This window comes from Parabacteroides provencensis (assembly GCF_900232875.1).
Classification (GTDB): domain Bacteria; phylum Bacteroidota; class Bacteroidia; order Bacteroidales; family Tannerellaceae; genus Parabacteroides; species Parabacteroides chinchillae.
The window spans coordinates 346,029-403,699 of the sequence record NZ_LT960489.1; the positions used below are offsets into that span (position 1 = coordinate 346,029).

The 57,671-nt window shown below is 41.0% G+C and carries 44 protein-coding genes, 4 tRNA genes and 1 pseudogene (1 of these 49 only partly in view); 17 read left to right on the top strand and 32 right to left on the bottom strand.

Annotation, left to right across the window (positions count from 1 at the left end):
• The 23 genes and pseudogenes from CTY47_RS08435 to CTY47_RS08550 form a co-directional block, all read right to left on the bottom strand.
• A protein-coding gene (locus tag CTY47_RS08435; RefSeq protein WP_099464333.1) for a Gfo/Idh/MocA family protein crosses the window boundary here: on the bottom strand, nt 1–360 show its 5' portion. 981 nt of this gene lie to the left of the window's left edge; only the first 360 of its 1,341 coding nucleotides appear in the window; its start codon is at nt 358–360; its stop codon lies beyond the left edge, outside the window.
• Nucleotides 361–377: 17 nt separating this feature from the next.
• Entirely contained in the window at nt 378–1,691 is a 1,314-nt protein-coding gene (locus CTY47_RS08440) for an amidohydrolase (protein WP_099464334.1), read from the bottom strand.
• Nucleotides 1,692–2,001: 310 nt separating this feature from the next.
• Nucleotides 2,002–3,210, bottom strand: coding sequence for an Nramp family divalent metal transporter (locus tag CTY47_RS08445; protein ID WP_099464855.1), 1,209 nt, complete (start codon nt 3,208–3,210; stop codon nt 2,002–2,004).
• An 8-nt stretch (nt 3,211–3,218) separates the two neighbouring features.
• On the bottom strand, nt 3,219–4,280 hold the full coding sequence (locus tag CTY47_RS08450) for a dihydrodipicolinate synthase family protein (protein WP_099464335.1): 1,062 nt from the start codon (nt 4,278–4,280) through the stop codon (nt 3,219–3,221).
• 5 nt (nt 4,281–4,285) lie between these two features.
• The gene (locus CTY47_RS08455) at nt 4,286–5,311 is read right to left on the bottom strand and encodes an NAD-dependent epimerase/dehydratase family protein (RefSeq protein WP_099464336.1); all 1,026 of its coding nucleotides are present in this window, start codon (nt 5,309–5,311) and stop codon (nt 4,286–4,288) included.
• 245 nt (nt 5,312–5,556) lie between these two features.
• Nucleotides 5,557–6,927 carry a Gfo/Idh/MocA family oxidoreductase gene (locus CTY47_RS08460; RefSeq protein WP_099464337.1) on the bottom strand — a complete coding sequence of 457 codons (1,371 nt, stop codon included), beginning with the start codon at nt 6,925–6,927 and terminating at the stop codon, nt 5,557–5,559.
• 489 nt (nt 6,928–7,416) lie between these two features.
• Nucleotides 7,417–8,709, bottom strand: a pseudogene (locus tag CTY47_RS08470) (Gfo/Idh/MocA family protein); the annotation flags it as partial.
• A gap of 34 nt (nt 8,710–8,743) precedes the next feature.
• Nucleotides 8,744–9,241, bottom strand: a complete 498-nt coding sequence (locus CTY47_RS08475; RefSeq protein ID WP_143813357.1) for a hypothetical protein — start codon at nt 9,239–9,241, stop codon at nt 8,744–8,746.
• A 27-nt stretch (nt 9,242–9,268) separates the two neighbouring features.
• Nucleotides 9,269–10,732 carry a RagB/SusD family nutrient uptake outer membrane protein gene (locus CTY47_RS08480; protein WP_099464341.1) on the bottom strand — a complete coding sequence of 488 codons (1,464 nt, stop codon included), beginning with the start codon at nt 10,730–10,732 and terminating at the stop codon, nt 9,269–9,271.
• Nucleotides 10,733–10,751: 19 nt separating this feature from the next.
• A complete protein-coding gene (locus CTY47_RS08485; RefSeq protein WP_158228514.1) occupies nt 10,752–14,243 on the bottom strand; it encodes a TonB-dependent receptor in 3,492 nt (1,163 codons plus the stop codon).
• A 248-nt stretch (nt 14,244–14,491) separates the two neighbouring features.
• Nucleotides 14,492–15,526 (bottom strand): FecR family protein, encoded by a 1,035-nt coding sequence (locus CTY47_RS08490; protein WP_143813358.1) that lies wholly within the window; start codon nt 15,524–15,526, stop codon nt 14,492–14,494.
• Nucleotides 15,527–15,624: 98 nt separating this feature from the next.
• A complete protein-coding gene (locus tag CTY47_RS08495; RefSeq protein ID WP_099464344.1) occupies nt 15,625–16,209 on the bottom strand; it encodes an RNA polymerase sigma-70 factor in 585 nt (194 codons plus the stop codon).
• 153 nt (nt 16,210–16,362) lie between these two features.
• Nucleotides 16,363–17,184 (bottom strand): FAD:protein FMN transferase, encoded by an 822-nt coding sequence (locus tag CTY47_RS08500; protein WP_158228515.1) that lies wholly within the window; start codon nt 17,182–17,184, stop codon nt 16,363–16,365.
• Between the two features lie 73 nt (nt 17,185–17,257).
• Entirely contained in the window at nt 17,258–18,730 is a 1,473-nt protein-coding gene (gltA, locus tag CTY47_RS08505; protein ID WP_099464346.1) for an NADPH-dependent glutamate synthase, read from the bottom strand.
• Nucleotides 18,731–18,752: 22 nt separating this feature from the next.
• Nucleotides 18,753–19,550, bottom strand: coding sequence for a sulfide/dihydroorotate dehydrogenase-like FAD/NAD-binding protein (locus tag CTY47_RS08510; RefSeq protein WP_099464347.1), 798 nt, complete (start codon nt 19,548–19,550; stop codon nt 18,753–18,755).
• Between the two features lie 95 nt (nt 19,551–19,645).
• The gene (locus CTY47_RS08515; protein ID WP_099464348.1) at nt 19,646–20,032 is read right to left on the bottom strand and encodes a co-chaperone GroES; all 387 of its coding nucleotides are present in this window, start codon (nt 20,030–20,032) and stop codon (nt 19,646–19,648) included.
• 86 nt (nt 20,033–20,118) lie between these two features.
• Complete coding sequence (locus CTY47_RS08520) at nt 20,119–20,691, bottom strand: DUF4251 domain-containing protein (protein WP_099464349.1); 573 nt, start codon at nt 20,689–20,691, stop codon at nt 20,119–20,121.
• An 88-nt stretch (nt 20,692–20,779) separates the two neighbouring features.
• On the bottom strand, nt 20,780–22,120 hold the full coding sequence (locus CTY47_RS08525; RefSeq protein ID WP_099464350.1) for an MATE family efflux transporter: 1,341 nt from the start codon (nt 22,118–22,120) through the stop codon (nt 20,780–20,782).
• Nucleotides 22,121–22,132: 12 nt separating this feature from the next.
• A complete protein-coding gene (locus CTY47_RS08530; protein WP_099464351.1) occupies nt 22,133–23,134 on the bottom strand; it encodes an ABC transporter ATP-binding protein in 1,002 nt (333 codons plus the stop codon).
• A gap of 2 nt (nt 23,135–23,136) precedes the next feature.
• Complete coding sequence (locus CTY47_RS08535) at nt 23,137–24,171, bottom strand: iron ABC transporter permease (protein ID WP_099464856.1); 1,035 nt, start codon at nt 24,169–24,171, stop codon at nt 23,137–23,139.
• A 38-nt stretch (nt 24,172–24,209) separates the two neighbouring features.
• On the bottom strand, nt 24,210–26,297 hold the full coding sequence (locus tag CTY47_RS08540; protein WP_099464352.1) for a DUF4906 domain-containing protein: 2,088 nt from the start codon (nt 26,295–26,297) through the stop codon (nt 24,210–24,212).
• A 226-nt stretch (nt 26,298–26,523) separates the two neighbouring features.
• A complete protein-coding gene (locus CTY47_RS08545; RefSeq protein WP_099464353.1) occupies nt 26,524–28,530 on the bottom strand; it encodes a fructose-1,6-bisphosphatase in 2,007 nt (668 codons plus the stop codon).
• A 117-nt stretch (nt 28,531–28,647) separates the two neighbouring features.
• Nucleotides 28,648–31,188, bottom strand: a complete 2,541-nt coding sequence (locus CTY47_RS08550; protein ID WP_099464354.1) for an outer membrane beta-barrel family protein — start codon at nt 31,186–31,188, stop codon at nt 28,648–28,650.
• Nucleotides 31,189–31,531: 343 nt separating this feature from the next.
• Here CTY47_RS08550 and CTY47_RS08555 point away from each other — a divergent pair, with 343 nt between their 5' ends.
• On the top strand, nt 31,532–32,623 hold the full coding sequence (locus CTY47_RS08555; RefSeq protein ID WP_099464355.1) for a metallophosphoesterase: 1,092 nt from the start codon (nt 31,532–31,534) through the stop codon (nt 32,621–32,623).
• Nucleotides 32,624–32,630: 7 nt separating this feature from the next.
• Nucleotides 32,631–33,770, top strand: coding sequence for a metallophosphoesterase (locus CTY47_RS08560; RefSeq protein ID WP_099464356.1), 1,140 nt, complete (start codon nt 32,631–32,633; stop codon nt 33,768–33,770).
• Between the two features lie 263 nt (nt 33,771–34,033).
• On the opposite strand, the gene CTY47_RS08565 is transcribed toward CTY47_RS08560, so the two are convergent.
• Entirely contained in the window at nt 34,034–35,737 is a 1,704-nt protein-coding gene (locus CTY47_RS08565; RefSeq protein ID WP_099464357.1) for a S41 family peptidase, read from the bottom strand.
• 49 nt (nt 35,738–35,786) lie between these two features.
• Complete coding sequence (locus CTY47_RS08570) at nt 35,787–36,764, bottom strand: adenosine kinase (protein WP_099464358.1); 978 nt, start codon at nt 36,762–36,764, stop codon at nt 35,787–35,789.
• A 108-nt stretch (nt 36,765–36,872) separates the two neighbouring features.
• Here CTY47_RS08570 and CTY47_RS08575 point away from each other — a divergent pair.
• The 6 genes from CTY47_RS08575 to CTY47_RS08600 all read left to right on the top strand — a co-directional run bounded on the left by CTY47_RS08575 (nt 36,873) and on the right by CTY47_RS08600 (nt 40,674).
• Nucleotides 36,873–36,946: transfer RNA gene (locus CTY47_RS08575), tRNA-Asn, on the top strand.
• 35 nt (nt 36,947–36,981) lie between these two features.
• A tRNA-Asn gene (locus CTY47_RS08580) sits at nt 36,982–37,055 on the top strand.
• Nucleotides 37,056–37,092: 37 nt separating this feature from the next.
• Nucleotides 37,093–37,166: transfer RNA gene (locus CTY47_RS08585), tRNA-Asn, on the top strand.
• Between the two features lie 140 nt (nt 37,167–37,306).
• Nucleotides 37,307–38,656: a PepSY-like domain-containing protein gene (locus CTY47_RS08590; protein WP_099464359.1), complete on the top strand. Its 1,350-nt coding sequence runs from the start codon at nt 37,307–37,309 to the stop codon at nt 38,654–38,656.
• A 98-nt stretch (nt 38,657–38,754) separates the two neighbouring features.
• Nucleotides 38,755–39,513, top strand: a complete 759-nt coding sequence (gene trmB / locus CTY47_RS08595; RefSeq protein WP_099464360.1) for a tRNA (guanosine(46)-N7)-methyltransferase TrmB — start codon at nt 38,755–38,757, stop codon at nt 39,511–39,513.
• A gap of 51 nt (nt 39,514–39,564) precedes the next feature.
• Nucleotides 39,565–40,674, top strand: a complete 1,110-nt coding sequence (locus CTY47_RS08600; RefSeq protein WP_099464361.1) for an Mrp/NBP35 family ATP-binding protein — start codon at nt 39,565–39,567, stop codon at nt 40,672–40,674.
• 166 nt (nt 40,675–40,840) lie between these two features.
• Here the strand turns inward: CTY47_RS08600 and hutH are convergent, their stop codons facing one another.
• From hutH to CTY47_RS08625, 5 genes are all read right to left on the bottom strand, one after another.
• Entirely contained in the window at nt 40,841–42,337 is a 1,497-nt protein-coding gene (gene hutH / locus CTY47_RS08605) for a histidine ammonia-lyase (protein WP_099464362.1), read from the bottom strand.
• 1 nt (nt 42,338) lies between these two features.
• Complete coding sequence (locus CTY47_RS08610) at nt 42,339–42,962, bottom strand: cyclodeaminase/cyclohydrolase family protein (RefSeq protein ID WP_099464363.1); 624 nt, start codon at nt 42,960–42,962, stop codon at nt 42,339–42,341.
• 88 nt (nt 42,963–43,050) lie between these two features.
• Nucleotides 43,051–44,307: an imidazolonepropionase gene (gene hutI / locus CTY47_RS08615; RefSeq protein WP_099464364.1), complete on the bottom strand. Its 1,257-nt coding sequence runs from the start codon at nt 44,305–44,307 to the stop codon at nt 43,051–43,053.
• A complete protein-coding gene (gene ftcD / locus CTY47_RS08620; RefSeq protein ID WP_099464365.1) occupies nt 44,304–45,209 on the bottom strand; it encodes a glutamate formimidoyltransferase in 906 nt (301 codons plus the stop codon). The genes hutI and ftcD overlap by 4 nt, the downstream gene beginning before the upstream one ends.
• Entirely contained in the window at nt 45,206–47,209 is a 2,004-nt protein-coding gene (locus tag CTY47_RS08625) for a urocanate hydratase (RefSeq protein WP_099464366.1), read from the bottom strand. Before CTY47_RS08625 ends, ftcD begins: the two co-directional genes overlap by 4 nt.
• A gap of 505 nt (nt 47,210–47,714) precedes the next feature.
• Here CTY47_RS08625 and CTY47_RS08630 point away from each other — a divergent pair.
• The 7 genes from CTY47_RS08630 to CTY47_RS08660 all read left to right on the top strand — a co-directional run bounded on the left by CTY47_RS08630 (nt 47,715) and on the right by CTY47_RS08660 (nt 54,597).
• On the top strand, nt 47,715–47,993 hold the full coding sequence (locus tag CTY47_RS08630) for a hypothetical protein (RefSeq protein ID WP_143813359.1): 279 nt from the start codon (nt 47,715–47,717) through the stop codon (nt 47,991–47,993).
• 284 nt (nt 47,994–48,277) lie between these two features.
• Nucleotides 48,278–49,732: a glycosyltransferase family 2 protein gene (locus CTY47_RS08635; RefSeq protein ID WP_099464368.1), complete on the top strand. Its 1,455-nt coding sequence runs from the start codon at nt 48,278–48,280 to the stop codon at nt 49,730–49,732.
• A complete protein-coding gene (locus CTY47_RS08640; protein ID WP_099464369.1) occupies nt 49,732–50,703 on the top strand; it encodes a DUF4922 domain-containing protein in 972 nt (323 codons plus the stop codon). Before CTY47_RS08635 ends, CTY47_RS08640 begins: the two co-directional genes overlap by 1 nt.
• Before the next feature lie 76 nt (nt 50,704–50,779).
• On the top strand, nt 50,780–51,886 hold the full coding sequence (gene lpxK / locus CTY47_RS08645; RefSeq protein ID WP_099464370.1) for a tetraacyldisaccharide 4'-kinase: 1,107 nt from the start codon (nt 50,780–50,782) through the stop codon (nt 51,884–51,886).
• A gap of 9 nt (nt 51,887–51,895) precedes the next feature.
• Nucleotides 51,896–52,924, top strand: coding sequence for a thiamine-phosphate kinase (gene thiL, locus CTY47_RS08650; protein WP_099464371.1), 1,029 nt, complete (start codon nt 51,896–51,898; stop codon nt 52,922–52,924).
• A gap of 144 nt (nt 52,925–53,068) precedes the next feature.
• Nucleotides 53,069–53,141: transfer RNA gene (locus CTY47_RS08655), tRNA-Phe, on the top strand.
• A 241-nt stretch (nt 53,142–53,382) separates the two neighbouring features.
• Entirely contained in the window at nt 53,383–54,597 is a 1,215-nt protein-coding gene (locus tag CTY47_RS08660; RefSeq protein ID WP_099464372.1) for a site-specific integrase, read from the top strand.
• A gap of 72 nt (nt 54,598–54,669) precedes the next feature.
• Here CTY47_RS08660 and CTY47_RS08665 read toward each other — a convergent pair whose 3' ends face one another.
• Complete coding sequence (locus CTY47_RS08665) at nt 54,670–54,963, bottom strand: helix-turn-helix domain-containing protein (RefSeq protein WP_099464373.1); 294 nt, start codon at nt 54,961–54,963, stop codon at nt 54,670–54,672.
• A gap of 7 nt (nt 54,964–54,970) precedes the next feature.
• A complete protein-coding gene (locus CTY47_RS08670; protein ID WP_099464374.1) occupies nt 54,971–55,255 on the bottom strand; it encodes a helix-turn-helix domain-containing protein in 285 nt (94 codons plus the stop codon).
• A gap of 379 nt (nt 55,256–55,634) precedes the next feature.
• On the opposite strand from CTY47_RS08670, the gene CTY47_RS08675 reads away from it, so the two are divergent.
• Complete coding sequence (locus CTY47_RS08675) at nt 55,635–56,954, top strand: MATE family efflux transporter (RefSeq protein WP_099464375.1); 1,320 nt, start codon at nt 55,635–55,637, stop codon at nt 56,952–56,954.
• A 19-nt stretch (nt 56,955–56,973) separates the two neighbouring features.
• Nucleotides 56,974–57,606, top strand: a complete 633-nt coding sequence (locus CTY47_RS08680; protein ID WP_099464376.1) for an RteC domain-containing protein — start codon at nt 56,974–56,976, stop codon at nt 57,604–57,606.
• The last annotated feature ends 65 nt before the right edge of the window (nt 57,607–57,671 follow it).

Consider the following 57,671-nt stretch of genomic DNA (forward strand, 5'->3'; position numbering starts at 1 on the left):
CCAATGGTCGGGGGTAGCAATCATTACGGCATCTACGTCCTGAGCTTCTATCATTTTACGGATATCACCTTCCGGTTTGGGAGCATTGCCTGTTATCTTTTCGATGGATGCAATACTTTTTTCAATAGCTCTTTTGTCTACATCACATACATAGATAACTTCACAGTTCTTCTGTTTACAGAAGTTATTGGCCAGTGCAAAACCACGTGCATTTACGCCGGCAGCTCCCACACGAATCCTGTCGTTTGCTCCTACGATCCGTGCATAGCTCTTTGCACTAAACCCGGGTAGCACACCTCCCACAGAAACTAATGCCGTACCCATCATTGCTTTTTTCAAAAAATTACGTCTTGTTGTCATGATATTTATATTTTGTATTATTCGGATATAAATGAATTTAATAAATTAAGATACTCACTCTTAGATAAAACCGGCACATAGTCTTTTAATATATCGGACAAATTGGCGGGGTTCTCGGTTAATAAATCGACTAATGTTTGCGCTACAATCTTTGCCGGAGTAACGACTGCCGATTCATAATCGGTTACTTCAAAGTTTGCCGCATGCAGGAATCCTTTTGTTCCCCCGGCTGTAGCATGTATACCCGGCATTAAATGAGAAATATCACCCATGTCGGTAGAAGCCTTGAAATGTCCCATTCTTATGATCTGTTTCTCCGGCATAAACTGTCGGGCATTTGCAGCAAAACAATCATTTATAGCGGAGTTACAAATTAAAGGAAGATAGCCGGGCAAAGTCTTTATACGGGTTGTTGCTCCCACAGCCTCACCTCCTGATTTAAAAGCCCTGTCGAATTTCAGCGATACATCCCGAATCCCATCTACAGTAGATGAGCGGACATAAGCTTCCAGCCTGACATCGGCAGGAACACTGTTCACACTTTCTCCACCTTTTGTTATGATAAAATGAACCCTGCTATGTTCTTCATCCTTAAAGGTCTCGCGCATGGCGTTAATCGCATTAATACCGGACACGGCAGCATTCAAGGCATTGATGCCCTCGTGGGGATAGGCAGCCGCGTGTGCAGCCTTTCCAATATATTGCACCTGCTTACTGTTAAATCCACAGCCAGTATCATATATACCAATGGCCGGCCCTGGCAAGTCGGATTCGGCATGTACCATCAAGGCAGCATCTATATCATCAAACTCGCCCAGACGTACCAGTTCCTGCTTACCACCGAAGTATTTTATCTTTCTTTCCTTCTTCAATGTCTCCCTGTATCCCAACTCTATATATTCTTCTGCAGGTACGGCAAAAAATGTGACATTACCATTCAAAGAATCTGCTACTCCCGACAATTTCATAGCCTTGGCAACCAGCATAAGAATTCCGAGTTGTAAATTATGCCCGCAGGTATGGGTAGCGCCCGATACAGCGTCGGCATGCGGGCTTTCACGGCAAACAATTCCATCTAATTCACCCAGTACAGCTATATTATGTACTGGTTCATCCGTATCTTTCAACTTAGCTTTTACGCCAGTCAAAGCCAGATTCTCTTTCACTTCATATCCGCATGAACGCAGATAATCGGCCACTAAACCGGAAGTACGTACCTCCTTAAATCCTAATTCGGGATGATATCCAATATCCTTCACCAATTCTAAAACTTCTTCAGAACAGCGGTCTATTTCATTTATAAGTATTCTTTTTAATTCTTCTGCGTTCATTGATTTATGCCATCAAAAAAACTTTTGTATAAAAACTGGTATGCAGAACTAGCTTATAAGGCTATAGGCTAATCTGTTTCCTTATTTATATTAAATTTTTCTTCCTGATTTTTTAAGTTTAATATACTGTACTTTTATTCTTTTAACCTAGGACGAAATTAATTTTGAGCTTGGTAGTAATCAATTTTCAGCTAGGTCAAAAGAATAAAAGTACCTGTATTTACTATTAGATTGTGCTTCTTTCAAAGCCAGTATATAGCTATATTACCATTCAGGCTTCCAAATCTCACAATCTGCACATTCTATCCTTCTACACCAACGACAGTAATTGTTTGGATGATAGAAAAATAACCCAGAGAGTTGCAATATTGAGTATAATATTTTCGGACAGTGTATTTTTATGTACTCCCATTATCTTTTTATTATTGGAGAGGAAACATAACACAACTGCCACCAATGGTGCCCCAAGAACAGTCATTGCCTGCGCAAAAATTATGAGTTGTATCGGGTTAGAATCAAAGAACACAGCAACCAGCGTGCTCAATGCCAATACGACAGAAGCAAATATCTTCACCCATTTATCATTAACGGACTGGCCTAAATGCAGAGCATCTGCCAGAAAGATTCCGCTCATTACAGCATTGGCTACATAAGAAGAAAATGAAGCGGCAAACAACCCGATCAGGAACAACCATTTAGCTAACGGGCCTAACAAGGGTTCCAACTGTAATGCCATATCAATAGCGCTGTTCACCTGAATGCCTTTAGGTGCCAGTACCGCAGCCGAAGTTACAATAATGATGGCACTTAACAAGCCAAGTGTTACTATCCCGATAACGGCATCCCGCAATCCTTTTTTTAAATCGGAAAGATGCCAATTCTTGCCCTGTACCATATAAACCTGACCTGCTGCCGCTGCAACACTAAATGATGTAGAAGCAATAGCTATCAGAATACTTACATCAGAAGGGACAGAGGGAATAAAGCCTTTCAATAATTCAACGCCATCTATCCTGGCCCTGAATAAGTTTCCGGCAAACGCAACAATCATCAGAATTACAAGGAACACCATTACCTTCTCCAGCAAGTTATAAAAGTTGGAAGAAGTCCATATAAACAATAATGTAACTATCAGGAATAAGACAGCCCATATAGCAATGCCACCTCCAAACAGAGTATCCATAGACAAACCTACACCTATTGTGTTGCCTGTTTGAAAACCGGCACAACTGAAACATACGCTTAAGCCCATGAGTATGGAGAGCGTCCGTCCATAGTTTTGTTCAACAATAGACAATAATGATTTGGAAGAAATACACCCCACCCTGGCAGCCATCCGGGTAAAATAAATCATGAAGAAGACAGAAACCACAATTACCCATAGAGTAGAATACTGCATTGTAGCACCGGCCTTACTGCAAACAGTAAGAGTACCCGGCCCTAAAACCATTGCAGCCGTTATGAGCCCGGGACCCAGTACCTCGAATATTTTCTTAAAGCTAAACTTTCCTATATCCATACCTGTAGTTATTTCAACCATTCGGACAAATGCTCACTTACAAAAGCATCGTCATTCAAATGAGGATAAGCCTTATATATCCGGGTTATTTCATCGTATTGTCCGGGAGACAACACTTCCTGAAGGTTCAGACACCATGTGCCTTTAAACAATCCCTGGCGTCTTAGCACTTCATGCAAACCGGGAATACATCCGGCAAAGTTATTAGCCGTATCAAAGAATGCTGCATTCGTGTCCGTTATCTGAATACCTCTGGTAAGCAGTTCATGAGGAATATCTTTGCCGGAATCGAGCAGAGCATGTATCTCATCCAGCAATTCTACAGCTTTACGGGTCCAAACACACCAATGCCCTAAAAGACCGCCTTTTATCCGCACCTTTTTCACCTCATTTCCGGAAGAGACAGCATATTCCGTCAACAAGTCCGGAACAATATTATCGTCGTTGCCGGTGTAAAGCGTTATTTCGTTTTCCTTATTGGCATCACATACGGCGCGAACAACATCAAATGTTCTGTAACGGTTAAACGGGGCCATCTTTATACCAAGCACATTCGGTATCGTTGCAAATTCTCTCCAAAATTCATAAGGTAACACCATACCACCAACCGATGCCTGAAGATAAAAACCTATCACCGGCATAACAGCCGCAACTTGCCGGCAATGAGAAAGAAGATCTTCCACCGAAGACTCCTTCAATGCTGCCAGGCTCAATAAACAGGCATGGTATCCGGCAGATACGGCAAAGCTAGCCTCACGCACGGCTTGTTCTGTTTTTCCGCAAACGCCTGCTACTTTCAGTATTTTCCGTCCCGAAGCCCACGAATCAATCTCGGCAGAAACGGTAGACAAAACCTGTTCGAACATTCCGTGTTCGCGTATTTCAAATTGGGTAGAATGTACTCCCACAGCCAAACCACCCACACCTGCATCTATATAATAACGAATCAAAGCTTTCTGGTGTTTTTCATCAAACTTCCGTTTCTCATCCAGCGCTAACGGCACGGCCGGTATTACACATCCTTTTCTAAACGAGCTTAGTATATCTTTATCAATGTCTTGTATCTTCATAGCTTTTAGTATTTTCCGTTATTTACTTCAAAATGTGTAGGTTTATTCAATTCACGTCCGCCTTGCATAATCCATTCGGCCTGCATACGTATAAGTTCTTTTGCCTGTATAGACGGCGTTCCGAAATAGCCAAAAGCTTTTCCGGAGTTATTCAAATAAGATGTATCGGCCGAAGGAATCTGCAAATCCAGCTTTTTCCCCATTATCAGGGCCATTTCTTCGGCAACATCTTTTACAGACAGTATCTCTGTGCCGGTAATATTCAAATAGTTTGCAGGAGAAGTACAGTGGTCTAACGCCAGAAGCGTATAATTATTAGCGTCGCCTTGCCACAAAATATTAAAGTATTCTACTCCGGAAACAACCGTCTCTTCCTGCCATATCTTCCTGCCAATGTCTGATAATACGCCATATCTAAGGTCTGTAGAATAATTCAGACGCAATAGTAATACCGGGGTATTATTCTTTTGAGAGAAATATTCAAAAACTCTTTCTCTGCCAAGGCACGACTGGGCATATTCGCCCACTGGTTCCGGATGATCCGTTTCCACAGATCCACCCGAAAGTTTAGACACTAGCGGATATACACAACCCGTTGAGAAAGCTACAATTCTGGAATTTTTATAATACTCTGCACAATAAGAGGGCATCAGCACGTTCATTGCCCAAGTCAGAGCTTCCGAGCCGTCGGTTCCGAATTTTCGCCCCGCCATAAACACAACGTTCTCTGTAAGTGGCAATCGCTGAAGTTGTTCCCTGTCGTTCAAGTCACAGGCTATTGTTTCGATTCCCCATTCTTCCAGTTTATTCCGCCCGGCCGGGTCCGAAAAACGCGATACCGCATAAATCTTTTTATTTACTCCTGCCTTCTCAACGGCCCTTTTAGCCATCAAGGATAAAGACAAACCAATTTTACCATTGGCGCCTAGTATGGACAAATCGCCTGGTAACCTTTTAAAAAACTCTACCAATCGCCCGGAAGGCTGGGCAATCAACTCATCTAACTCTAATTCATTTAATGGTGTTCTCATATATATGTAATTTATTCATTGATCAAAGACCTCCGTCCCTGATCAAGTATTAGCCATTAGTCATCTGCCCGATAGTCGGGGCATACTTCGTTTTTACTCTGCTACAAAACAATAACTATATTCACAGTGGTATCAATATTCAATTGATACGGTAAAGATAGTATTAAATTTTTTAGCGAACACTCTCATAGCCCGACTATATCTCCAATTAGTAGGAAAGAATTAAATTTGTCCTTCCGGTTCATTCATAAAGACCAGGGTTTCCTATACTCATAATGCAAGAGTTTATTAGCCTCATCACAGTTTGTAACCCTCTCATTTATAGAATCCCATATGATTCTTTGTTTTACTTCCAACGCTATATTAGCCAGTAATGCAAACGATGAAGAGCGGAAACTTTGCTCGATAGAAGAAACCGGTGTTTGCCTTGACTTTACACAATCAATAAAATTGCTTACATGTTTAAATGCAAGGTCTTCTTTCGGACTGTCATACTCCTCTGCCTCATAAGGTTTATCCCAACTTTGAAACTGGCCGGATCTGGCCGGATATAAACGGTATCCTGTGTCGCTTATATATAAACTGCCTTTTGTACCTATTATTTCTATATTTCCATATTTTAGCCCGGGAACCGTAGTTGTTTCACAAACCCTGAAGTTAAATAATTTACCGGAAGCAAATTCGTATGTTATTTCCATATTCTCAGGAATATCGCGGTCGTCTTTTATTATATGATTCGAACCGACAGCCGTAATTGCAGAAGGTGCATTCTCTCCAATCAGCCATTGTACAACATCAATATAATGAGACCCGTTGTTTGCTATCTGAGAAGAATAATCCTTCCACCACCTAAACATATAAGGTGCTATATTATACTGATATTCCCGATAAGCACGCGGTCCCAACCACATATCCCAATTAAAATCTTCCGGGGGAATTTCCGGTTTCATCCTTCCAATGCCATCCGGAGTCATATTACTATAATAATGAGACGAAATCATCGATATTTCTCCAAGTTTCCCACTTCTTATAATTTCCGGTATCTTATTATATAGAGCAGAACAACGTCTTATATATCCAACACTCACTATCCGGTTCGTTCTTTTTACAGCATCTACAATTTTACGTCCTTCATGTATAGTCATAGACACCGGCTTTTCCAGATATACATCTTTTCCCGCATTTACCGAATCTATTGCCTGCAACGCGTGCCAATGGTCGGGAGTAGCAATACATACTGCATCCACATTCTTATCATCAAGCAATCTCCGATAGTCTTCATACCGGGCAACATCAGAGCCCAATTGTTCCTTCATTTGCGGAACCGGACGGCCTTTGGGTAAAAAATAGCGAGGATCAACCTGGCTATAGTTGCGGTACAAATAAGGTTTATACAAATCGCACAATGCCGTAACCTTTACGCCGGGCACTTTTAAGAATGCCTCCAGCAATTGACTTCCCCGGTTACCAACACCAATAAAGCCCATTCGAATCCGCTCATTAGCACCGATGATACTTCCCTTTACATCAATAGTCGGAAATCCCATCCCCACTGTCAAACCAGCAGCAGCCAACGATGATTTTTTTATGAAATCACGACGTGTAGTATTAATCATAATTTTTATTTTATTGGAAGTTAACTTTCAGGGAGCTGTACTATTTCTGACATAATACAGCTCCTTTCTTATCAACTGGCTTTTATCTCTTAGGTGCAATTATTCTTCGTATTCCGTAATAAAGCATGCGGAACACCAAAACAATAAAATAATAAAGGATACTAATTGCCAGGACCCAGAGTAATTGAGTACATAATTCTATCCACCTCGTATCAAATACTGCAATAGAAACAATATTCGTCACAAATGCCAGTACAAAACAAACACCAAAGATCAATAATTCAGTGCGTTGCCTTTTTGTTGTTATTGTTATATTTAAGTCTCTCATAATTATGCGTCAAATGAATATGGTATTTTGTATTCTTCAGGAAACTCTATCACCGAACGTTCTTCCATTGCCTTATTGCCCAGCAAAGCCAGAACGGACGAATAATACGCCTCCTCAACCAGATTTGGTATCGGATCGCCGGTGATGACTGATGAACANGGTATTTTGTATTCTTCAGGAAACTCTATCACCGAACGTTCTTCCATTGCCTTATTGCCCAGCAAAGCCAGAACGGACGAATAATACGCCTCCTCAACCAGATTTGGTATCGGATCGCCGGTGATGACTGATGAACAATAAGCCGATACAAGGCCCTTTGAACCGTCATCTACTGTAGCGCCGGTAGTATTAGAGCCATCATGAGTCTGGATATGATCCATTATAGGTTCACCCTTTGTAGAGGAGGCCGTTTCCGGTACCCAACTCGGACCCGCGAACGAGATATTGTCGAACACCTTATGCTCTATCTGATTTATCAACTGCTGGATACCAGGAGCCGGTTTCGGGTTTTCCGTATACAACAAACCCTGAGCCAACTCCAATGTTCCTTCATGACCCAGAACCTGTTCATCCATACCGTAACGCTTATTCGAAATGATTGATTCGAAGGTCATACGCAAACCGTTTGGATAATGGTAGATCACGCTTACGCTATCATAAACCTCCCGGCCGTCTTTCCAATAAATGATATCGCCGAAGCCGGTGAGGTAATCAGGCAACGAATGGTTGACCCAGGTTCCCATCTGCAATTGATGAGCGGCCAACTCCGTCATCAAACCTCCGGAAGATTCTTTATACAACCGCCAGTTTATCAGTTTTTCCAAGGATGGATCAGGAACAGGTCTGCGCCAATCATTATTTCTATACCAGAAGTTACGAAGACCGACGATTTGGCCGATTGTACCATTCTTTATTAATTCGATAGCCTTCAAATACTTCGGATCAAACAAACGCTGGATGCCGATATAAAGAACCTTACCCGATTCTTTATAAACATCATACATCTCCTTACACTGATCCATTGTCCGGGCCATAGACTTTTCGCAAAAGACATGTTTTCCGGCTTTCAATCCTGCAATTGAAATAGGTGCATGCATGTTCAATGGCGTAGCTATTAAGATTCCATCCACATTCGGATCGGCTATGGCCTGGTGGTAATCCTTATACAATTTTGCCTTAGGGTACTGTTTTGCAGCATTATCCAAATGAGGCTGATAAATATCACACAAAGCAACTACCTCTGCATGAGGTATCTGTAGCAGATGGTTTATATGATACATACCTCTGGAGCCTGTTCCGATTACGGCGAGTCGTGCCTTTTGGCCCTTCACCTGTTTCTCTCTTTCCTGAGCGAAGAGATGCAACTGAGGCAATGAAGACAACAATAGGCCGCTACCGCCGATTGTACCCATACTTTTAATAAAATCTCGTCTACCAATATTTTTTATTCCCATTTGTGTATACTTTAATATCCTATCAATTAATTTATCATCTGATTTTCACCGTAAACGGAACAGCGACCTGTTTGTATTCGGGAGAATCATAGCCATGGTTTGTCACGACAACTGTAAATTCAAAATCTCCTGATTTAGGATACTGATAAGTAGTAGTCCAGCCAATAGAAGAATTCAAAGAAGTCTTCAATCCCTGAGCTTTCAATAGTCCATAGTCCTGATAACAGTCGCTTTTAGACAATACTACATTTCCATTTATATCGGTAGAGTCGACATCCGAACCAACTTTCTTTACTATCTGCCGGATTCCGCCGGGCCACACAGAACAAATATCCGCATCTGTTTCTACCCCGATTGTGTATGTTACCCCTTTTACAGGCTCTCCAACTTCAACAAATTCTTTATTCTCATTTATTGTATAGAATTTCAAACTGTAGACCTTTGGATTCTTAACATCATCTTCATTCAGGCAAGAAGACATAAGCACAGTCGTCAAAAACACAAACACTAAAAAATATGCAGTCCTTTTCATCTTTAGTATATTTATTGATTTAACATATTAGTAACCTTTATTTTGAACCAATGTCTGGTCTATCTCTATCTGAGCTGTCGGTATAGGAAGGAGCAACTGATATTCCTGTATAGGTTCCAAAGTAGGTTTATCGTCCAAATCGCAAACTGTCATCAGGTCTTTTGATATTATCTCAATGGCTTTACCCGTACGAACCAAATCAAAATAACGATGTCCTTCAAAAGTCAGTTCCATTCTCCTCTCATGCAATATCCAATAGATATCCAGAGGATGATCGTTTGGCAACGACTCCATTTCCGAACGATTCCTAACCATGTTGATATACTTTATAGCTTCCACTTTATTGCCGGATTTCATCAGGCATTCTGCATACATAAGCAAAGCATCTGCATAACGATATACCATAAAATTATTGTCCGTACCTGTATTTTTCACAGCAGCCCTCATACTACCTTCAGGAGCAAACTTTACAGGGAAAGCCTGGATGTAAGGGGATGCATTAGGTACATAGCCGGAATCCAAAGTAGATTTATAACGTACGTCTTCATTATACTTTACAAACTCACGCATCAAGTTATGCTCCGCTTGGTATGCGCTATTATAAGTAGTACCATAACGTATGGCTATGTCATTAATCATAATCTGGAAATAATAACAGGCTTGTCCTCCGGATACATTGAAATTGACCTCAAAGATAGATTCCTTATTAAATTTGTTCTCGGGCTGGAATACGTCATGCATAGTTGGCATTAACCCATATTCTCCACCTTCTTTATTAATGATTAATCTTTGCAGCACCTTTTCTGCTTCCGCATAATTATTCATAGTCATGTAAACTTTACCCAACATCATTAAAGCACTGCCTTTTGTAGCTCTGGCTTCAGAACCGATAAGTTCTTTAGCCCCTTTCGGATAACAGTTAGCTATTGCATTTTCCAAATCAGGAATAACCACTTTCGTGTAAATCTCATTTACAGGTGTACGGCCTATTCCAAAAGCATCAGTCGGGTTAGCAAACAATTCCGTAACCATAGGTACATCTCCATAGATACGAACTAAATTAAAATAAGCCAAAGCTCTCAAAAAGTGGCACTCTCCCTCTATTGCCTGTGCTTCACGACGATCGGTTTCTGTCGCTCCATTATATGTAGCAAGTATATTCAAAAGGGCATTACAATTATATATCATTTTGTAATTATGTGTCCAGATGTTTGTTTGAGAATTAGCATTTGTTTTCCGGAAAACATGGAAAACATCCGTATTACGAGGGTCTTTAGCATCGTCGGACATCAGTTCAAGCACCTTCGTCATTTCGACTGGGCTATAAATATTCTGAAGCAACTTATAGCATCCTGACAATCCAGTCATTAGCTCCTTCGTATCATTATAATATGCATCGGGCGACAAGGTGTCTTCCGGTAATTGATTAAGGAAATCTTCACATCCTGTCAATGTATAAGCTAATAATAGTATATATAGAATCTTCTTCATAACATTAAGTTTTTATTCGTTAGATACCCAGATTTATACCAAAAGAGATCGTTCTTGCCAATGGATAAGATGCTGTTTGATCTATGCCCTGAGATAAAGCCGAATCTCCTTGATAATTTGTTTCAGGATTATAGCCGGGGAACTTAGTAATCATAAACGCATTATTGATATTAAGGTAAACGCGTATTGAACCGACATCAAATTTCCGTGTCAATTTACCGGGTATGGTATATCCCAGCGTTATGTCATCCATCTTTACATAGGAAGCGCTATAAGTCAAACCTCCATCCAATACCGAACCGTCATAGTTCTTACGGGAAGGTGCCGGATATTTTGCATCTGTATTATCCGGTCTCCAATAATTATCAAAATAATCCTGGGTAATATTCTTCATACCCGAAGCGCGGAAAGCCATATCTTGGAATCCGAACATAGATATTTCGCCACCTACAACACCTGATAGCTGGAATGAAAGGTCAAAGCCTTTATAGGCAAAGTTATTTGTCATACTCCAGATAAAATCAGGAATTGCATTTCCCAGAATCGTTTTATCGGAAGCATCCAGGATACCATCACCATTAACATCCGCTGCTTTCGGAGTTCCCGGATTCGAACGTTCTCTCCACACTGTTCTGTTTGCATTGAATATCGGAGAAGACTTTACGTCTGCCCAATCTTTATACGGGCCCAGGCTAACCATACCATAAATGCCCGCCAGAGGTTTACCTTCTGTAGTATAACAGTTATAACTGATTAACGGGCGCTTGTCATTACCAATATCCGTTACCCTATTACGGTAATAAGATAATGTAACAGAAGTGTTCCAGTTAAATTCACCAATAAAGTTTTGTGTATTCAAGGCATACTCAAAACCACGGTTTCTCATCGAACCGATATTCTGCATTACATTAGCAAACCCTGTTATAGATGGCAATGGCAGATTAAATAGCATATCAGACGTTTTACGGTCAAAATAATCGACAGACAAACCAATACGGTTGTGCAAAAATGAAACATCCGTACCAACACTTATATCGGAAGTCGTCTCCCATCCCAACAATCTGTTAGCAATACGATTATCCGAATATGCTGCCGTAACATCCGAACCACTACCAAATACATAGGAACTGGAACCTAATGTTGCCAAATGAAGATAATTCGTAATTCCTGAATTACCGATACGTCCCCAACCGCCACGTAGTTTCCAATCATTTATATATGGCCTGAACATATCAAAGAACTTTTCGTCAGAAACGCGCCAAGCCAAAGAAAAAGAGGGGAATATAGCCCAACGGTTATCGACTCCAAATTTAGAAGACCCGTCTCGTCTGACAGATGCTGTCAAATAGTATTTGCTGTTGTAATTATACATCACACGGGCAAATGTTCCGATCATACTCTCTGCCGAGCGGTTCGTACGCGCATCCGTCAGCTGATTTGCGACTGTCGTTGCCTGATTCAATGTTGTAATCAAATCCTGAGGAAAATCATATTTCTTTATATAGGCACTTCTATTATTTACCTTTTCAAATGAAATACCAACCATTGCAGTCAGTGAATGTTCTTTTATCCTCTTATTATAAGTCAATACAGACTGTACATCCCAATAAATCCGGTTTGCATTTTGATAAGTTCCTGTCGAACGTGAAGTTGGCAATGCTGTAGTAGGTATATAGCTAGGCATATAGTAATTTTTTTCCCACATACGGTATTCATTATGGAAGTCTGTTTTCCATGTCAAATCTTTATAGAACTTAACCTCGGCATATAATGCACTTACCACTTTAGCAGTCCGTCTTTTATCGGTAATTTTTACTGTCTGAAGAGGATTCACAAACGGTGCAAAGTTCCAGTCCCACGGATTATCCAGTTCAGTTCCATAATAAATAGGATTACCGTCGGCATCTGTCGGAGTTAAAATAGGAGGCAATGATAATGCATTGAAGAATGGATTGTTGCTAGCACTTCCCGAAACATTCGTATTAGATAACACACTTGTATTTTCGAGAGAAGGAGCAATATTTAAACCTACTTTAAGCCAATTATTTACCTTACCCTCTACATTCGCACGTAAAGAATAACGTTCATAATCCGTATTCTTCACAACACCTTGATTGTTGTAATAACCGCCGGAAATCATATAATTCATATTATCCGTTCCTCCGTTCATCGATAATTGAACATCAACGACACTACCATCTCCCAGCAATACATCTTGCCAATCCGTATCATACGGAGAGTTATAACATGTATCCATCACCGTTATCCAGCGTTCCTGCTTTGCTCCTGGAACCATTGAAGCTGAATGTTGGGAATATTTCCGCCAGTTTTCTATTCTTGTATTAAAATCATCATAATATGACCATTGAGGCAGGTTGGGATTATCCGTTCCAAAATTCGGGTCTTCCACAAGATAAGCATTCGCCCTCGATTCATTCATGAACGTCAAAAAGTCTTCCCGTCCTAATACTTTCATTTTACGCATTGCATTCTGTACGCCACCGCTCACATTCACATTAATTTTCGGTTTTCCCTGTTTACCTTTCTTTGTAGTAATCAAAACGACACCATTAGCAGCACGTGTACCATAAATTGCACTTGAAGAAGCATCTTTTAGTACCTCTATGGACTCGATATCCGCAGGATTAATCGAGTTCAATGGTGATTCAGCTGAATTAAATCCATCCTGCATAGGGAAACCATCTATCACATAGAGCGGAGAATTACTGGCGTTTACAGAACCTGTACCACGTATCACTATATTTTGTCCTCCTCCAGGAGCCGAATTTGTATTTGAGACGCGTACACCAGCCATTTTTCCGGCAATACCTTGGGCAAAGTTTGCAATCGGTTTATCCTGAAGTGCCTCCGAGCCCACAGATGAAATTGCAGAAGACACATCTCTTTTCTTCTGTACGCCATATCCGATAACGACTACTTCATCCAAATTCTCAACATTTTCTGCCAATGTTACATTTATTACAGATTGGTTACCCGTATGCTTCTCTATGGGAACATAACCAACTGAAGAAAATTGAAGGATTGCATTATCACCCGTGATTGTAATCGAATAATTTCCATCTATATCCGTAACAGTACCGTTGCTTGTACCTTTTTCAATTACGTTCGCCCCGATAACAGCCAAGCCTAAAGGATCTAATATCCGGCCTGTAATCTTCTTGGATTGTTGTTGAATAGCAGCTACAACTTCCGAAGGAGCCAGAATAATCTGCCGGTCAATAATTTGGTAACTAACATTCGTATTTCCAAACAGGACAGAAAGAACATCTTTAATACTTGCATCTTTCTCTTTTACAGATATTTTACGCGACACATCAACTAGTTTGCCATTGTACATAAAATAATATTCACTTTTTTGTTCAATCGCGTTAAGACATTCTTCCACTGACACATTACTCAAATCCAAGGAAATTCTGGCGGACTGAGAATATGCGCTTTCTCCCCAAACAGGAAGCAAAAAAACAAATAGAAAGAACAGTGTAAGCTTCATAATAGTCAACAATTTTCGGTCAAGAGAAAAAAAACATCTTTTTCCTCGTGGTTTTCCATGTTTGTTCATATTTTTGTACTGAATTAAAGTTTTAAACTACATTCTTCTTTTTGCTTCTTGCCGGTTGCGCTTAGAAGAATGTTATTCCTAAAATACTTTGGTTTTGGGTAAAGGTATCTAATACTTTTACCCACTTTTTTTACTGTTTTCTTTTACTCCATATACATATTCTTTTTTGTGGTTTTACATTACTTACGCTTAGATATCACAAAGGTTTTCTGATTTATATTTCCGGTCTTTTCATCTATACTACGTGGTAACTCCTTATACATAATAGGAGAAGTAGCTTTTATAAGAAATAAAATGTCATTAATGGTTTCATCTTCAAACGTGGCTCTCAAGGTATATTTCTTAATTTCCGGATCGCTGATTATTATTCTCACATTGTATATCCGGCTCAAACGCTCCATAACCTCATCCAGGGGGTCATTACGGAATACTATTTTAGCATCTTTCCATGCATAACGTTTATAAACATCCTCCGTTATAACCACCGATGCATCCTGTATGGAATTATATTTAAGTGTTTGGTTTGGTTTCAATTGGGCTAAATTGCTATCATCCGGCCGTTTCACAGTCACAACCCCTTCGCCCAATGATACGATCATATTCTCCGGATTATAGGCTTGTACCGAAAATTTCGTTCCTGTTGCAACTATTTTTTGAGAATTACAGGTTACAATAAAAGGAGAATTTTTATCTGCATGAACTTCAAAATAACCTTCACCTTTTAACTCCACTTCACGCCGAGAATCTTTAAATTTAAGCGGATATATCAACGAACTCTTCGAATTCAGCCATATTTTTGAACTGTCGGGCAATATTACGGCAGAGCGTGTAAATGAATCAGCAAAAACTTCATTATACACAACTTGTTCATTCTCCTCTTTGTCTGTCGCACTATACATATATCCAAGAGTTAACAACAAAGGAATAAACAATATAGCCGCCACCGTACGAAATATATGAACCACTACATTTATTTTACTTCTCCGTTTGCGAATTGTTTGCAACACACGTCGTTTTGCTTTTTCCACATCTATTTCATCTCTGGGAAACGCAGGATTCGCATTTCCCCATATTAACCGTAGCTCATTATAATAGTATCTGTTTTCTTCGGACATACTAAACCATTCATCGATGAACAGTTTTTCATCAGAAGTAAGTTCTTCATTTGCAAAAAGCCTACTTAAAAGCAACTCTATATCTTTATTTTGTTCCATCAGATTCCGTTTTACATATATAATACGTTTGGGCACATTTTTATCGCAGTAAAAATGTACACTTTTTTCAAAAAAAATATATGATTACGAAAAACAGGTTATATGAGACCCAAAAGCAGGCAAAATATAAAATATTCTTTCAGATACATCCGGATCAATTTAAGTGCCCTGGAAATACGAAATTCAATAGTACGCAAGGGAAGTCCTAATTCATCAGATATTTCCTGATACTTCTTTCCATCGAAACGATTCATTTTAAAAGGGATTAACAACTCTGCCGGCAATTTAGCAAATGCCTCTTTTAACCGATATTGTAAATCGGATAAAAAAACGGAAGACTCCACATCATACGGATTCTCTGTATCCTCTTTAATGATATATTCCACATAATTCTGTTTTATCTGATCATGCCGGAGAGCATCCATGCATTTATTATGAATTATGGTCAGTAAATATGATCTTAAAGAGCGATCGCGTTTTAACCGGTTTCTTGATTCCCATAATTCAACAAATACTTCTTGTACAATTTCTTCAGAATCTTCTCTTTTTCCCAAAAATGAACCGGCAAATACTACAAAATCGGCATAATATTCTGAGAACAATGAAGAAAAGGCTTCTTCATCGTTATCGGCAATTCGATCCAACAAGAACGCATCTATGTCATTATGCCTGATTTTACTCATAAAATATTACATAGTGGTATTACTGCCACAAAGTAAAACCTTTTTTTATATAAACCATAAAAAAACAATAAAAGTATCATTCTCTTTTCCGGTTCATCGTTATGGTTTTAAAATATCATACTTATGATTCAAAAAAATCATAAGGACAAATAATTATCCAGGCAAAATAAATATCCGGCTATAATCTATAGTAAATCTTTGTTTTATTCGTTCGGCTTGTTCGGTATCCGTAGCCATTAAAACGGTAGAAAGGACTTCAGCATCCACGGCATCGGATGCAATAATTGTGACCAACTTATGTTCGGTGATATATTCATGCGTCATAGGGTTTACAATATGCTGCGGATGACTCGGCATATTTCCCGAAGTAGACATAGCACTGTCTTTTAGCTGCACTTCACCTAATATTTCACCCGGACAATACGGATTATCAATTCCCACAGACCAACAGTCTCCATACGGATGGCTTCCTATGCCAAGAACAGAACTGTTACCAAAATTAATCAGCGCTTGCGTTATGCCTTCTTGTTGCAATATTTCACGCATTTTATTCAGTGCATACCCTTTGGCATACCCACCCAAATCCAAATAAATATCCGGTATATCAAATAAAACTGTTTGAGTTGCTTGCTCCAGCACAACACGCGAATAATCTTTCAAGCTAATATCAAAATAGCCCTCGGTCAAAGTGTAGTACTGCTTACAATGAAGCAGAATATGCCATAATTCATCATTAACTTTGGCTGGATTATGTGAGGCGGTTTGGTTCAAGACGTAAATTTCACTCTCCGGATCGAAACGGTTGAGCATCTTGTCAAGCCTTATTACTTCTTCTTGCACTCGATTCCAGGCAGCTTCCAACCGATATTTCTCCTGCCCCAAAAGAATAACATCCAATCTCGTCCCCATAATAATGGACATATTTCCATGAAACATGTGTGACGATTCATAGTAGTTGGTGCTTATGTTTATCATATACGTGGTTTTACTCAAAAAAATGCTTTCCTTAACATGAAAGTTTAAGGAAAGCATTCATATATTATATAAATTACAGCGACTGTAAATCAGCGTCCATTGCTGCAGCGGCTCTTCGTCCGTCACCCATAGCCAATATTACGGTAGCACCGCCTCTTACAATATCTCCACCTGCATAGACATCGCCTAAAGCAGATTTCATGGATTCTTCATTCACCACAATAGTTCCCTTACGGCTAACCTCTAAACCTTCAAAGGCACGAGGAACAAGTGGATTAGGTGAAACACCAACGCTTACAATTACTTCATCCACATCAATAGTCTCTATAGCCCCTTCTACAGGAACCGGACTACGGCGTCCGGAAGCATCCGGTTCGCCAAGTTGCATCCTCTGTAATTTCATCTGCTTAACGCATCCTTTATCATCTCCGATATATTCAACCGGATTATGCAAAGTCATAAACTCTACGCCTTCTTCCTTGGCATGCTTTACTTCTTCCAAACGTGCCGGCATCTCATCTTCACTTCGACGATATACAATTATAGCGCGTTCGGCACCCAAGCGGCGGGCTGTACGGACAGAGTCCATTGCAGTATTACCTCCACCTATAACAGCAACCTTCTTCCCTTGCAACACAGGCGTATCACTTTCCGGGTTAGCTGCATCCATAAGGTTTACGCGAGTAAGATATTCATTTGAAGACATAACACCAACTAAATTCTCGCCCGGAATATTCATAAAATTAGGAAGTCCTGCTCCACTGGCAACAAAAACACCTTTGAAACCTTCGGCATGCAGATCTTCATAACTGATTGTTTTGCCAACAATACAATTAGAGAAAAAATGAACCCCCATCTTACGAAGGCCGTCAATCTCGACATCTACAATTTTATTTGGCAACCGAAATTCAGGAATACCATATTTCAATACGCCTCCTATTTCATGCAATGCTTCAAACACGGTGACATCATATCCCCTCTTTGCCATATCTCCGGCAAAAGAAAGACCGGCAGGGCCAGAACCGATAACAGCAATCTTAATATCCTTCTTCTCCGCAATCTCCGGAACCGATATATTACCGCTCTCACGTTCATAATCTGCCGCAAAACGTTCCAAATAACCAATAGCAACAGCTTCTTTGCCCATTTTTAAATGAATACATTTGCTTTCACATTGTTTTTCCTGTGGACAAACACGTCCGCAAACTGCAGGAAGGGCACTCGTTTCTTTCAAAACTTTAGCAGCCTCAAGAAATTCGCCACGTTCTACATTTTTTATAAATGTCGGGATATTAATGCTCACCGGGCAACCCTGCATACATGTAGGATTCGGGCAGTCTAAACAACGCTGAGCCTCCTGCATTGCCTGTTCTTTTGTCAAACCCAGATTAACTTCTTCCAACCGGGTATGGCTGCGGTATTCAGGATCCAGCTCATTCATTTTTACGCGGGGAATATCCGCACGCTCTTTATTTTTTTTGCTTTTACGCAATGCTTCTCTCCAAGGCTCAGCACGACGGGCTGCAATCATTTCTTCTGTTGTCATGATTCTATATAAAACCGTTTTGTTACTTCTTTTCAATATTTCTATAAGCACCCAGACGCATTATCATCTCATCAAAATCGACCTGATGAGCATCAAATTCAGGACCGTCTACGCATACAAACTTAGTTTTTCCTCCAACTGTAATACGGCAAGCTCCACACATTCCTGTGCCATCTACCATGATTGTATTTAAAGAGGCTACTGTAGGTATTTCATATTTCTTTGTAAGAGCAGAAACAAATTTCATCATAACAGCCGGGCCTATTGTCACACACAGATCCACTTTCTCACGGTTGATGACACTTTCAACACCGTTTGTAACCAAACCCTTAGCACCATAAGACCCGTCATCTGTCATAATAATAACTTCATCAGCATTTGCACGCATCTGTTCTTCTAAAATAACCAAATCTTTCGTACGGGCTGCCAATACAACAATCACACGATTTCCGGCTTTATGGAAAGCCTCTACAATAGGAAGCAATGGAGCAACACCCACACCGCCACCGGCACAAACGACTGTCCCTACTTTCTCAACATGTGTAGCTTGTCCAAGCGGGCCCACAAGATCTGTAATATAATCGCCTACATTCAGGTCACATATCTTTCGGGAAGAACCACCCACCGTCTGGATCACCAGAGTTATCGTACCTTTTTCTGTGTCTGCACCCGCTATAGTTAAAGGAATACGCTCGCCTTTTTCGCCAACTTTTACAATCACGAAGTGGCCTGCTTTACGTGAGCGGGCAATCAGAGGAGCTTCCACTTCCAACTTTACTACATTTGCTGAGAAATGTTCTTTACTTACAATTTTATTCATTATAATCGTTACAGTTGATAGTTTGTCATCTTGTTTAGGTTGCAAAAATACATCAAAAAAGTTAATCTGTAACTATTTTGTTAAACAAAAAGGCATTATTCAAACAATCCCTCATCTCTCATTAGCATTAAAATAGCGGAATGAGGTACAATAAGAAATTTCTCTTCATTGAAATTGATTTCATAAGCGGCATTTTGCAAATAAACAGCCAGATCTCCTTCATGTGCCTGTAAAGGCAAATAATGGACTTCTTCATTTTTTTTCTTTTGCCAAACTTCAGGTTCCTCTGTTTGAGAAGGAAGAGGATAACCAGGCCCGGTTTTGATGATATATCCAACCTGTATTTTTTCGCCTTCTTGTACTGATGGAGGCAAATATAATCCTGTTTTGGTCTGACTTTGCGGATTCTTAGGCTTAATCAGCACCTTATCTCCTATCATTAAGAATTTGTCAATGTCTTTCTGATCTATGGATAATTGCATAACGTATAAAATTTATATGATGCACAAAGATATAAAAAAAGAGACGCAGCAACACTACGTCTCTTTCATTCTATATATCAAAATGATTATAAAGCACGTCCTTTATATACATTTGATTGTTCGGTAGGATACAAATTACCGGTAAATGATATTCTATTACTATTAAAGTTCGGACTTACCGTTGCGGTACATTTATTCGAACCTTTTATCATGCGGAAAGTAACGTTAGCAGAAACGGCAACCCCCTGTACCATCATGCTAAAAGTAACATTACCTTTTTTGTCTGTTTTCATTTCTATGTTAGATGCATTTCCATCTACCGTAATACCACCTATCCCATTCGGTCCGGAAAATGCACCGTTAAATGCCAATTGTATTGTTGCTTTATTACCTTTCAAAGAAACAAAATTAGTTGAAGGGGTAACATAAGCAAAGCTGCCGCGTTTAAATTCTACTCTTTCAGCTTCCAATACAAAATCCTTATCGTTTAGTGCTTGAATGGCTTGCTCAAACAAGGCATTATTTTCTGCTTCCTCTGCAGCTTTTTTTGCTTCCTTTTCAGCTTTTTTTGCAGCTCTTTCTGCAGCTTTATCCTGTTGTGCCATCATTGAACCTGCCCCGAATATCAAGACTGCAAGTAATAACAATACTTTTTTCATACGTCTCATTATTTTAATTGTTTATATTTAGTGAACTATCACTCAACTAATATACATGTAAAGAAACATATATGTTCATTTCCGCAATTCACTTTTTTGCATTTTTAACGTGATGAATCAAGAATCCCCAAGCAACTATTGCAGCCAGTATATCTGAAAAAGGGCCTGTTAGCCATACACCGTCTAATCCATACATGGAAGAAAGAACCAATATGGCAGGAATCAAAAACAACACCTGCCTGCTCAGGCTTAAAAACATTGCTTTCCACGCAAAGCCAATACTTTGAAAGAACTGGCTAATAACGATCTGCGAACCAACAACCAAAAAGCCCATCAGGTTCAAACGTAAACCATTAGAGGCAATCTTTATTAACTCAGGATCCAAGGTAAAACCCTTCACTATTATTGACGGAAACAACTCGCAACACAACCAGCCCGAAGTAGTAATACATGTGGCCGTAATAATAGCTAAACGCAACGTATCATGAACACGCTGGTGCAGTCCGGCACCGTAATTGAAGCCCACAATCGGTTGTGTTCCCTGGGCTATACCAATAATCAGCATAACCAACAACATCCCTACGCTATTGATAATACCGGCAGCCCCTATCGCCAAATCTCCACCTTCACGTAACAATGCATTATTAAGAAATACGCTGACCATACTTCCTGCCAATTGCATAGCAAAAGGAGAAACTCCTATTGTCAATATAATCCAGACGATTTTCCAGTCCAGTGCCATGTACTTCTTCCGGAAACGAATCAGGCTCTCTTTACTCAAAAAATGGCTTAATACGAATGCCGCACTGATAGCCATAGAAATAACGGTGGCAATTGCAGCTCCGCGAATCCCCAGATCAAATACAAAAATAAAAACCGGATCTAAAATTACGTTCAACACAGCTCCCAGTAACATATAGGACATGGCTTTCTTGGGATAGCCCGATGCACGCATCACTGCATTAAAGCTAAAGCTTAATGAAGCCAGTAAATTAGCCGGAATAGCAATATATAAATAAGCCTCGGCATAAGGAATGGTTTGTTCGCTGCCACCAAACCAAAGCAAAAGGTCTTTTATAAAAATCATAGCCGGCACAATGGTCAGCACGCCAAACAGCAAAGTCATGGTCAAGGCATTTCCCAGAACATGCTCAGCTTGCCCAAGTTCTTTCCGTCCCAGAAATATGGAGACCCGCGTAGCAGCCCCTATACCGACCAACATCCCAAAGGCCTGCATAAACAACATTATAGGAAATGTAAGCGTAAGGCCCGAAATTGCCAGAGCTCCCACACCCTGTCCTATAAAAATCCGGTCTACAATATTATACAAAGCATTTACCATCGTACCGATTACGGCAGGGATAGCATAGTGCAATAAGAGCCGGCTTACCTTTTCATGTTCAAGCCGCCACGTAATTTCATTAGTCATATATAATACCTGTTATTTTCTGATTTCGTTGATCAATTCAGCAACACTTCCAGCCTGTTTCTGCATTCCATCCGGCCAGTTTATCATCATGCAGTCCGATGATTTACAATTAATATTTACATATTTCTCATTTACCGGAGCCGGGCGATACCCATTACGTACCAAAGCATTTCCGACCCAATAAGAAGTCTGAAAGTCCCCTTCCACCCCAATCGGGCAAGTTGGCGCTTCTACATTCAACTTTCCTGTAGATGGATCAAAAATAATGCCTTCCTTTCCAAAAAAGGTTCCAAAAGCTCCGCTCAAAATCAAATCTTCCGGTGTACCGCACGCCATAGGGCGTCCTTTTTCCTGCAACCAAAGGCAATCTCCCATTTGGATAGCCAGATCCAAATCATGCGTAGATAATAGAATTGTCTTCTTTTGTTCTGTTGCAAGTTTATGAAGCAATACCATCGTCTCTATACGGCTCGTCACATCCAGGAAGGCAGTGGGTTCATCTAATAAAATAACCGGACATTGTTGGGCCAAAGCTTTAGCAATCATTGCCTTTTGCCGTTCTCCATCGCTCAGTTCCGACACATAATTATTCGCTTTATGGGCAATACCGGCAGATTCGAGCGACTGTGAAATTATTTCTTTATCATGAGGTTTCAATTGTCCGAAAAAACCTGTATAAGGATGTCTCCCTAAAGAAACCAACTCATATACAGTGATACCGCCGGCATTCGTTTTCTCTGTAAGCACAACACCGACAGTTAAAGCAAATTTATGTTGGGAATATTCCTCCAACGGTTTACCCATCAAGCGAATAGAACCAGCCAATGGCGGTTGAAAGCCACAAAGCGTACGCAACAAGGTTGACTTGCCTGCCCCATTCAATCCAAGTAGGCATGTAACTTCTCCGGGATGCAGGACTAAATCCAATTGCTCGTGTACCCTTTTTCGCCGCCCGTTCTTCAGCACATATCCAATACTCAGGTTTGTTGTTTCTATTGTTGCATTATCAGCCATATTTAGTTAAAGTATTGGATATTTTTACGATTAATAATCACATAAATGATCACCGGGGCACCCAGCATAGGAGTAACGGCATTCAAGGGAAGTATATTATTACTTCCGGGAATCACCATCAACATATTGCAAAGCAGAGCTACACATGCACCGGAAAGTATTGTTACGGGAACCAGCATCTTATGATTGGAAGTACCCAACATTAAACGCGCTATATGAGGAACGGCCAGACCTATAAAAGAAATAGGCCCGCAAAAGGCCGTAGTTGTGGCCGTTAATACACCTGTGCATAATAATATCAAAATACGTGTACGTTTTATCTTTATGCCTAAGTTAGCCGCATATAATTCTCCTAACAAAAGCGCATTAAGCGGTTTTATCAGCAAAATGGCAAATAACAACCCGAACAATGTACAGCAACCAAAGAAAGGAAGCTGCTCCAACGATACTCCGGAAAAATTGCCTAATCCCCACATCACAAAAGCATGCACACGGTCGGCCGAAGAATAATAATTCAAAATAGAAATAAACGAAGAGACCAGATAACCTATCATAATACCGATAATCAGCAACATTACATTATTTTTCACCTTAGAAGAAAAATAGATAATGATTCCAAGAATAACACAAGCCCCCAGAAAAGCCGCAAGAATGACAGCCAGATAGCCATTAATCGGCCAATCGGTTACCTGGCTTAAGGAACCCCCAAAATACAACATAACGGCAGCTACTCCCAGATTTGCGCCATCACTTATACCCAAGATAGAAGGCCCTGCCAGTGGGTTGCGGAAAAGCGTCTGCAATAACAATCCGCTTATAGCCAGCGAAGAACCGGCAAACAAAGCCGTAAAAGCCTGGGGTAAGCGAGATTGTAAGACAATATTTTGCCACGCTATCTTTTCTATATCTTTCCCCAGAAGAATATCCATCACACTATCTACCGGTATGGATACCGCTCCATATACCAAGCTGCCAATAAAAAGAAAAATCAGAATGGTACTTAACAATGGATAATAAATCAACGCCTGTCTGTTCATCTCGCAAAAATATAAAGTTTTTTGCGGAAACAGTTGATTTATGGTTCCGAAAGTGCTGTTTCGGCCATCCATGCCCACAAATTAGCCATAAGCCTGGCTGCATCTGTGCTAATTTCACCGGTAGTATTATTCAACGCATTAGTCTTGGCATAATATCCGAAAAGCTGAATTTCGCCACAATACACAATTCTATTTTTATAATCAACACCTAACACACATTCTCCATTATCAGCCAACAGTACAGGCGTTATATCAGTATATAGCGTATGATTTACTGTCGAAAATATACCATCCACATAATTATAAGTCATATTCTGAGGCAATTCCCCGAAAAGACCGTTATCCGTAACCGGACTATTACCCGGTTTAGGAGCCAATTTATAGTTTCCGCTGTATCCGGGATTTTGTACTGTAACGCCTAAGGCTTCCAGCATAAATTTATTACGACCATCTTCAAAACTAAAAATCATGATCCGATTCTTCTTTGCCTCTAACCATTGCTTAACGACATTGGCACTTTTAAGAGTTAAATTATCATTCGTCCAGTTAGGCAAAAACAAAATATTAATGCCTGCCAAAGAAGCAATAGTCATACCATCTCCCGGAGACGTATAGCTTTCTACCAATGTAAAACCATCAAACGGAAATGTTCCTGCAGTGCCAAAATTATTACTGTTAACCAGTATTGGTTTCAAGCCTGTAGCATAAGCATGTGGTGTAGAAAAATTTGAGCCTAACGCACCTCTGTGACCGCGATAGGACAAAACCGTTACTGCCGGTCTGTCACTGGCAGGCGTTTGCATAATTGTTACTACAATACGCAAACGTTTAGCCGTTATCAATATCTTTTTCGAGTAATTAGATATTCCTGTATTCAATCTTAATGTTGTTACTTGTAAACTTTTCCCATCGCTGCCAAGACTGACTTTAAAGGTATCATTCTCCAGATATTCGCCCCAGCCTGTAGATCCGCCATAACCATTTCCTTCTTCATCAGCCCATTGCATCGTGTATTCATCGACATCCGTGTCAATATCAACAGACTTTACATAGTTAATAATTGAAGGTAGTACGACCGTACGTGAAGACAGGGCAAAGTAGTTTACACCGTCAAAATAAATATCACTGGAATTATCATCCCACTCTTTAATCTGCACTTCCAAGTTCGTGGCTGCATTGTTTGCAGCATCTTCCGCGTTATTCCATCCTGCGGCAGAAACTTTCTTAATATTGAGCACATATCTATAGTTTCGGCATACTTGTCCAAAAGGTTGCTCACTGGTCACCGAGTTAAAATCAACGCGATAATAAGTAATTTTGCCACTGTTATTAAAAATACCACCAACAACAACGCATGTCGCTTTACTGATCCTCTCGTTCTCTACAGGAGACACCGATTCAGGTATATAAATTCCGGACACCAGTTCATTACCCGTAACCGGGTAACTTATTGTATTAATAGTCTGACTTGTTGAAGGGATACTCGGCGTCGCTGAGTTTCCAGGAATAACCTGTACTTTATCATTAACACGAAAAACCTGTACACTTTTCAATTCAAAATTAGAGACAACATCTTGTGCTTTCACGTCTACACGTGCAATTGCACGTAGCATTTTTATATTGCTTACCTGATTAACCTGCCCCGGTAGTAAGCCCGGCACATCACATTCTCCAAACATAGGAATAACGTCCCCTATACCACTCTGTGCATAAGTCTGAAGAATTTTAGCTTTCACCAAAGCCTCGTTATCCCCTGCCTGAGGTTCATTTGCAAGAACTGCATCTGTAGCGTTCGCCACAATATAAAGCTTCAAAGGTGAAGACGATGATGTCAGTAAAGCATTAAAACTGGTTGTTGTTCCACCGCTTTGAATCGACAATCCGGCAGACCTGTATTTATATTCTCCATTCTGAAATACAAACACTTGTATCTGGCGAATACTGCTTTCGTCGCTAGCTCTGGTTGTTATCGTTTTCGGCAGTATTGTTGATGGTGTACTGATTACCAGACGTACCACAACATCTTCCACTTCCGATACGACTTCCGGATAAGAGGATACTTCATAATCATCCGTACAAGATATTAATGATACAGCAGATATAAAGAAAAGTATAAACCATTTCATCTGGATATAAATAATAGTTACACATTAAACATGGCGTCTTTACAACACATGATACAAAGATATAACCTATTATTCTATAACAAATTACAGAAACTATGTCTATCAAGTTCCCGTTTATTCTAATATAATAGATTCCGGTGTCCTGAAACATGATATGCGGAAATAAGCAAGCCAACACCTGTTTCCGTTTCGGAAAATGCAACAAACGGGCCGGTGTATTTACAGATTATGATCTTCTTCCGACCCGTTCCTTTTCTTTAATAAATCCATTCCGGTAAGCATATAATAATTTCGTCAAATCGCCGATCTGTTTCTGAAGCTCCATTCCTTTATCCGTATCACGAACCATCTGGCGATGCGAGCTCAGTTCAACAACTATAGTGGTCGATTTAATATCCAGACCTTCTTCTATCGCTTTTGCAGTCGATTCAAACGGTTCGTGTTGAACCAACTGAAAACCACGGGAATGATAAACCAATGTATATCCCGCAATACCTGTTTCCGGATGATAAGCTTTTGAGAAACCACCATCGATAACAAGCATCTTACCATTTGCCTTGATAGGGTTCTCTCCCTGGATGGAGCGAACCGGAACATGTCCGTTTATAATATGTCTGTGCTGTCCGGTCACACCAAACTCATCCAGCAACATATCACATATTTTCTCCTCTTTTCTCAAAACATAATAAGCTCCTTTTTCTTCCTTTTGTATTTCCTTATCTTCTACAAAGCAGCGTTCGAAGGTGGCCATCTGTCCTTTATCAAACAACGGAGAGTCTTTTCCACACCATAAATACCAGATATAATCCATGGCAAACTGCTTCTCGGGTGTATCTTCGGAATCAAAATAAGCCGTACGGATCAACTGGTCTACTTTATCAAGCAATAATTTACCCTTATACATTTTGCCGTCCACACGTACTTCTTTCAGTGTACCGTCCTCATTTAAAGGTACTGAAGCATGAAACAACAGGTTGGAATTGCATACCTGGTACATACTACCATGCGTAAAGAAGCAGCGCATATGCTTCTTCAATTTTTCGCTACTCTGGAACGAATGATGGATACGTCGAATCAAATCCTCTTCGTCTACCGAAAGAGCATACGGATCTTTAGGGTCGATTGTCGGCCAGTTCTTGTCTTTTAATTCATAGTCTTTACCATTCAGATGAACCGTTCCACGCGATAAATCGATCTTATGCAACAGCATCCGGTCATCCATTTCAAACTCCGGACGACGGCGGATTATTTCGCCTTCCAACTTAAACTGTATGATTGTGATTGCTTTATGCATCTGAGAGATCAGGCGGATTGTTTTTTCGTCAAATACATTATCCGAAAACTTGGTACGAGGCACAAACAACTTACACGGATCATCTCCATATACTTCCATTGCAAATGTGGCCAAAGGCAAAAGATTGATGCCGTAACCATCTTCCAGTGTTGCCAGATTACCATAACGCAACGACATGCGTATCACATTGGCAATACTTCCCAAATTGCCGGCTGCAGCACCCATCCAAAGAATGTCATGGTTGCCCCATTGTATATCGAAGTTATGATAATCACATAACGTATCCATTATAATATGTGCGCCGGGGCCACGGTCGTATATATCGCCCACAATATGCAACAGGTCAATCGTTAGGCGCTGGATCAGGTTACACATCGCTATGATAAAATCGTTAGCCCGGCCTGTAGATATTATCGTACTGATAATTTTATCTATATAAGCCGATTTATTCGGCTCCATCGACGACTCATGCAATAACTCCTGAATAATATATGAAAACTCCCTCGGTAAAGCTTTACGAACTTTAGAACGGGTATATTTCGAGGAAACATTCCGGCAAACTTTCACCAACTGATTTAGTGTAATAAGGTACCAGTCGTCCAAATCTGTTTCTTTCGATTTAATCAGTTCCAGTTTTTCTTCCGGATAATAAATAAGAGAACAAAGTTCTTTCTTCTCATAATCCCGTAATGTATTGCTGAATATCTCATTCACTTTACGTTTAACTGCACCGGAAGCGTTTTTCAGCACATGGTTAAATGCCTGATGTTCGCCATGAATATCCGTCAGGAAATGTTCCGTACCCTTTGGTAAATTCAATATAGCTTCCAGATTAATGATTTCTGTACTGGCTTCCGCCACATTAGGAAAGCTGCGCGACAACAATTGCAGATAACGCAAATCACCTAGCACAACTTCGGGAGTTATCTCTTTATCCATCTCTATATACCGAGTTATTTTTAGCAAAGATATAGGTTTTGAGATAAAAAAAAGCATTCGGATGAAATTTAGATTTCATCCGAATGCTTTTGAATTTTCTTCCGGGAGAAATTGGATTTACATGGATTGTCCCCCCTCGCTATTACCGCTATTATTACCCTTCATATCATCATTATTAATACCGCGACGTACTTTCTTTATTCCACCTTTCAGGTTACCGAAAGTATAAGATATACTTAAACGGAACTCACGGGCACTCCGCCATACCGTAGAAACATCCTTGAAATTATTTCCAACGGTTGTCGTCTCCATTTTCATTGTTTTCCAGAACGGATTCTGCGCAGCCAAAGAAACAGTCAGCTTCTTTTTCAAGAAATCCTTGCTGACATTCAGACCTGCAAAATAGAACGGATTATATTTACTCTGCAACTGTATCCACGGACTGAAATAACCACCGTTTGCATTAATACGGAAATCTTTCGGCAGGTTAAACTGCGTACCCATGAAGATACGGCCGCTTATTCCGTCTTTTTCTATATTCAACGCTTTACTTTTCAAGTCGGTATAGTCCAGACCTGCATTCATATAAATACGGAACAAAGGAACCGGATTCCAGTTTCCGTATAAGAACAAACCAACTTGCTGACGCTTACCTACATTGCCATACGTATTCCATAACGCGCCATTATACTGCGAACGCGGGTCGCTCTTCGGAAAATCGGCAATCATGCTATAACGTTCGATCGCATTATTTACAAACGTGTAGCTCAGACTGGCATTAACACTGAACTTCTGGGCAAACTTGCTATAATTCAAGTTGACACCGTTACTCTTCTCTGAGTCCAGGTTCGGATTCCCCTGGGAAATATTCTGCGGATTTGAATCTTCTATATACGGATTCAAATACCAGATACCCGGACGCTGAATGCGCATATTATACCCTAAACGTAATTGAGTAGACATATCCAATTGGTAAGTTAACGTAGCATTCGGCACCAGATCAAAATAATTCGCATCAAAATTCATATCCGGTGCTTTTGCAAACTCTGCATTTAAGCTGGTTCCTTCCGCACGAAGACCGGCTTTTGCTCCAAACTTGCTAAATTTCACCTGATAACTCAGATAAGCCGAATATATATGCTGGACATGACGGAACCTGCTATTTTCAGACGATACATCTTCCCAGGCATTCAACGAATCGCGATAAACCTGCTCCAGTGTTTCACTCTTACTCTGACGGTTGATATATTTTACACCAGCCTCCAATGTCTGGTCTTTCCACGTCGGTGTTGTATAATCCACCTGTGCCGTATGCTCTACTGTAGATGCTTTATTCTTATTCCACTGCGGATAATCTTTGGCAAGAGGATAATTTTCCACATTCAGTAAGTCTGTATGATTTTCACTATCATCAGGAGATTGGCTAAAACGATATGAAAGTGTCAGCAATTCATCTTTTTTGTGGGTAGAATGCTGAAAGTCCACATTCACATCGGTAGAGCCAAAAGTACCTTCGGTATTACTGTTACGATCATACCAGTAATACTTTTCCATAGAAGCAGATTCCGCTTCCGGCAATCCCGTCATTACTCCTGAAACTTCCGAAAAGCGTTTAGATTTGCCCCGGAACAAGTTTGCACCCACACTCAATAAATTCAACGAATCTATTTCATAACTGCCTTCCAGATTTCCATATTGAAAAGGACCTTTGCGCTTACTGCGGCCTGTTTCTTCAAAGCGGGAATCATAACCGTCTATTTCCGAATCATAACCCGATTTATCACGTAACGCATAAGAATCATTCCATGGAGAATTACGATTGTTATAACCATAGTTGGCTGTAATACCAAACTTACCGACTTTCAATGAAACATAACCTCCACCACCAAAACTACCTAAGGTGCTGGCATTGGCACGGATTGTTCCGGTATAGCCCTGTAAAGCATTCTTTGTCGTAATAATATTAATAATACCACCTACTCCTTCCGCATCATACTTGGCTCCCGGGTCGGTTATAACTTCAACATTTTTAATAGAACTGGCCGGCATACTTTTCAATACATCCGATGCATTTTCGCCACTCAACAGATTAGAAGGCTTTCCGTTCATATAAATTTTATAATTGGTAGAACCTTTCAATTGTATTTTATCATCGCCATCCACCGTAATCATCGGAACCTTGCGAAGCATATCCAGGGTATTGTTGGTTTGTGCCTCAGGATCATCCTCCAGGCTATAGGTAAGCTTGTCAACTTCCACTTTTACCAAAGGTTTCTGTGCCGTAACGGTAACTTCGCCCAAACGTTGGTTATCATCTTTCATGTAAAGTTTACCCAAGTTCAGCGGACTATCCTTTTCCGATATGGAAAACGTTTTCTGTGCCGGAGTTTTTCCAACAGATTGCATAGAGATGATGTATTTACCTGCACTTTTCAGCGTAGTCTCAAATTTACCATCAACATCACATGCTAACATCTTAACAGCTTTCTGAGGAGCACTCTGTAAAGCAATATTAAGCGTGGCGTACGGAACTGTTTCGTTCGTTAGCGTGTCCACCACCTGCCCTTTAATAACAAGGGGACTGGCATTATCTACCTGAGCACATAAAGGAAGTGCACTGATTAGCACCAGAAATAAGGATAAAAGTTTTCTATTCATTGATCTAACTATATAATATATACATAATTCACATTTACGATGCTTTCGTAAATGTGGCAAATATAATGTAATAAAAACTTTTTACAGCTAATTTTGTTTTAAAGAAGCCTAAAAAGAAGCATTTAGATACATGACAAACAGCCGATTGTTTTAGTTTTGTACAAACTATCAACACGTACGGCTTATGAAACGAATGTCGAAACTACTAAAATTATCAGATAACCAAATTCCGATGATGAACAATCCGGTAGGTTATCCTATACGGCAGGTCAAAATGCATCTTTGTAAATAATATATCAGACTATCTGGTAATAATTCTTACTTTTGCCGAAAAATAGACGAGATGCCTACTTTCTTTATCATTATTATAGCATTATACCTTTTAGGTAATCTATATATATTCACTTGGGGAAAAAATACGTTAAAAGCCCAATCAACCGGAGTTAAAGTATTACTATCTATCATCTTTTGGGGATGTGCATTATCCTTTTTCTCCAGCTTCCTGTTACGAGACGTAGCTATGCCGGATTTCCTTGCCCACACAATGCAGGATATAGGAAACGGCTGGTTAGTGTTTACCTTGTATATGGTAATACTGTTAGGAATCTGCGATTTGCTACGGCTTTTCCACATCCGGGTACGGGGAGCATTCTATTTAGCAACCGGACTAACACTCAGCTTATTAGGATATGGATATTATAATTATCAACATCCGGATATAAAAGTTATCAACATAGTTATCAACAAACCGTCAGACAACGAGGAAAAGCAATTAAAAGTGGTTGCCGTCAGCGATATTCACCTGGGATATGGAACTGACAAAGATATGCTTCAAAAATATGTAAAGTTAATAAACGACCAGAAACCCGACCTTATTTTAATTGGAGGCGACTTGATAGATAATAGTGTAGTTCCTCTGTATTCCGAACAAATGCATGAAGAATTGTCCCGGCTAAATGCGCCTTACGGCATTTATATGGTTCCGGGAAACCATGAATATATAAGCGGTATAACAAAAAGTAAAGCATTTGTTCAGACAACTCCTATCGTATTTCTGCAGGATAGTATTGTTACACTACCCAATGGCATCCAAATTGCAGGAAGAGACGACCGGCATAACAAAAACAGAAAACCGATTGAAGAACTGATTCACACAACCAATCCTACAAAACCGGTTCTTTTGCTGGACCACCAGCCTTACGAATTGGACAAAACAGCCTCCACTAATGTCGATTTGCAATTCAGTGGTCATACACACCGGGGGCAAATATGGCCAATGAACCTTGTTACCGACCATTTGTTTGAATTAAGTTACGGTTACAAACAGATAAAGAATACTCATTTTTATGTTTCCTCCGGTTTATCGCTTTGGGGACCGCCTTTCAGAATCGGAACAGACAGTGAGCTTGTAGTATTCAATATTACATTCAAATAAGAACGACATGAAAGTATTCATCCAGTCTATAGTAGCACAGCTATTACTAAATCCATATATCTTTTGGCGGGGATATCAGGCCATACCAGCCAGGAAAAGTTGGCGGATACCATATACCCTCTTCTTCATAATAGAGCTGGCCGTTTACCTTTTCGGTTTTTTCTTCCGGAATGAACTACCGGACGATTTGATGATTGCCATTCAATATTATTGTAATACATGGTACATCTCGATGATCTATATCACCTTATCTTTATTAACATTGGAAGTCTTGCGCCTCTCTAACCATTGGCGGCATTGGTTTCCTAAAATAGTTACAACACACTGGAAACAGACCAAGCTTTCTCTTTTCTTTATCATACTTATAGGCGTCGCTGCTCTTATGTTCCATGCTTACCATAAAGTACAAAATCCGGTTGTAAAGAACGTCTATGTAACATTAGACAAAAAAGCAGGAAATAACCGGGACAGTCTTACTATCGTTATGATGAGCGACCTGCATATCGGTGAAGTAATAGGCAAAAAACTTGTACAAAAATATGTAGCACTCAGCAATGCCCAACATCCGGACATGGTCGTCATTGTGGGTGACGTTATAGACTATGAATCCCGTTTTGCCGAAAAAGCGCATATAGAAGAGGATCTAAAACAGCTAAAAGCTCCACTAGGAGTCTACATTGTTTATGGCAACCACGAATATCGAGCCAACCGTAATGCCAAATACCGCTGGCTAAAAAAAACAGGAGCTACATTGCTTATCGATTCTGTAGCCATGCCCGATTCTTCGTTCTATCTGATTGGCCGTGATGACAATATAAACAAGAAACGCAAACCTCTGCAGGCACTTATGAAAGGAGTGGATAAAGATAAACCTGTCATTGTCTTAGACCATCAACCCTGGTCGTTTGCAGAAATGGAAATGAATGGAGTCGACCTGGGACTACATGGGCATACACACAACGGCCAACTATGGCCTTATCCTCTCGTATTGAAATTCGTATATGAATGTGCTTACGGTTACTACCGGAAAGGACCGACTCAATTTTACGTATCTTCGGGCATAGGAATAGCCGGTCCTCCTTACCGGGTTGGCACACAATCGGAACTGGTGGTTATACATGTAAAGTTTAAAATATCAAGCAAGTAATTTATTATCCGAATACAACCCTTGAACTGATGTTGTATAAAGGCAAGTATTGGTTAGAAGTTAAGAACAACAGGCTATTTCTACCTGACTACTAAGTCAACGTAAGGTGACTGATAACTACTTTAACTACTGATTCGTGAACTCATAGTTATGATTCCTGAAACTCATAGTTATGATTTTTGAAATACATAAAGAGAGAGGGCTGAATAACTTTGATTGTCATTCAGCCCTCTCCGGTATATCGTTTTCCGACGGAACAGCTTTTATTTCTCCGCAGGTGTTTCTTTCTCCTTCTCCGGAGCACTTAATGTTTTAGTATATAACTCATGATCGGCAAGAACCTCCAATGCTTTATCCAGGACTTCATCCTCTTTCAGGTTTTGCAGCAACTCGCCTCTCTGATAATAGTAACGCTTTACAATCTCTGCTGCCATCAACTTCTTGATTTCATCCTTGTTACGGTCAAAATCCCTATCAAGATTCGGAGTCAACTGCTCTTCCAACGCTTTAAGAGTGGTAGAGTCGCCATCCAGATAGCCTTCAAACGCTGCTATTTCTTTCAGGCTCTTCAATGCTTTTTCACTCTGTCGGTCGTATGTAAAATTCTTCTCCTTTGCATATTGCTTCAGGGCTTCATAGTCTTCATCCGTAACCACAAATTCTTCAACCGGGGCAATAGTCTTATGTTTCTGTACCCAATCTGTTATAAAATCAAACAGAACATAGTCTGCCGCCAGATAATACATCAATGAAGGTATTTTCTTTTCTTTCATTTCAAATTCCGGACGAACGCCACCGCCATCACGGACCGGGCGGCCTTTGGATGTATAAAACACAGAAGTCAAACTATCAGGAATAGCGTTCACACTACCGTCTTCTTTACGGTGCGTATAGTCTAACTGCTGAATACAACGGCCGCTTGGTATATAATATTTGCTCACCGTCACCTTTAACTTGCCATCATAAGGCAAATCACGGGTAGTCTGAACCAGACCTTTTCCAAAAGAGCGCTGGCCAATCAATACGGCACGGTCCAAATCCTGCAAAGAACCCGAAACGATTTCTGATGCCGAAGCCGAGTTGCCATTAATCAAAACAGCCAGAGGCATTACCGTATCCAAAGGCTCGCTCGAAGTACGATAAGTACGATCCCATTGTTTTATCTTGCCTTTCGTAGAGATTACTTCGCTGCCTTTCGGTACAAACAGGCTTACTATCTGAACTGCAGATTCCAATACACCGCCGCCATTATTACGTAAATCGATTATCAGGGATTTGATGTTATGGTTCTTCCGTAAATCTTCAAAAGCAGCCTTCACTTCCTGAGCACTCTTGTCTGTAAAACCTTTCAAGTAGATATAACCTACACTATCGTTGCGAACTCCATAATAGGTAACCTGGTCTACAACAACCTGTTTACGCACGATATCGATCTTGCGGGGTTTCTTTTCGCCCGGACGCTGAATGGTTAATGTAATTTTTGTATTGGGAACGCCCTTCAACAATTCGCTTACTTTATCATTCGTAGCTTTAGAGACATCTATCGTATCTATTGCCAAAATACGGTCGCCCGCTTTCAGTCCGGCCAATGCCGCCGGCATTCCTTCAAACGGCTCAACAATAATTACGCCTCCGTCTTTATCACGCTGACGTATATAAGACCCTATACCACCATATTCGCCCGTAGTAATAAGCTTCAATCCTTCCATTTCCTGTTCGGGAATATACTCGGTGTATGGATCCAAGCCACCCAACATCGCATCTATACCGCGGCGAACTGTTTTATCTATATCCACAGAATCTACGTAAAACATCTCCATCTCTTTCACAAGAGCATTGAAAATATCAAGATTCTTACTTACTTCAAAACGATTATCATTCTGTGCCTGCCCCGGAAATATATTTCCGGCAATGAGTAGCAAGCTTAGCAATCCTATAATTCTCTTTCGTTGAATCAGTCTACACATAGAATTATTTAGTTAATTAACGATGTAAATGTATGCATAATACAGCGTCTTATGCCAATATTGCTTTTACTTTTAACTTTATTTGTTCCCATTTATCCATCGGTATTTGTGGCCCAACCACATCAATAACATATCCGGCCAGCATAGACCCTATGCGTGCAGATTGTTCCAAGGTTGCCCCAACAGAACAGCCATACAGGAACCCGGCAGCAAAGTTGTCACCGGCTCCCGTTGTATCAAGCGGCTTTCCTCCTTCGGCCGGAACTGTGAAAAACTGTCCTTTACTGCCTACAATAGCGCCTTCTTTTCCTAAAGTAACAATAGAAACGTCTACCATTTCGGAAAGTACCTTCACTGCATCACATGCTTTCAGCCCTGTATAAGCTTCAGCCTCCGGTTCGTTTGAAAACAGGATGTCCACATACTTAGGTATAATATCTTCAAGGAAACCTTTAAAGGCATTTACAATATTAAAATTAGATAAATCCAAAGCGACCTTTAAACCTAGCTTTTTTGCCTTTTGCATAGTGGTGCGAACCAAAGGTTCATTCACTAACAAATAGCCTTCTATATATATACATTGATATCCGGAAAGCATTTCTTCACTAATTTCGTCGGGAGTAATAGTTGCTGCCGGGCCAAGAAACGTACCCATAGTACGTTCGCCATCAGAAGATATCAGAACAGTACAACTGCCAGACACACCGTCTACCTTAATAAAGTATGGAGTTACACCGGCTTCTTCCAATGCCTTTTCATAAAATTCACCTACGGAGTCTGAACCAATTTTACCAACAAAACCAGTCTTTGCACCCAAAAAGGCCATGGCACGCATAGTATTGCAAACCGAACCGCCGGGAGCCTGGCTTCTTTCCAAGTGTTCCTGAGCCTTACGAATAGCAAGCATTTGTTGCTGATCTATCATATCCATTGCTCCCTTCTTAATTCCTATTTCACTGAGTACATTATCATTATCTAATTTCAACAGTACATCTACCAATGCATTTCCTAAACCGATCGTATTCATTTTTTCATTTTTTTCTGCAAATATATTGCATATTTCAAAAACATCCTCTACTTTTGCAGTGCAATTTCAGAAGGGGTACAAGTTATACTCCGGAAGATGCAACAAAATTCTTCCTTAGCTCAGTTGGTTAGAGCATCTGACTGTTAATCAGAGGGTCCTTGGTTCAAGTCCAAGAGGAAGAGCTCAAAAAGACATCGGGAAAGACTGAAAGACATATTCTTCCTTAGCTCAGTTGGTTAGAGCATCTGACTGTTAATCAGAGGGTCCTTGGTTCAAGTCCAAGAGGAAGAGCTCAAAAAGACATCGGGAAAGACTGAAAGACATATTTTCTTCCTTAGCTCAGTTGGTTAGAGCATCTGACTGTTAATCAGAGGGTCCTTGGTTCAAGTCCAAGAGGAAGAGCTTTAGAAAAAGAGATACTTCATTCGGGGTATCTCTTTTTTATTACAATACGATTAAGTTAGCCTTAATTAACGATTATAGCTTCATGTATAAAAAAAGGATTCATATTTTTACCGCCAATAATCTTAAAATAGAATTTGATGAAACCTATCTATTTAATATTGTGCCTTTTATTTTCTGCACTCACCATGTTAACTTTAAGCGGATGTACAAAAGACAACGAAGCAAACCCAAACAAAATTTCACTGAGCGAACTGCCTTCCAAGGCTGGTTACTTCCTGCTTGATATCTTCTCCAACCAAGAACCTGTCTTGGTAGAAAAAGCAAGTAAAGAAGAAAATAATTACAGTTTCCGGGTAACCTATCCCGATGATGTTGCAATCTGCTTTGATGAAAACGGTGGGTGGAAACTAATCAATATTCCAGGCGAACAAACACCGGAAGGAATAAGTAAGCATTTTCAAGAAATGGTACACTATACAAATACTGTTTATCAAACAAACCGTATAAAAAGCATTACCCGTACCGATTATGGGCAGTTTGCCACATTAGATAACGAAAAAACAGTGGCATTCAGTGAAGAGTTCTATCTTGGAGAAGAACTAGGTCAGGAAGGATATTCTTCTCTTCCCCCAGGCATTCAATCCTTTATCAAAGAGTATTTCATAGGTGCAGGTTACAAATATGTCACAGTAGACCAGCAAGCTAATGAAACATCGGTCTATAAATACCGGATATCATTAGACAAAGGTTACAAAGCATGGTTTGATGTGGATGGCAACTGGAAATACATAACCAGCCTTTCCAATGAAACTGACAATTCGCTTCCACTTGATCTTATCAACATTTTACCGGAAAAAATTCGAAAAGAAGTGGCAAGTATAACCAAGTTGGTCACTATCTACAAAAAAAATGAAACACTGTACGAGATAGGAACCAGTCGCACCGACATCAAAACTTATACCACAGAAGTAATACCTCCTACCGACTTGCACCAAAAGGAAGTTAAAGAATTCATAGATACCTACTTCGAATCAGAAAGCAGCTACAGGCTCACCGTTCCTGCACATGTAGCAGACCCTTATTATCACGTTCGGCTCCCGAATGGTTTCGACTTCCGTTTGGACAAAACATTACAATGGGACCTGATAGACGGACACGGTTATCCATTCACAACAAAACTGCTTGCACTTGTTCCCGAAAAGATTCTTACCGACAGCAGGATCAAGAAATACATCACAGCTATTCGCCGTGATGAAAACGGTTATTATATAAACCTCATCGGTAATTACTATCTCCAATATGATGCGGATGGTAACTACGACGGACAACAACATAGCCCTGCTCCTTACGACAAGGCATATACATACGTTCGCTATACCTATCCCAAAGATATAGGCATTCAGTATCTATCATGGGAAGGATTTGTATTCAAACTAAGCGATGGAACAAAAATAAACTTCGACAGTACGGGGAAACCGATAGAATAGCTTTACTTCCTGTTTTCATTTCTATCCAAAGAAATTACCGGGATATCTTCTTCGGCCAGTTCGTTGCTAAGATGGAGAGATTGTAATATCTTTGCAGCATGGGAAAGAATAAATTAGCAAAGTTTGACGACATGGCGAGCTACCCGCATGTCTTTCAATATCCGTTTGCCACGCTTCAGGAAAAAGGATTTGACCTGAAAGGACATTGGCATGAGCGGTTCTTCAGGAACAATAATCCGATTGTACTGGAATTGGGTTGCGGTAAAGGCGAATATACGGTTGGTTTGGGCAAACTCTTCCCAAACAAAAACTTTATCGGTGTAGATATAAAAGGGGCACGTATGTGGACCGGCGCAAAGGAATCTCTGGAGAACGGAATGACAAACGTAGCTTTTCTACGCACCAGCATCGAACTGATAGCCCACTTCTTTGCCCCCGGAGAAGTAGCAGAGATATGGCTTACCTTCCCTGATCCGCAAATGAAGAAAGTAAACAAACGGCTTACTTCTACACGGTTCATGAAAATGTATCGCGAAATTCTGGCAGGCGATGGGATTGTTCACCTCAAAACAGACAGCAACTTTATGTATACCTATACCTGTGAAATGGTAAAAGCCAACCACTATCCGGTATTGTTCTCCACAGACGACCTTTACCATTCCGGTCTGGCCGACGAAATCCTTTCCATCCAGACTTATTACGAACAACAATGGCTGGATCGTGGGCTGAACATCAAATATATCAAATTTGTTTGTGAAGAACGGGCGAATCTCATTGAACCGGACGTAGAAATCGAATACGATCCGTACCGCAGTTTCAACCGTAGTAAACGCAGTGCGCTGGCATCGGGAAAATGAGGAAGAAAAAAAGTAGATAAGTAGTTAAGAATAAAATACAACATAGAAGCTATGGCAATATATCCTAAACTGATTATGGACGCACTCGCCACCGTGCGTTATCCCGGAACCGGAAAGAATCTGGTGGATATGGGAATGGTGGAAGACAACATCCGCATCGAAGGCAACAAAGTGAGCTTTTCACTTTTGTTTGAAAAACCGAGCGACCCGTTTATCAAATCCGTTGTAAAAGCAGCCGAGACAGCAATCCTCACTTATGTAGATAAGGATGTAGACATCAAAGGCAACATCAAAGTTATCACCCGCCAGGTAGCGCGTCCCGAACCGGACAAGCTTTTACCGCAGGTGAAGAATATCATTGCCGTTTCTTCCGGCAAAGGTGGCGTTGGTAAAAGTACGGTAGCTGCCAACTTAGCAGTAGCATTAGCCGGACTTGGCTATAAGGTAGGATTGCTGGATGCCGATATTTTCGGTCCATCACAACCTAAAATGTTTCATGTTGAAGACGCCCGCCCGGTATTGGAAGAAGTAGGTGGACGCGAGTTGATCCAGCCGGCAGAGAATTACGGTGTCAAGCTTCTTTCAATCGGTTTCTTCGTAAACAAGGAGGATGCCGTACTTTGGCGCGGTGCCATGGCAAGCAACGCTTTAAAACAATTGATTGCAGATGCAAACTGGGGAGAGTTGGACTATTTTTTAATCGACCTGCCGCCCGGAACAAGTGATATTCACCTTACAATGGTGCAAACACTGGCTATTACAGGAGCAGTCGTTGTTTCCACCCCACAGGAAGTAGCACTGGCCGATGCACGTAAAGGTATCAGTATGTTCATGGGCGAGAAGATTAATGTGCCTGTGCTGGGATTGATAGAGAATATGTCATGGTTTACGCCGGCCGAACTGCCGGAGAATAAATACTATCTGTTTGGCAAAGAAGGCGGCAAACGTCTGGCCGAACAACTAAACGTTCCTCTGCTAGGGCAAATCCCAATCGTACAAAGCATCTGCGAAGGTGGAGATAACGGCGAACCGGTAGCTCTCAATCCAGATACGATTACAGGAAACGCTTTCCGCCGGCTAGCCGAGAATGTAGTAGAACAGATCAATCTGCGTAACGAAAACCTTGCTCCCACAAAACGGGTACAGGTTACAAAGAAATAACCTCTTTTGCAGGCACTTTTCCCCGATATAAGAGGGAAAATACCCATATATAATTCCAAACACTTTGGAGTTATAACTCCAAAGACCTTGCAAGCACAACTCCAAAGACCTTGCAAGCACAACTCCAAAGAGTTTGGAGGCATAACTCCAAACTCTTTGGAATGGATCAATACATACAATCATTCCGGCGGATAAACGCCACCGTACGATGTATCTCGGTATACATTATAATATCCTCGTCTATAAAGGGAACCTCCTTACGGTACTGTTTCAAGTATTTCTCCAAAACAGGCGATGTTTTAGCCGGACGACGAAACTCGATACCTTGTGCCGCATTCATCAGTTCGATAGCCAAAATATGATCGAGGTTATCCATAACTTTGAATAGTTTCGTGGCTGCATTAGCGCCCATACTCACATGGTCTTCCTGTCCGTTACTGGAAACAATAGAGTCGCTACTGGCAGCATAACAATACATCTTATTCTGGCTCACCATACTGGCGGCGGCATATTGCGGAATCATAAACCCGGAATTCAATCCCGGATTAGCCACAAGGAATTCGGGTAAACCGCGCAATCCCATAATTAGCTGCGCCACACGACGTTCGGAAATATTACCGAGTTCGGCCAATGCTATAGCAAGGAAGTCATAAGAGATAGCAAGCGGTTGTCCGTGAAAATTGCCACCGGAAATGATCTTATCTTCCTCAGGGAAAATAGTAGGATTATCCGTCACCGAATTAATTTCGGTAAGCAGTACGCCGGAAACATATCGAATTGCATCTTTTGTTGCACCATGCACCTGCGGAATACAACGGAACGAATACGGATCTTGTACATGTTCTTTCTTCCGGCTAATCAATTCACTACCTTCCAACAACTTGCGAAAAGCCGTACCCGTCTCGATCTGCCCCTGGTGCGGACGCATCTGCTGAATACAATCCATAAAAGGATCTATCCTGCCGTCGAATGCTTCAAGGGAAAGAGCCGCAATCAAATCGGCGCGCCTGGAAACACTGAAGGCACGCATTAAGGCGAACACGCCATTTGCACTCATAAACTGCGTGCCGTTAAGTAACGCCAACCCCTCCTTGCTTTTCAGACGGACAGGCTTCCAGGCAAATTCATCCAAAACGCTGATTGCTTCACGTTTCCTTCCTTTATAATAGACATCGCCAACACCAATAAGAGGCAGGAACAAATTCGCCAACGGTGCCAGGTCGCCACTTGCCCCAAGCGATCCGCGGTCGTACACAATAGGCAGAACATCATTATTGAAGAAATCAAGAATGCGCTGTACCGTGATCACTTGCACACCGCTATGCCCCAACGACAAGGCATGCGCCTTGAGCAACATCATCAGGCGTACTATAACCGGACTTACCTCATCGCCTATGCTACAAGCATGGCTCTTCACCAGGTTCTCCTGCAACGTACTCAGTTCATCTGATGAGATATTCCTATTACATAAAGAACCAAAACCTGTCGTGATACCATAAATAGGCTCGTCTGCCTGTTGTATTTTCCGATCCAGATAATCGCGGCAACGCTGGATGCGATCCTTTACGTCGGCTGATAGTTCCAGTTTCATATTTTGCGTGAGTATCTTCTCGATCCCTTCAAACGTCAACGGCTCCGAACCCACATAATAGACATTCCCCATATCATAATACCGTTTTAACCCAATCCATCAACTTCTTTTCAATCCGGATAGCTTCCGCCTCCAGATGATCGGCTTTTTGCGTCATTCGTTTTACAAATGCCTCATCCTGTATAGACGACAGATTAATACGCACGTTCAATATGGCACCCAACACACATGTGCGTGCCGTCATCATCGCGACACAAGCATCTGTTACCGCATTACGGTTTCCTTTATGTGCCACATAAATTATCGTTTCCATCACCGATCCCACCTCTTCGGCAACTTTCATCGGGACAAGAGCCGCCTCCTTCGTCGCGTCCTGAATAACACGGTTACGTTCCGCAACTTCGGCTTCTGTCTCCTTTGGAAGTTTAAAGGCGGCAAAAACACGGTCATACGCTTCGCTATCTTCATCGATATAACCAATTAAACGTTCACGGATCATAGCTGCTTCTACGGCAATAGTTTTCATTTGCCCCTCCACTTCGGCATACTTCTTTTTCCCTATCGTAAGGTTAGCCACCATTTCCGTAAGAGCTGTTGCTATAGCTCCGTTCAGCGCAGAGATACTACCACCTCCGGGAACCGGAGCATTACCGGCCGTCTCTGCCAAAAATTCTTTAATTGCCAAGTCTGCTAACATAGTCTTTTAATCTTTAAGTTATTTATCTTATTCTTCTCCTTACATATCTCTGATCAAATCTTAATTGTGATTCAAAGAAGGCATGCTTTTAAACAATATAAAGCATACCATCTTTAATAACAGTTCCCACTATATTCATTCCTACATGATAGGGAAGAAATTTATACGATGGGAACTGAAGCAATATCATATCCGCCTTTTTCCCAACATCAATACTACCAATTTTATTAGCACGGCCTACGGCAGCAGCTCCATTAATCGTCAGAGCCGTCAATGCTTCTTCGGGAGACATTTTCATCTGTATGCAGGCTAAAGAAAACAGCAATGGAACAGAACATGAGAAGCAACTTCCCGGATTAAAATCGGAAGCAAGAGCCACTGCACAACCTGCATCTATCATTTTACGTGCGGGAGCATAAGGTTCGCCTAAAGAAAAGGCCGTTAACGGCAACAGCGTAGCAATCGTGTTCGACTGAGCCAGGCGTTTGATTCCGGCATCAGATACATGCAACAGATGATCGGCACTTACAGCTTTCATCTTAACAGCCAGTTCGGCACCACCTAAAGAGACTATTTCGTCGGCATGAAGTTTGAGTTTAAGGCGATAACTTCTGGCTGCCTTCAGCAACCGTTCACTTTGTTCAATCGAGAAAACGCCTTGTTCACAAAACACATCACAAAACACAGCACAATGCTCACTCCGAATACTGGGAAGCACAGTTTCTATTATATAATCTATATATTCGTCTGTTCTACCTTTAAATTCGGGTGGAACGGCATGCGCTCCCATAAATGTGGGAACCACATCTACCGGATGCTCTCCATCCAATTCATTCATTAACCTGAGTTGAATAAGTTCCGTAGACAAATCCAGCCCGTAACCACTTTTGCCTTCCACTGTAGTCACTCCCATATCCATCATTGTATCCAGACGGTCATAGGCCGTATCATACAAATGATCATAACGGATACGGCGCGTTGCCTGCATCGTGCTTACAATGCCACCGCCCCGCTCCATAATCGACATATAGCTGTCTCCCTTCATTCTCCAGCTAAACTCTTCCTCTCTATAACCGCCAAAAACAAAATGGGTATGGCTATCCACAAAACCGGGAAGTACAGCCCGCCCGCGAGCATCTATCTCCAGGTAATCATTTATATTCAATCGTTTCAGAACCTCTTCAGTTGTCCCTACCTGTGTAATAATACCGTTTTCAATCACAACCGCACCATCTTCTATTATACCGACATCGGACATCTCGGCTCCTTTTTTAGCGGCAAAACCGGAACAGGTCACGACCTGTGAAGCGTTCCGTATCAGTATTTTTTCCCTTTCCCTGCTCATTCCATTATCCTTGACTCGAGAACCTGACCTATTGAGAAATTTTCTAATCCCAGGTAATAAGAAGCCGTATCAATTAATGCCTCCATAGGCACCAATCCGATAATTTCGCTTCCGATAACCGGTACACCATAACGGCGGGCTTCCACCCGTACCAGTTCAAAGGCACGATACAAAGCAGTATGGGTATAATCTGTCATATTTATAGATACCTGTACGATACCCCGTTCCCGCAGATCCACCCCCATTGCTTTACAATAACGGAGACCACCGCCTATAAAACGAATTTTTTTTGCTATATCGATGGCTATATCCAGTTTGTTTGTCCCTAAATTAACATTATAGGCAACCAACGGCATACGGGCACCGATAGCCACTGCTCCGGCTGTAGCATGACGTTCTACAGGACCGAAATCAGGTTTCCATTCGGGCTGTTTTATCTTTTCTGCCATTCCCTCAAATTCACCTTTACGAATAGCCGCCAGGTTCTCGCGATGCGGAGCCGAAGCCGATTTTTCATATAAAAAGACAGGCAGGTTATAACGGAACGACACCTCACGAGCCACTTCTTTCGATAAAGCAACGGCATCTTCCATTGTGCAACCTTTAATAGGAATAAACGGAACAACATCCACCGCCCCCATTCTAGGGTGCTGTCCGGCATGTTTGTTCAGGTCGATAAGTTGAACAGCACAACCAATCGCTTCAATTATAGATTTCTTCAAGGCTTCGGGTTCGCCAACCACAGTTACAACCAGACGGTTATGATCTTCATCATTACTATAATCCAACAGTTTCACATCCGGTTTTGCACGAAACGATTCTACAATCTTTTCTATTTTTGCCATGTCCCTACCCTCACTGAAGTTGGGGACACATTCCATAATCTTATTCCAGTTACTCATATCTTTTGGTTTAATGATGTATTCACTATTTCACGTATTAAGTTATCTTGTGGAATATAAGGCATTGTTATGTGATAGCCGTCTTCATGATTTTCATTAAAAAGGGCACAAGTCGAAACAGCATGCTTATTACGCGCCCACGAACGGCGGGCTACCCCGCCCATAACATCCCAGATCATCGCAGAACGAAGTATCTCATCCACTCGCCTGCTGCCATCAAGAACCATTCCGAAGCCTCCGTTAATAGCTTTACCGATTCCTACGCCCCCACCGTTATGTAAAGCAACCAGGCTCATTCCCCGGGCCGCATTTCCCGCAAAACATTGCACAGCCATATCAGCCATTATGTTACTGCCGTCATAGATATTTGATGTTTCACGGAAAGGCGAATCAGTACCACTCACATCGTGATGGTCCCGCCCCAACATGACAGGGCCAATTTCTCCTTCGCGAACCATTTCATTAAAACGCAGTGCTATTTTCAAGCGGCCTTCTGCATCCTGATACAAAATACGCGCCTGTGTACCAACCACTAATTTATTTTTCTCCGCGTCACGAATCCAATTGTAATTATCCATATCCTGGCTTCGCCGGCCAGGATCAATACATTCCATCGCAGCCTGATCTGTTTTGATTAAGTCCTCGTGTTTACCACTAAGGCATACCCAACGGAAAGGCCCGTAACCATAATCAAACAATTCCGGCCCCATGATGTCTTCTACATATGAAGGCCAGATAAAACCATCCTTTTCATCTACTCCATTCCGGGAAATTTCTTTCACACCCGAATCATAAATAGCCTTCATAAACGAGTTTCCATAATCAAAGAAATAGGAACCTCGTCTCACCAGCTTTTTGATCACCTCAAAATGACGGCGTAACGACTGATCCACCAAAGAACGGAACTTTTCACGATCATGCGCCAACAAATAGGTACGCTCTTCAAACGTTATACCTGCCGGACAATATCCTCCGTCGTAAACGGCATGGCACGAAGTCTGGTCACTCAGCAGGTCGATAGGCAACCGGTAAGTTTCGGCATATTCCAGCAGATCAACTATATTTCCATGATAAGCCACCGAAACCGGCTTATAAGACTGCAAAGCCATTCCTGCCAATAGAAAAGCTTCCTTCGGGGTTGTTGCAACATGCTCTACCCAGCCTTGTTCTTTGCGGGTTTCTATGCGCGATATATCCACTTCCGCTATAATACAGGCTGCTCCTGCTATCACTGCAGCTTTTGGCTGTGCACCGCTCATTCCTCCCAGTCCGGAAGAGACAAACATATATCCCCGTAAATCTTTGGCAGGCGGAAGATTCAGCTTCAGGCGTCCTGCATTCAATAATGTATTGAATGTACCGTGCACAATGCCTTGTGGTCCGATGTACATCCAGCCTCCGGCCGTCATCTGCCCATAATTGGCAACACCCATCTGCATGGCAATGTGCCAGTCTTTTTGGTTATCAAACATGCCAACCATCATCGCATTTGTAATAATCACACGCGGTGCATCCGGGCGGGATTTAAATAACCCCAGCGGATGGCCGGATTCAATAACCAGAGTTTGCTCTGTTGTAAGAAGTTCAAGATACTGCTTTATCAAACAATATTGCATCCAGTTCTGGCAAACCTGCCCTGTCTCGCCATAAGTAACCAACTCATACGGATACAGGGCAATATCAAAACTGAGGTTATTATCAATCATTACCTGAAAGGCTTTACCTTCCAGACAATTGCCTTTATACTGATCAACGGGTTTAGCTTTCAGATCGCCTTTGGGGCGGTAGCGGTAACCATAGATTCGCCCGCGGGTCAACAATTCGTCCATAAACTCGGGAGCCAACGTTGCATGCAATTCCTCCGGTATATATCGAAGCGCATTTTTCAATGCTGTTTCTGTTTGTGCAGGTGTCAAGGTATAACCACGGTCGGGTGCCCGACGAATGCCGGATACAAACGAAGGATACTCCGGCAAGCGATTACTAAGGTGAACTTTCATAATATTTTAGTTTAAAATTGCGCTTACTGTTCGTAAGGTTATATCTGTAAAAGACGGCATCAAGATAGCTATCTTCTTCGGTAACAACAAGGCTGACCTGTATGTTAAGAAGCATATAAAAAGCGACAAGTTTGCACATCCGCAATTATTATATACCTTTGCAAACGGTATGGTTGCCACACGGACAACCTTAGATTGTAGAACATATTATATATTCGTGGTAAGAACTGCAACACATTACTTTGGATAGAATATATAAGAAGGTTCTGCAAACCCTTTGCGTGCAAAATGGTTATATGTGTAACTATTACACATTTCCTGTTTACATAATCAGTAAAGGGGGTGTAGAGCTGACTTTATTTATCCGGGGCTGTTGCAGGCCTTTACTATGATAAAGTTCAGTTTCTGCGCCCTTTTGTTGCTTAAGGACGATTTGGATATTTATATGATAACCAAGACAATCACCAGTCTTTCTAAATTTTATTCACGCTTAATTGCTATAATTATGAAAACAGTGCAAACTATGTCGTTAGAGGGTTACAAAACAATGCTGGAAAACTACCAAATCTGTTTCACCAACTTTTTCCCTCAAGTAAAAATACGTTGCAAATCAACCCATTGCACAATAAACGGTCTAGAAATCATATACAAAGATATTATAGACGTAGCTATAGAAGACAAAAAATACTTTATCATCAATATAAAAAACAAGATGTATGTTTATCTGCCGCTTGACAGGTCGGCTGTGTATCACGTAGAAGACATTACCCCTTCCAATAACTAAAACTGAAGATTTATAAAAGTCTCGCCTTAACTCTTCTTCTTAAATACCATACCATACTATTCAGGGAAGGTTAAGACGAGCTTTTTTACATATTTGCTGTCATACTCTATTTTTCACAAAGGTAATAAATCATCCCGATGATTTCAGAAAATGACCAGGATGATTTGGTAAAATGATCGGGATGAAAAAAACACTCTTCCGGAAGAAAATGGAATTTCTTTCGAAAGGGATTGAAACTTCTTCCGAAAGGAAGTATATTTGCGTAAAGAGAAAAAAATTAGGTTATGACACAAATTAACTGCTTTATTCCATACGGCGAACCGGAAACTACCCGGCAAACTATTTCCCAATTGAGCCAGTCTGCCTTAGTAGACAAAATCTATTTATTGACAAGCGATCCGCATGCAAAAGAGATTCACCCGTGCCATAACCTACTTACTCCCGAATTATGGAGTACCGAAACAATACGCCTGATTGCCGGCTATGCCAATACCGGTTATTCGCTGATCTATACAAAAACCGGAACTTTACAAACAGGCCTTTTCGCCCTGGACCGTTTCGTTACTATTGCTGAAGACACCGGAGCAGGTATGGTATATTCAGACTATTACCAATTAAAGGAAGACAAACGGACACCTCATCCTGTCATCGACTACCAAAAGGGAAGTTTACGGGATGATTTTAACTTCGGCTCTCTGTTATTCTACAAAAGCGACGCGCTAAAAAATTCTGCCTCAAGTATGGCCGATACTTACCATTTTGCAGGGCTCTATGACTTGCGCCTCAAAGTATCGCAACAATACCCGTTAGTACACATCAACGAATATCTATATACCGAAGCAGAAAACGATCTCCGTAAATCGGGAGAAAAGATATTTGATTACGTAGATCCGAAAAACAGAGCCGTGCAATTGGAGATGGAAGCAGCCTGTACCGACCATCTCAAGATGATTGGTGCCTATCTGCCGCCACATTTCAAAAAGATAGACTTCGGCAAGTACGATTTCGAAACCGAGGCGTCCGTTATCATCCCGGTACGCAACCGGGTACGCACAATTGAAGATGCGATCCTTTCGGTATTAAAACAACAGACATCATTTCCATTCAACCTCATTGTTATAGACAATCATTCCACAGACGGTACAACGGAAAAGATCAGAAGTTTCGGGCACGACAAACGGTTAATCCACATCCTGCCCGGGCGAGACGACCTGGGCATAGGAGGTTGCTGGAATCTGGGTGTGCATCATCCGTTGTGCGGCAGATTTGCCGTACAACTGGACAGCGATGATGTATATAGTGACGAAAACACCTTACAAAAAATAGTAGATGCTTTTTACGCTCAACAATGTGCAATGGTAGTAGGCACATATATGATGACCGACTTCGGGATGGAAATGATTCCGCCGGGCATCATAGACCATAAAGAATGGACTCCGGAAAACGGGCGCAATAATGCCCTTCGTATAAACGGTTTAGGTGCACCACGTGCTTTTTACACCCCGCTCCTCCGAAAACTAAACCTGCCCAATACCAGTTATGGGGAAGATTATGCCGTTGGATTGCGCATAAGCAGGGAATATCAGATAGGACGGATTTACGATGTCCTTTACCTTTGCCGCCGTTGGGAAGACAATTCCGATGCATCCCTCGATATTGTGAAGATGAACAGCTACAACACGTACAAAGACAAAATAAGAACCTGGGAATTAGAAGCCCGTTTACAACTTGACAAATAATGAAACCAAACGCATGGGTCAGTTCATCGCAGGCCACCGAACTACTGGCTAAACAATTAGCTACATGGCCGTTGGCTGAAGCCAACTACAAAGCACTGGAAAAAGTTCAGATAAAGTCTTTCGACATGGGAGGATTCACTATACGTGTACAATATAATCCTTCCCGTATCGTATCGTCGGCTGCCAAAACAGATGCAACCTCCATACAAGAGCGCAAATGCTTCTTATGCCCTGATAATCTCCCGGCCGAACAAGAACGTTTGCCATTCGGCGCCAATTATCTGGTATTAAGTAATCCTTATCCCATCTTCCCGCAGCATTTCACCATTCCTTCGCGCGAACACACGCCGCAAAGTATTCAATGCCGTTTCTTAGATTTTCTGGAATTGGCCCGTCGGTTGGATGATTTCACCGTATTTTATAATGGTCCGGAATGCGGAGCTTCAGCCCCCGATCACGCCCATTTTCAGGCAGGCACCCGTTCCTTCATGCCTATGGACGACGAACTGGATGCTTACCCCATTAAATTTACCCGCTTACTCCATGAAGAAAAGGATGGCACCCTTTTCCTGTTATCCGGCTACCTGCGTAACGGCTTTATTATTAAAGCAGCGACATTAAATGCCGCCCAATCCTTATTTGAAAAAATATATAGTAATCTGGAAATCAAACCGAATGAAACAGAACCGCGTATGAATCTTTTCGCCCATTACGAAAAAGGTATCTGGACTATCATCATCATACCGCGCCGCCAGCACCGTCCGTGGCAATATAAAGCAGAAGGCGAACAGCATCTTCTGTCCAGCCCGGGGGCAGCCGATATAGGCGGACTTTTCATTACTCCTTTAAAAAAAGATTTCGATAAGATAAATGCGGATTTGCTTTGCGATGTTTTCAGCCAGGTATGTTTTAACGACAAAGAAATTGAAACAATCGCTTTCAACATAGCCCAACAGACAAATAACAGGTAAAAAAAGTGGTCATCAATAATAAGTTACCTATATTTGCACCTAAATACACTCAAAATACAAACGATATAGTTAAAACATGCCGACAGACAATGCAATAAAGCTAAATCACCTGCTTTCTCCTTTTGCCTTCTTGTATGGTTTAGGAGTAAGATTAAGGAATCAATTGTTCAGTTGGGGCTTGCTTCCGTCAGAACAATATCCAATACCTGTCATTTGCGTCGGCAATCTATCCGCTGGGGGTACGGGAAAAACCCCGCATACGGAATACCTTGTCCAACTACTCAGCAATCAGTACAAAGTGGCAGTGCTAAGCCGGGGATATAAACGGAAAACGTCCGGTTACATACTGGCCAGACCGGAAAGCACCAGTGCCGAAATAGGAGACGAACCATATCAGATAAAAACAAAATTTCCCAATATACTTGTAGCTGTCGATTCAAATCGTCGTCGCGGAATACAGAATCTGTTGGCCTTACCCGAAGTAGGGCGGCCTAATGTTATAATACTCGACGATGCTTTTCAGCACCGGTACATATCTCCTTCATTATCTATCGTATTAACGGATTACAACCGTTTGTATTATTACGATAAGTTATTGCCTGTAGGACGATTACGTGAACCTATTACCAGCATCCGGCGTGCCGATGTAGTTATCGTAACCAAATGCAACGAAGGATTAAAACCGATAGAATTTCGTATCATTGAAGAAGATATGAAGTTGATGGCACATCAATGGCTTTTCTTCACCGGTATCCATTATGCAGATATCAAACCGGTATTCCCCTCGGAAGCCATGCCGAAAACCAAAGACAGCATACAAAAAGAAGACGAAATATTATTACTGGCAGGCATTGCCTCACCGGTACATTTTATAAAAGAGGCAGAAAAATACTCGGATAAAGTAACTGCACTGACGTTTGCCGATCATCATTCTTTCAGAAAAAAAGATATTAAACGGATAAAAGCAGCATTCGACAAAATGACATCTGCCGGTAAGTTTATCCTGGTTACCGAAAAAGATGCGGCCCGTTTGCAAAACAACCCTCATCTGCCGGAAGAATGGAAAAAAGTTTTGTATTGCCTGCCCATAACTATCGACTTTTGTACAAACAAACAGGATGTATTTAATGAGATGATAAAAAAACACATTATCACCGTTCAACGAAACAGCATATTACGTTAACAATAATATATGAGTCAGAAAACAGAAATATCTTCTTTAGGTGAGTTCGGTTTAATCCGTCACCTAACCGACAAAATCGAGTTAAAAAACGAAAGTACAATAAAAGGAGTAGGCGACGATGCCGCCGTACTGGAATACGGCGATAAACAGACACTGGTAACTACCGACCTTTTGTTGGAAGGTATCCATTTCGACCTTACCTATGTACCCCTCAAACATCTGGGTTACAAATCTGCCATTGTTAACTTCTCTGACATATATGCCATGAACGGGCAACCCAAGCAAATTACCGTTTCTATCGGCATTTCGAAACGTTTCAGCGTAGAAGATCTGGAAGAACTGTACAGTGGTATCCAACTGGCTTGCGACATTTACGGGGTAGACCTTGTTGGTGGAGATACCTCAGCCTCTATGACCGGGTTAGCTATCAGCATCACCTGCATTGGCGAAGGAGAAAAAGGAAAAGTGGTTTACCGTCACGGTGCCAAAGAAACCGACCTGATATGCGTTTCAGGCGACTTGGGAGCAGCTTATATGGGTTTGCAATTACTGGAACGTGAGAAAAACGTATTTAAAGGCCAGAAAGATTTCACGCCCGATTTTGCCGGCAAAGAATACCTTCTGGAACGTCAGTTAAAGCCAGAAGCCCGCAAAGACATCATTAAGGCGCTAGCCCAGGCGGGAATTGTACCCACTGCCATGATGGATATTTCCGACGGCCTCTCATCCGAACTGCTGCATATAGCAAAAGAAAGCAAAGTAGGCTGCCAGGTCTACGAAGACCGCATTCCAATCGATTACCAAACGGCAGCCATGGCTGAGCAATTCAACATGAACCTCGTCACAGCAGCTCTAAACGGAGGAGAAGACTACGAACTGTTATTCACCGTACCGTTAACCGAACATGATAAGATTTCACAGATGAAAGGCATAAAAGTAATCGGGCACATCACCAAACCCGAGTTAGGCAATTATCTTATCGGGCGCGACGGCGGAGAAATAGAACTGAAAGCACAAGGATGGAATTCCTTAAATTAATATAGTAAAAGCGTGATGATTCCTTTCGCAAAAAGAATATTCATCACGCTTTTTTCATTTATTCTCTATATTTTTTCAAAAAAAACCATCCTCCTATTGCATATATCAAAAAACTCCGTATCTTTGCACCCGTAATCAAAACAAGGTGCCATAGCTCAGTTGGTAGAGCAAAGGACTGAAAATCCTTGTGTCCCCGGTTCGATTCCTGGTGGCACCACTTTTTAAGAAGGAAAAACGATGTAAATCCCTGAATTTCAAAGAAGTTCGGGGATTTTTCTTTTTCCAAGAAATCCTCCATTTTTAGCAAAACTAAGCAGTTCCTTCGGGCTAAATCGTGGTCATTTTTTAAGCCACGAAAAATTGACCACGAATGACACCGTAAGTCGCTGATTGTCTTATCGTTTAAGACTCTCTATTAAGCATGGTTCAAGTATCTTTAAACCATTAATTTTTAGAGTATGAAACAGACATTTAATGTGCTTTTCTTTGTGAGAAGAACAAAGTTGAAAAAGACAGGTGATACGCCAATCATGCTACGCATCACTATTGAAGGGCAATTAGTTGAAATGCAACTTAAACGTGATGTAAAACCCAACCTTTGGAATCAGGCGAAAGAACGCTGTACAAGCAAGGAGTCCGCATCTTTAGAGATTAACCGTTATCTTGAATCGGTAAAACTTCGCTTGTTTGAAATCCATCGAAAGATGGAGGAAGACGGCAAACTAATCAATCCGATGGAAATCAAGCGGAAATTTCTCGGACTGGATGAAGAACACAAAATGTTCTTTCAGGTATTTCAGGAGCATAACGACAAGTGCAGGGAGTTGATTGGTAAAGATTATGCCAAAGTAACCATCTCCCGTTTTGATACCTGTTTGAAGTATTTTCGGGAAATGAGCCAAAGCCAATATCAACGAAAAGATATTCCGCTAAAGGAAGTCACCAACGGTATGATTCATGATTACATCCACTTCCTGAAGGCCGAAAAGGGATTGCAAGAAAATACGGTTATCCGCTATATGAAGGTAGTAAAGAAAGTATTAAACATTGCGGTAAACTACGATTGGATACCGAAAAATCCGTTTGGCAATATCCGTTTCCACGAAAAGGAGGTAAACAAGGAGTTTCTAACCAAAGAAGAACTGGAAACACTACGTACAAAGGAATTTGATATTCCACGATTAGAACTGGTGCGGGATGTATTTTTAGTGCAATGCTGGACTGGACTCGCCTTCATAGATGTATCCGAATTAAAAGAAGAACATATCATTGCTGATAATGACGGAAACCTATGGATACGAAAGGAAAGGCATAAAACCGGAATCATGTGTAACGTGCCATTGCTTGATGTTCCATTGGGGATTATTGAGAAGTATAAAGATCATCCACTTTGCCAGAAGAGAGGCATTTTACTCCCTGTATTAAGCAATCAAAAGATGAATAGTTATCTCAAAGAAATTGCCGATTGCTGCGGAATTAAGAAGAAGCTCTCCACGCATACAGGACGCCATACGTTCTGCTCGGTGGTTACGCTGGCGAACAATGTATCGTTGGAAAACATAGCGAAAATGGTGGGACACACCAACACCCGAATGACACAACGTTATGCAAAAGTGTTAGACCAAAGTATTCTCCGGGATATGCAAGGCGTAAAAGAAAGTTTTGCGAAGTAAGTTGGATAAAAGAAAAAACGGCTGACTCATTCTCACGAATGTTCAGCCGTTCAGATAACCTAAGAACAACTCTTATAAAGAATCGTCATAAGCAGGACGAAACCGTTCTTCCAAAACCTTTCGGATATCAGATTCACGAAACAGAACTTTTCCCGGTAACTGAATAAATGGCAAAACTCCGTTATTCCGGTAATCCTGTAAAGTGCGTCGAGATATTTTGAGGATAGAACAAAGTTCCTCGCTTGTCAGATAACGCTCACCGTCAAATAGCGGCTTATGCGTTTTCAGGACGTGTTCGATATAAGGCAAAGCATTGGTTAATGCCTGCAACAGTTCCCGGCTATCTTGATTGGTATATAGTTGCATGGAAAAGTTATTTAGAATTGATTTTGCCTTGTTCCAACAGGAGTTTAACTTCGGAAATTCGGTAATAGATTTTCTTCCCGATGGTAGAGAATGATAGTGTACCACTTTCCCGAAGATGTTGTAGCCGGCGAAGCGGCAGATTCAGAGAAGTAGCCAGTTCTTTGCCCTCTATCCATTCCTGTTCTATGCACAGAGTATTATTGGATGGTTGCTTTGGAACTAATGAAGCTATCCGTTCTAGTTTCTTTTTGAAGGAATCAAAAGATTCTTTTTCTATTGCGATAATATCCATATTTATCTGGTTTTATACGTTCTGTCGACAAATATAGATGAAGAAGGAAACGGTTTTGAGAAATGGGATGTGGTGGCGTTAAGTTTCAGGTAATGGCTTAGTTGCTGGTGTTTAAAGTAGGAATGTAGCGAAAAATTCAATATTAACCATTGTTTCTGACAAAATCCCTATCTTTGCACATGTAATTCAATCTATTGTCTAATTTATGAAATGGCAACTCTGTATATAGCTATCTAGCTCCGGGTTTGTCGGGGAGCATCTCTCCGGCATTAAGTCGTTGTACCCGTACCTACCACAGAGTTTAATCAATAAAAATTATTAATGATTTGCTTGCAGCACTTTCATAGTGCTGTTCAGGCATGCCGTTTCATAAAAACAAATGAATTATACATATAAACAAATCTGGCTTATCAATCTGCCCATTATGGTGAGCCTGCTCATGGAACAGTTGATTAATTTAACTGATTCCATTTTCTTGGGGCACGTCAGCCAAATAGATTTAGGGGCTTCGGCATTGGCAGCAATGTACTATTCCGCCATTTATATGCTCGGATTCGGGTTCAGTCTCGGAGCACAAGTTGTTATTGCCAGACGCAACGGAGAAGGAAGATATACGGAAGTCGGCAAGGTATTCTATCAGGCTTTAATTTTCTTATCTCTCTTTGCCATTATCGTTTTCGCATTATCGAAACTGTTTTCTCCCGCTTTGCTTCGCTTGGTAATTACTTCTGATAATGTATATCAGGCAACTGTACGCTATATCGAGTGGCGGGATTACAGCTTTCTGTTTGCTTTTCCTTTGTTGGCAATACGCGCCTTTTTCATCGGAACGACAAATACGAAGATTCTTACCGCCAACTCCATTGTTATGGTAGTGTGCAACATTGTTTTCAATTATCTGCTTATTTTTGGTAAAGCAGGCTTTCCCCAATTGGAAATCAGCGGGGCAGCTATCGGTTCTTCCCTTGCAGGATTGGTCGGGTTAGTATTCCTCATTATTTATATGCGGAAGCGTGTAGATAAAAAACGATATGGAATGCGTGCCGTTTTTGATTTGAAACTATCACTTCATTTACTAAGCATATCCGTTTGGACTATGGTTAGGCAATTCTTTTGCATTGCTCCGTGGTTTCTGTTCTTTGTGACAATTGAGCATTTGGGGGAATGCGAACTGGCTTCCGCTAATATCGTCAGAAGTATTTCCATGCTCTTTTTCGTGGTTGTCAATTCGTTTGCAACCACCAATATTTCATTGGTAAGCAATCTTATCGGGGCAAGGAAATCGGAACAAGTCATGCAGACTTGTCGGCATGTTATTAATCTGGATTATTCGATAGGGATTCCGCTTATATTACTGGCTTTTGTCTTTTCGGATAGCCTGTTGGGGTTGTTTACGAATGATACGGCGGTTATTCAGACTGCATTTTATCCTTTCTGTGTAATGCTTTCCACGTTTATTATTTCCGTTCCTGCTTACACTTATTGTAATACGGTAATCGGTACGGGTAATACGAAGATAGCATTTCTGTTTCAAATGATTAATATCGCTATCTACCTGCTCTATCTGTTTATACTATCCCGCTCTCCAAATATTCCGCTTGCCGTATATTGGACAGCCGAACAGCTATATGTACTTGTACTGCTGGCATTATCATTGGCATATCTTAAACGGAATAAATGGCAAAGTAAGGTTTTATAGCTCTGATAAATATTTAGTTATGTGGGATATTCTTGACACCGAACTATATGTGATTTTATCAGACCCTTTATATAAAAGCAATTCTGATTCAGATACGGAGCTAAAGAAAGCGTATAAAGAGTTTGTTGAAGAACTAATTATGTATCTGGATACAGAAAATGATAATATTAAACGTATCCGCATGCTCAATACGACACAAGTTGAGTTTGAAATGATAAGGTCGCTGGAACTTTCATATGGAGCAAAAAAGGATATATTGAAAATTGTCTATTCGGATAAAGTGTTATTGTTGACAAGCAAAGAACGAGAATTGATATACCGTCAGATGCAATATCCTAAATATTTCATCAACATAGAAGCTGACTGGAAATCTCCCTTATACCTAAATCAGGATAAGATTAAACTTGTTGATATAATGGAATTGGTTTGTGGGCTTTTTTACTTGACAGGCGGTATTTTTCACTCTAACAGGAAAGAGGTGTTCCTTACCGATGTAGCACGTATATTTGAGAAGATGTTCAATATTAGTTTCGGGGATATCCACAAAAAAGAAGAAGCGGTTATAAAACGTAAGCCTACCAAAATTACCGGGTTTTTGGACAGAATAAAAGATGCTATTACTCAAAAAAGCAAAGACGAAGGCTATAATTAATTTTGAAAAAATGAAAACAATGTAGTTTGTATATCAGGTAGATACAACTTATTTACGGGGGAGTG

Coding starts and splice junctions, on each gene's coding strand:
- CTY47_RS08560 (WP_099464356.1), top strand. CDS start 32,631: ATGAAAGTATTCATCCAGTCTATAGTAGCACAGCTATTACTAAATCCA.
- CTY47_RS08540 (WP_099464352.1), bottom strand. CDS start 26,297: ATGAAATGGTTTATACTTTTCTTTATATCTGCTGTATCATTAATATCT.
- CTY47_RS08565 (WP_099464357.1), bottom strand. CDS start 35,737: ATGTGTAGACTGATTCAACGAAAGAGAATTATAGGATTGCTAAGCTTG.
- CTY47_RS08570 (WP_099464358.1), bottom strand. CDS start 36,764: ATGAATACGATCGGTTTAGGAAATGCATTGGTAGATGTACTGTTGAAA.
- CTY47_RS08525 (WP_099464350.1), bottom strand. CDS start 22,120: ATGACTAATGAAATTACGTGGCGGCTTGAACATGAAAAGGTAAGCCGG.
- trmB (WP_099464360.1), top strand. CDS start 38,755: ATGGGAAAGAATAAATTAGCAAAGTTTGACGACATGGCGAGCTACCCG.
- CTY47_RS08625 (WP_099464366.1), bottom strand. CDS start 47,209: ATGAAAGTTCACCTTAGTAATCGCTTGCCGGAGTATCCTTCGTTTGTA.
- CTY47_RS08460 (WP_099464337.1), bottom strand. CDS start 6,927: ATGATTAATACTACACGTCGTGATTTCATAAAAAAATCATCGTTGGCT.
- CTY47_RS08610 (WP_099464363.1), bottom strand. CDS start 42,962: ATGTTAGCAGACTTGGCAATTAAAGAATTTTTGGCAGAGACGGCCGGT.
- CTY47_RS08660 (WP_099464372.1), top strand. CDS start 53,383: ATGAAACAGACATTTAATGTGCTTTTCTTTGTGAGAAGAACAAAGTTG.
- CTY47_RS08635 (WP_099464368.1), top strand. CDS start 48,278: ATGACACAAATTAACTGCTTTATTCCATACGGCGAACCGGAAACTACC.
- CTY47_RS08445 (WP_099464855.1), bottom strand. CDS start 3,210: ATGGATATAGGAAAGTTTAGCTTTAAGAAAATATTCGAGGTACTGGGT.
- CTY47_RS08480 (WP_099464341.1), bottom strand. CDS start 10,732: ATGAAGAAGATTCTATATATACTATTATTAGCTTATACATTGACAGGA.
- CTY47_RS08495 (WP_099464344.1), bottom strand. CDS start 16,209: ATGAGTAAAATCAGGCATAATGACATAGATGCGTTCTTGTTGGATCGA.
- CTY47_RS08530 (WP_099464351.1), bottom strand. CDS start 23,134: ATGGCTGATAATGCAACAATAGAAACAACAAACCTGAGTATTGGATAT.
- CTY47_RS08515 (WP_099464348.1), bottom strand. CDS start 20,032: ATGCAATTATCCATAGATCAGAAAGACATTGACAAATTCTTAATGATA.
- CTY47_RS08630 (WP_143813359.1), top strand. CDS start 47,715: ATGAAAACAGTGCAAACTATGTCGTTAGAGGGTTACAAAACAATGCTG.
- CTY47_RS08535 (WP_099464856.1), bottom strand. CDS start 24,171: ATGAACAGACAGGCGTTGATTTATTATCCATTGTTAAGTACCATTCTG.
- CTY47_RS08665 (WP_099464373.1), bottom strand. CDS start 54,963: ATGCAACTATATACCAATCAAGATAGCCGGGAACTGTTGCAGGCATTA.
- CTY47_RS08510 (WP_099464347.1), bottom strand. CDS start 19,550: ATGAATAAAATTGTAAGTAAAGAACATTTCTCAGCAAATGTAGTAAAG.
- CTY47_RS08670 (WP_099464374.1), bottom strand. CDS start 55,255: ATGGATATTATCGCAATAGAAAAAGAATCTTTTGATTCCTTCAAAAAG.
- CTY47_RS08675 (WP_099464375.1), top strand. CDS start 55,635: ATGAATTATACATATAAACAAATCTGGCTTATCAATCTGCCCATTATG.
- CTY47_RS08440 (WP_099464334.1), bottom strand. CDS start 1,691: ATGAACGCAGAAGAATTAAAAAGAATACTTATAAATGAAATAGACCGC.
- CTY47_RS08455 (WP_099464336.1), bottom strand. CDS start 5,311: ATGAGAACACCATTAAATGAATTAGAGTTAGATGAGTTGATTGCCCAG.
- thiL (WP_099464371.1), top strand. CDS start 51,896: ATGAGTCAGAAAACAGAAATATCTTCTTTAGGTGAGTTCGGTTTAATC.
- CTY47_RS08550 (WP_099464354.1), bottom strand. CDS start 31,188: ATGAATAGAAAACTTTTATCCTTATTTCTGGTGCTAATCAGTGCACTT.
- CTY47_RS08590 (WP_099464359.1), top strand. CDS start 37,307: ATGAAACCTATCTATTTAATATTGTGCCTTTTATTTTCTGCACTCACC.
- hutH (WP_099464362.1), bottom strand. CDS start 42,337: ATGGGGAATGTCTATTATGTGGGTTCGGAGCCGTTGACGTTTGAAGGG.
- gltA (WP_099464346.1), bottom strand. CDS start 18,730: ATGACAACAGAAGAAATGATTGCAGCCCGTCGTGCTGAGCCTTGGAGA.
- CTY47_RS08600 (WP_099464361.1), top strand. CDS start 39,565: ATGGCAATATATCCTAAACTGATTATGGACGCACTCGCCACCGTGCGT.
- CTY47_RS08485 (WP_158228514.1), bottom strand. CDS start 14,243: ATGAAGCTTACACTGTTCTTTCTATTTGTTTTTTTGCTTCCTGTTTGG.
- lpxK (WP_099464370.1), top strand. CDS start 50,780: ATGCCGACAGACAATGCAATAAAGCTAAATCACCTGCTTTCTCCTTTT.
- CTY47_RS08545 (WP_099464353.1), bottom strand. CDS start 28,530: ATGGATAAAGAGATAACTCCCGAAGTTGTGCTAGGTGATTTGCGTTAT.
- CTY47_RS08475 (WP_143813357.1), bottom strand. CDS start 9,241: ATGAAAAGGACTGCATATTTTTTAGTGTTTGTGTTTTTGACGACTGTG.
- CTY47_RS08555 (WP_099464355.1), top strand. CDS start 31,532: ATGCCTACTTTCTTTATCATTATTATAGCATTATACCTTTTAGGTAAT.
- CTY47_RS08640 (WP_099464369.1), top strand. CDS start 49,732: ATGAAACCAAACGCATGGGTCAGTTCATCGCAGGCCACCGAACTACTG.
- CTY47_RS08680 (WP_099464376.1), top strand. CDS start 56,974: ATGTGGGATATTCTTGACACCGAACTATATGTGATTTTATCAGACCCT.
- CTY47_RS08520 (WP_099464349.1), bottom strand. CDS start 20,691: ATGAAAAAAGTATTGTTATTACTTGCAGTCTTGATATTCGGGGCAGGT.
- ftcD (WP_099464365.1), bottom strand. CDS start 45,209: ATGAGTAACTGGAATAAGATTATGGAATGTGTCCCCAACTTCAGTGAG.
- CTY47_RS08450 (WP_099464335.1), bottom strand. CDS start 4,280: ATGAAGATACAAGACATTGATAAAGATATACTAAGCTCGTTTAGAAAA.
- CTY47_RS08490 (WP_143813358.1), bottom strand. CDS start 15,526: ATGGAACAAAATAAAGATATAGAGTTGCTTTTAAGTAGGCTTTTTGCA.
- hutI (WP_099464364.1), bottom strand. CDS start 44,307: ATGAGCAGGGAAAGGGAAAAAATACTGATACGGAACGCTTCACAGGTC.
- CTY47_RS08500 (WP_158228515.1), bottom strand. CDS start 17,184: ATGATAAACATAAGCACCAACTACTATGAATCGTCACACATGTTTCAT.